This window comes from Streptomyces sp. NPDC026246 (assembly GCF_055567995.1).
In genome coordinates this window covers 91,758-147,330 of sequence record NZ_JBVHPJ010000007.1, presented here as the reverse complement: position 1 = coordinate 147,330, position 55,573 = coordinate 91,758, and the positions used below count along the sequence as shown (strand labels likewise).

The 55,573-nt window shown below is 73.1% G+C and carries 51 protein-coding genes, 1 tRNA gene and 2 pseudogenes (1 of these 54 running past the window's edge); 22 read left to right on the top strand and 32 right to left on the bottom strand.

The annotated features are described in order from the left end of the window. From ACZ4M5_RS19190 to ACZ4M5_RS19180, 3 genes are all read right to left on the bottom strand, one after another. A protein-coding gene (locus ACZ4M5_RS19190; protein WP_467738293.1) for an SCO1664 family protein crosses the window boundary here: on the bottom strand, window positions 1-302 show its start. It extends 529 nt beyond the left edge of the window; only the first 302 of its 831 coding nucleotides appear in the window; its start codon is at window positions 300-302; its stop codon lies beyond the left edge, outside the window. After that, the gene (locus tag ACZ4M5_RS19185) at window positions 266-856 is read right to left on the bottom strand and encodes a DUF3090 domain-containing protein (protein WP_333934584.1); all 591 of its coding nucleotides are present in this window, start codon (window positions 854-856) and stop codon (window positions 266-268) included. Before ACZ4M5_RS19185 ends, ACZ4M5_RS19190 begins: the two co-directional genes overlap by 37 nt. A gap of 78 nt (window positions 857-934) precedes the next feature. Then, complete coding sequence (locus ACZ4M5_RS19180) at window positions 935-1,621, bottom strand: histidine phosphatase family protein (RefSeq protein ID WP_467738291.1); 687 nt, start codon at window positions 1,619-1,621, stop codon at window positions 935-937. Between the two features lie 61 nt (window positions 1,622-1,682). On the opposite strand from ACZ4M5_RS19180, the gene corA reads away from it, so the two are divergent. Continuing rightward, complete coding sequence (gene corA, locus ACZ4M5_RS19175; protein WP_467738289.1) at window positions 1,683-2,678, top strand: magnesium/cobalt transporter CorA; 996 nt, start codon at window positions 1,683-1,685, stop codon at window positions 2,676-2,678. 27 nt (window positions 2,679-2,705) lie between these two features. Here corA and ACZ4M5_RS19170 read toward each other — a convergent pair whose 3' ends face one another. After that, window positions 2,706-3,494 carry a ferritin-like domain-containing protein gene (locus ACZ4M5_RS19170; protein ID WP_467738287.1) on the bottom strand — a complete coding sequence of 263 codons (789 nt, stop codon included), beginning with the start codon at window positions 3,492-3,494 and terminating at the stop codon, window positions 2,706-2,708. Between the two features lie 280 nt (window positions 3,495-3,774). Continuing rightward, on the bottom strand, window positions 3,775-4,830 hold the full coding sequence (locus ACZ4M5_RS19165) for an LLM class F420-dependent oxidoreductase (protein WP_467738285.1): 1,056 nt from the start codon (window positions 4,828-4,830) through the stop codon (window positions 3,775-3,777). 211 nt (window positions 4,831-5,041) lie between these two features. Between ACZ4M5_RS19165 and ACZ4M5_RS19160 the strand changes: the two are divergent. The 3 genes and pseudogenes from ACZ4M5_RS19160 to ACZ4M5_RS19150 form a co-directional block, all read left to right on the top strand. Then, window positions 5,042-6,142, top strand: a pseudogene (locus ACZ4M5_RS19160) (pectate lyase family protein); the annotation flags it as partial. A 132-nt stretch (window positions 6,143-6,274) separates the two neighbouring features. Beyond that, window positions 6,275-7,260: pseudogene (locus tag ACZ4M5_RS19155) on the top strand (aldo/keto reductase). Continuing rightward, entirely contained in the window at window positions 7,257-9,770 is a 2,514-nt protein-coding gene (locus ACZ4M5_RS19150; RefSeq protein ID WP_467738283.1) for a helix-hairpin-helix domain-containing protein, read from the top strand. Before ACZ4M5_RS19155 ends, ACZ4M5_RS19150 begins: the two are co-directional and overlap by 4 nt. A gap of 64 nt (window positions 9,771-9,834) precedes the next feature. Here the strand turns inward: ACZ4M5_RS19150 and ACZ4M5_RS19145 are convergent, their stop codons facing one another. Then, window positions 9,835-10,560, bottom strand: a complete 726-nt coding sequence (locus ACZ4M5_RS19145; protein ID WP_467738281.1) for a hypothetical protein — start codon at window positions 10,558-10,560, stop codon at window positions 9,835-9,837. A gap of 47 nt (window positions 10,561-10,607) precedes the next feature. Here ACZ4M5_RS19145 and ACZ4M5_RS19140 point away from each other — a divergent pair, with 47 nt between their 5' ends. After that, window positions 10,608-10,796 carry a DUF5703 family protein gene (locus ACZ4M5_RS19140; RefSeq protein ID WP_010045410.1) on the top strand — a complete coding sequence of 63 codons (189 nt, stop codon included), beginning with the start codon at window positions 10,608-10,610 and terminating at the stop codon, window positions 10,794-10,796. 84 nt (window positions 10,797-10,880) lie between these two features. Here ACZ4M5_RS19140 and ACZ4M5_RS19135 read toward each other — a convergent pair whose 3' ends face one another. The 3 genes from ACZ4M5_RS19135 to ACZ4M5_RS19125 all read right to left on the bottom strand — a co-directional run bounded on the left by ACZ4M5_RS19135 (window position 10,881) and on the right by ACZ4M5_RS19125 (window position 13,656). Next, the gene (locus ACZ4M5_RS19135) at window positions 10,881-11,816 is read right to left on the bottom strand and encodes a chaplin family protein (protein WP_467738279.1); all 936 of its coding nucleotides are present in this window, start codon (window positions 11,814-11,816) and stop codon (window positions 10,881-10,883) included. A gap of 131 nt (window positions 11,817-11,947) precedes the next feature. Further along, window positions 11,948-12,181, bottom strand: coding sequence for a chaplin ChpH (gene chpH, locus ACZ4M5_RS19130; RefSeq protein ID WP_093833159.1), 234 nt, complete (start codon window positions 12,179-12,181; stop codon window positions 11,948-11,950). Between the two features lie 149 nt (window positions 12,182-12,330). Then, window positions 12,331-13,656, bottom strand: a complete 1,326-nt coding sequence (locus tag ACZ4M5_RS19125; protein WP_467738277.1) for a M20/M25/M40 family metallo-hydrolase — start codon at window positions 13,654-13,656, stop codon at window positions 12,331-12,333. Between the two features lie 196 nt (window positions 13,657-13,852). Here ACZ4M5_RS19125 and ACZ4M5_RS19120 point away from each other — a divergent pair. Next, a tRNA-Leu gene (locus ACZ4M5_RS19120) sits at window positions 13,853-13,937 on the top strand. A gap of 63 nt (window positions 13,938-14,000) precedes the next feature. Then, window positions 14,001-14,375 carry a YchJ family protein gene (locus ACZ4M5_RS19115; RefSeq protein WP_467738275.1) on the top strand — a complete coding sequence of 125 codons (375 nt, stop codon included), beginning with the start codon at window positions 14,001-14,003 and terminating at the stop codon, window positions 14,373-14,375. A gap of 23 nt (window positions 14,376-14,398) precedes the next feature. Here the strand turns inward: ACZ4M5_RS19115 and ACZ4M5_RS19110 are convergent, their stop codons facing one another. Continuing rightward, window positions 14,399-15,100 (bottom strand): FadR/GntR family transcriptional regulator, encoded by a 702-nt coding sequence (locus tag ACZ4M5_RS19110; protein ID WP_467738273.1) that lies wholly within the window; start codon window positions 15,098-15,100, stop codon window positions 14,399-14,401. Between the two features lie 137 nt (window positions 15,101-15,237). Between ACZ4M5_RS19110 and ACZ4M5_RS19105 the strand changes: the two genes are divergently transcribed. Both ACZ4M5_RS19105 and ACZ4M5_RS19100 read left to right on the top strand, forming a co-directional pair. Continuing rightward, a complete protein-coding gene (locus ACZ4M5_RS19105; protein WP_467738271.1) occupies window positions 15,238-15,756 on the top strand; it encodes a gluconokinase in 519 nt (172 codons plus the stop codon). A 52-nt stretch (window positions 15,757-15,808) separates the two neighbouring features. After that, window positions 15,809-17,206 carry a GntP family permease gene (locus tag ACZ4M5_RS19100; RefSeq protein ID WP_467738269.1) on the top strand — a complete coding sequence of 466 codons (1,398 nt, stop codon included), beginning with the start codon at window positions 15,809-15,811 and terminating at the stop codon, window positions 17,204-17,206. A 143-nt stretch (window positions 17,207-17,349) separates the two neighbouring features. Here ACZ4M5_RS19100 and ACZ4M5_RS19095 read toward each other — a convergent pair whose 3' ends face one another. From ACZ4M5_RS19095 to ACZ4M5_RS19080, 4 genes are all read right to left on the bottom strand, one after another. Further along, window positions 17,350-17,973, bottom strand: coding sequence for a cytochrome b/b6 domain-containing protein (locus tag ACZ4M5_RS19095; RefSeq protein WP_467738267.1), 624 nt, complete (start codon window positions 17,971-17,973; stop codon window positions 17,350-17,352). Further along, the gene (locus tag ACZ4M5_RS19090; protein ID WP_467738265.1) at window positions 17,957-18,703 is read right to left on the bottom strand and encodes a molybdopterin-dependent oxidoreductase; all 747 of its coding nucleotides are present in this window, start codon (window positions 18,701-18,703) and stop codon (window positions 17,957-17,959) included. Before ACZ4M5_RS19090 ends, ACZ4M5_RS19095 begins: the two co-directional genes overlap by 17 nt. A gap of 87 nt (window positions 18,704-18,790) precedes the next feature. After that, window positions 18,791-20,326, bottom strand: coding sequence for an APC family permease (locus ACZ4M5_RS19085; RefSeq protein WP_467738263.1), 1,536 nt, complete (start codon window positions 20,324-20,326; stop codon window positions 18,791-18,793). A gap of 36 nt (window positions 20,327-20,362) precedes the next feature. Then, window positions 20,363-21,313, bottom strand: a complete 951-nt coding sequence (locus ACZ4M5_RS19080) for a hypothetical protein (protein WP_467738748.1) — start codon at window positions 21,311-21,313, stop codon at window positions 20,363-20,365. A 362-nt stretch (window positions 21,314-21,675) separates the two neighbouring features. On the opposite strand from ACZ4M5_RS19080, the gene ACZ4M5_RS19075 reads away from it, so the two are divergent. The 4 genes from ACZ4M5_RS19075 (at window position 21,676) to ACZ4M5_RS19060 (ending at window position 23,984) form a co-directional block, all read left to right on the top strand. After that, window positions 21,676-22,584, top strand: a complete 909-nt coding sequence (locus tag ACZ4M5_RS19075; protein WP_467738261.1) for a DMT family transporter — start codon at window positions 21,676-21,678, stop codon at window positions 22,582-22,584. Between the two features lie 42 nt (window positions 22,585-22,626). After that, complete coding sequence (locus tag ACZ4M5_RS19070) at window positions 22,627-23,163, top strand: NUDIX hydrolase (RefSeq protein WP_467738259.1); 537 nt, start codon at window positions 22,627-22,629, stop codon at window positions 23,161-23,163. Between the two features lie 96 nt (window positions 23,164-23,259). Next, window positions 23,260-23,652, top strand: a complete 393-nt coding sequence (locus ACZ4M5_RS19065; RefSeq protein WP_467738257.1) for a YidH family protein — start codon at window positions 23,260-23,262, stop codon at window positions 23,650-23,652. Beyond that, complete coding sequence (locus tag ACZ4M5_RS19060; protein WP_467738255.1) at window positions 23,649-23,984, top strand: DUF202 domain-containing protein; 336 nt, start codon at window positions 23,649-23,651, stop codon at window positions 23,982-23,984. The genes ACZ4M5_RS19065 and ACZ4M5_RS19060 overlap by 4 nt, the downstream gene beginning before the upstream one ends. 81 nt (window positions 23,985-24,065) lie before the next feature. Here the strand turns inward: ACZ4M5_RS19060 and ACZ4M5_RS19055 are convergent, their stop codons facing one another. Further along, on the bottom strand, window positions 24,066-25,016 hold the full coding sequence (locus ACZ4M5_RS19055; RefSeq protein ID WP_467738253.1) for an NADP-dependent oxidoreductase: 951 nt from the start codon (window positions 25,014-25,016) through the stop codon (window positions 24,066-24,068). A gap of 199 nt (window positions 25,017-25,215) precedes the next feature. On the opposite strand from ACZ4M5_RS19055, the gene ACZ4M5_RS19050 reads away from it, so the two are divergent. Together ACZ4M5_RS19050 and ACZ4M5_RS19045 are read left to right on the top strand one after the other, a co-directional pair. After that, window positions 25,216-26,250, top strand: coding sequence for a phosphotransferase family protein (locus ACZ4M5_RS19050; protein ID WP_467738251.1), 1,035 nt, complete (start codon window positions 25,216-25,218; stop codon window positions 26,248-26,250). A 5-nt stretch (window positions 26,251-26,255) separates the two neighbouring features. Continuing rightward, window positions 26,256-27,470, top strand: a complete 1,215-nt coding sequence (locus tag ACZ4M5_RS19045) for an acyl-CoA dehydrogenase family protein (RefSeq protein WP_467738249.1) — start codon at window positions 26,256-26,258, stop codon at window positions 27,468-27,470. A 63-nt stretch (window positions 27,471-27,533) separates the two neighbouring features. Here ACZ4M5_RS19045 and ACZ4M5_RS19040 read toward each other — a convergent pair whose 3' ends face one another. The 3 genes from ACZ4M5_RS19040 to ACZ4M5_RS19030 are packed head-to-tail and all read right to left on the bottom strand — an operon-like array spanning window position 27,534 to window position 30,587. Continuing rightward, the gene (locus ACZ4M5_RS19040) at window positions 27,534-28,127 is read right to left on the bottom strand and encodes a TetR/AcrR family transcriptional regulator (RefSeq protein ID WP_398110539.1); all 594 of its coding nucleotides are present in this window, start codon (window positions 28,125-28,127) and stop codon (window positions 27,534-27,536) included. A gap of 28 nt (window positions 28,128-28,155) precedes the next feature. After that, window positions 28,156-29,820 (bottom strand): class I adenylate-forming enzyme family protein, encoded by a 1,665-nt coding sequence (locus ACZ4M5_RS19035; protein ID WP_467738247.1) that lies wholly within the window; start codon window positions 29,818-29,820, stop codon window positions 28,156-28,158. Then, window positions 29,817-30,587 (bottom strand): SDR family oxidoreductase, encoded by a 771-nt coding sequence (locus ACZ4M5_RS19030; protein ID WP_467738245.1) that lies wholly within the window; start codon window positions 30,585-30,587, stop codon window positions 29,817-29,819. The genes ACZ4M5_RS19035 and ACZ4M5_RS19030 overlap by 4 nt, the downstream gene beginning before the upstream one ends. Window positions 30,588-30,809: 222 nt before the next feature. On the opposite strand from ACZ4M5_RS19030, the gene ACZ4M5_RS19025 reads away from it, so the two are divergent. Next, window positions 30,810-32,048 carry an exo-beta-N-acetylmuramidase NamZ family protein gene (locus ACZ4M5_RS19025; RefSeq protein WP_467738243.1) on the top strand — a complete coding sequence of 413 codons (1,239 nt, stop codon included), beginning with the start codon at window positions 30,810-30,812 and terminating at the stop codon, window positions 32,046-32,048. 45 nt (window positions 32,049-32,093) lie between these two features. On the opposite strand, the gene ACZ4M5_RS19020 is transcribed toward ACZ4M5_RS19025, so the two are convergent. Beyond that, the gene (locus ACZ4M5_RS19020; RefSeq protein WP_467738241.1) at window positions 32,094-34,892 is read right to left on the bottom strand and encodes a penicillin acylase family protein; all 2,799 of its coding nucleotides are present in this window, start codon (window positions 34,890-34,892) and stop codon (window positions 32,094-32,096) included. Between the two features lie 262 nt (window positions 34,893-35,154). Here ACZ4M5_RS19020 and ACZ4M5_RS19015 point away from each other — a divergent pair, with 262 nt between their 5' ends. Continuing rightward, on the top strand, window positions 35,155-35,757 hold the full coding sequence (locus tag ACZ4M5_RS19015) for a hypothetical protein (RefSeq protein ID WP_467738239.1): 603 nt from the start codon (window positions 35,155-35,157) through the stop codon (window positions 35,755-35,757). A 94-nt stretch (window positions 35,758-35,851) separates the two neighbouring features. Further along, the gene (locus ACZ4M5_RS19010; protein ID WP_467738237.1) at window positions 35,852-36,574 is read left to right on the top strand and encodes a 3-keto-5-aminohexanoate cleavage protein; all 723 of its coding nucleotides are present in this window, start codon (window positions 35,852-35,854) and stop codon (window positions 36,572-36,574) included. A gap of 35 nt (window positions 36,575-36,609) precedes the next feature. Here ACZ4M5_RS19010 and soxR read toward each other — a convergent pair whose 3' ends face one another. Continuing rightward, entirely contained in the window at window positions 36,610-37,080 is a 471-nt protein-coding gene (gene soxR, locus ACZ4M5_RS19005) for a redox-sensitive transcriptional activator SoxR (protein WP_467738235.1), read from the bottom strand. Between the two features lie 118 nt (window positions 37,081-37,198). On the opposite strand from soxR, the gene ACZ4M5_RS19000 reads away from it, so the two are divergent. Next, window positions 37,199-37,660 carry a MaoC family dehydratase gene (locus tag ACZ4M5_RS19000; RefSeq protein WP_467738233.1) on the top strand — a complete coding sequence of 154 codons (462 nt, stop codon included), beginning with the start codon at window positions 37,199-37,201 and terminating at the stop codon, window positions 37,658-37,660. Here ACZ4M5_RS19000 and ACZ4M5_RS18995 read toward each other — a convergent pair. The 3 genes from ACZ4M5_RS18995 to ACZ4M5_RS18985 form a co-directional block, all read right to left on the bottom strand. After that, window positions 37,651-38,316 carry a TetR/AcrR family transcriptional regulator gene (locus tag ACZ4M5_RS18995; RefSeq protein WP_467738231.1) on the bottom strand — a complete coding sequence of 222 codons (666 nt, stop codon included), beginning with the start codon at window positions 38,314-38,316 and terminating at the stop codon, window positions 37,651-37,653. The genes ACZ4M5_RS19000 and ACZ4M5_RS18995 overlap by 10 nt on opposite strands. A 71-nt stretch (window positions 38,317-38,387) precedes the next feature. After that, window positions 38,388-38,639, bottom strand: a complete 252-nt coding sequence (locus tag ACZ4M5_RS18990; RefSeq protein WP_467738229.1) for a YiaA/YiaB family inner membrane protein — start codon at window positions 38,637-38,639, stop codon at window positions 38,388-38,390. Window positions 38,640-38,700: 61 nt separating this feature from the next. Further along, entirely contained in the window at window positions 38,701-39,852 is a 1,152-nt protein-coding gene (locus tag ACZ4M5_RS18985) for an acyl-CoA dehydrogenase family protein (RefSeq protein ID WP_467738746.1), read from the bottom strand. Window positions 39,853-39,929: 77 nt separating this feature from the next. On the opposite strand from ACZ4M5_RS18985, the gene ACZ4M5_RS18980 reads away from it, so the two are divergent. The 3 genes from ACZ4M5_RS18980 to ACZ4M5_RS18970 all read left to right on the top strand — a co-directional run bounded on the left by ACZ4M5_RS18980 (window position 39,930) and on the right by ACZ4M5_RS18970 (window position 42,433). Then, window positions 39,930-40,571, top strand: a complete 642-nt coding sequence (locus ACZ4M5_RS18980; RefSeq protein ID WP_467738227.1) for a TetR/AcrR family transcriptional regulator — start codon at window positions 39,930-39,932, stop codon at window positions 40,569-40,571. Window positions 40,572-40,628: 57 nt separating this feature from the next. Next, on the top strand, window positions 40,629-41,339 hold the full coding sequence (locus tag ACZ4M5_RS18975; protein ID WP_467738225.1) for an ArsR/SmtB family transcription factor: 711 nt from the start codon (window positions 40,629-40,631) through the stop codon (window positions 41,337-41,339). 128 nt (window positions 41,340-41,467) lie between these two features. Next, complete coding sequence (locus tag ACZ4M5_RS18970) at window positions 41,468-42,433, top strand: DMT family transporter (protein ID WP_467738223.1); 966 nt, start codon at window positions 41,468-41,470, stop codon at window positions 42,431-42,433. A gap of 147 nt (window positions 42,434-42,580) precedes the next feature. On the opposite strand, the gene ACZ4M5_RS18965 is transcribed toward ACZ4M5_RS18970, so the two are convergent. The 9 genes from ACZ4M5_RS18965 to ACZ4M5_RS18925 all read right to left on the bottom strand — a co-directional run bounded on the left by ACZ4M5_RS18965 (window position 42,581) and on the right by ACZ4M5_RS18925 (window position 55,070). Next, entirely contained in the window at window positions 42,581-43,663 is a 1,083-nt protein-coding gene (locus tag ACZ4M5_RS18965) for a Zn-dependent alcohol dehydrogenase (protein WP_467738221.1), read from the bottom strand. A gap of 19 nt (window positions 43,664-43,682) precedes the next feature. After that, window positions 43,683-45,071, bottom strand: coding sequence for an aldehyde dehydrogenase family protein (locus ACZ4M5_RS18960; RefSeq protein WP_467738219.1), 1,389 nt, complete (start codon window positions 45,069-45,071; stop codon window positions 43,683-43,685). Between the two features lie 128 nt (window positions 45,072-45,199). Continuing rightward, window positions 45,200-46,540 carry an ABC transporter ATP-binding protein gene (locus ACZ4M5_RS18955; RefSeq protein ID WP_467738217.1) on the bottom strand — a complete coding sequence of 447 codons (1,341 nt, stop codon included), beginning with the start codon at window positions 46,538-46,540 and terminating at the stop codon, window positions 45,200-45,202. A gap of 187 nt (window positions 46,541-46,727) precedes the next feature. Beyond that, complete coding sequence (locus ACZ4M5_RS18950; protein ID WP_467738215.1) at window positions 46,728-48,041, bottom strand: class F sortase; 1,314 nt, start codon at window positions 48,039-48,041, stop codon at window positions 46,728-46,730. Between the two features lie 397 nt (window positions 48,042-48,438). Beyond that, window positions 48,439-49,026 (bottom strand): hypothetical protein, encoded by a 588-nt coding sequence (locus tag ACZ4M5_RS18945; protein ID WP_398110520.1) that lies wholly within the window; start codon window positions 49,024-49,026, stop codon window positions 48,439-48,441. Between the two features lie 98 nt (window positions 49,027-49,124). Beyond that, window positions 49,125-50,408, bottom strand: coding sequence for an MFS transporter (locus tag ACZ4M5_RS18940; protein WP_467738744.1), 1,284 nt, complete (start codon window positions 50,406-50,408; stop codon window positions 49,125-49,127). A 30-nt stretch (window positions 50,409-50,438) separates the two neighbouring features. Continuing rightward, window positions 50,439-51,890, bottom strand: a complete 1,452-nt coding sequence (locus tag ACZ4M5_RS18935; RefSeq protein ID WP_467738213.1) for a CitMHS family transporter — start codon at window positions 51,888-51,890, stop codon at window positions 50,439-50,441. A 135-nt stretch (window positions 51,891-52,025) separates the two neighbouring features. Further along, complete coding sequence (locus tag ACZ4M5_RS18930) at window positions 52,026-54,317, bottom strand: molybdopterin oxidoreductase family protein (RefSeq protein WP_467738211.1); 2,292 nt, start codon at window positions 54,315-54,317, stop codon at window positions 52,026-52,028. A 132-nt stretch (window positions 54,318-54,449) separates the two neighbouring features. After that, complete coding sequence (locus ACZ4M5_RS18925; protein WP_467738209.1) at window positions 54,450-55,070, bottom strand: TetR/AcrR family transcriptional regulator; 621 nt, start codon at window positions 55,068-55,070, stop codon at window positions 54,450-54,452. Window positions 55,071-55,573: the final 503 nt, after the last annotated feature.

The window sequence follows — 55,573 nt, the reverse complement described above, 5'->3', positions numbered from 1 at the left end:
GGGCCGTCGCGCAGCACGGTGGGCGGGACGAGGCCCCAGCCGGTCGCCTCGGAGACGGCGTACGCGGCGACCTCGCGCCCGGCCAGGGTCCCGTCGGGGAAGTCCCACAGGGGCCGCTCCCCCGCGACCGGCTTGTACACGCAGGCCACTTCCGCGCCCTCGTGGGTCACCGTGCAGTACAGGGCGGCGTTCGAGGCCTCTCGGATGCGTCCGCGCACGGTCAGTTCGCCCGCGGCGAGCAGCGCGGCGGCGTCCTCGGGAGGCGTCACGCTCCGCGGCGGTATCCGTTCTGGCGCGGACATACGTGTCCTTCCGGGTCGAGCGGGAGGCTGCACAGCGGGCACGGCGGCCGCCCGGCGTTGACGACGTCCAGGGCGCGCTTGGCGAAGGCCCGGGCCTGCGCGCCGGTGAGCCGCACCCGCAGCATCGGGGGGCCGTTCTCCTCGTCCTGGAGGAGCCGCTCCTCCGCCTCGGCGAGGTCCTCCTCGGACTCGGCGTCCAGTTCGACGAGCGCCTGGGCCTCGACGATCATCAACTGCTCGTCGCCGTCCCAGGCGAGCGCCATGGTGCCGACCCGGAACTCCTCCTCGATGGGGGTGTCCAGCGGGGCGGTGTCGGTGATCTCCGACGGCGCGACGGCGGGGACCGAGGCACTGCCCCCGCTACGGCGTACGACCTCGTCGAGCAGTTCTTCCATCCGTTCGGCGAGCGCCGCGACCTGGGTCTTCTCCAGGGCCACGCTCGTCACCCGGGTACCGGCGGAGGCCTGGAGGAAGAACGAACGGCGCCCGGGCAGTCCGACCGTACCGGCCACGAAACGCTCCGGATGGTCGTAGAGGAACACCTGACGGGACACGTCCTGTCTCCATGGGGATCGGGGGAACCGTGTGGGCACGGCACTGCTGCGACCGCTTCACCCTACTGCGGCCGACGATCACGGTGCGCCCGCACCACCCCCGACGGTGGCGTCGTCGCCCGGCGGCTCCTCGCGCGGCGCCAGGGAGGCGAGGTCGCCGGTGTCGCCGAGACGGACGAGGTACGGGCGCAGCCGGGTGTAGCGGATCGCCGTGACGGAGCACGGCTCGACGGAGATCCGCTGGAAGAGGTCGAGGTGCAGGCCCAGGGCGTCCGCGACGAGCGACTTGATGATGTCGCCGTGCGAGCACATGAGGTAGACGGCCTCGGCGCCGTGATCGCGCTCCACGCGCGCGTTCCACTCGCGCACGGCCTCGGCCGCGCGGGTCTGCATGGCCCGCATGGACTCGCCGCCGGGGAACGCCGCCGCGGAGGGGTGCGCCTGCACCACTTCCATCAGGGGTTCGTCCGTGAGTTCGGCGAGCTTGCGCCCCGACCAGTCGCCGTAGTGACACTCGCCGATGCGTTCGTCGGTGTGCGCCGTCAGCCCGGGGCGGGCTCGGAGCAGCGGCCGGATCGTCTCCTGGCAGCGCTGCAGCGGGCTGGCGACGACTTCGGCGAGGGGCAGTGCGGCGAGGCGCCCGGGCAGCGCGGCGGCCTGTGCGGCCCCGCGCTCGTCGAGGGCGACGCCGGGCGTCCAGCCCGCGAGCAGGCCCTCGGTGTTTGCGGTGGAGCGTCCGTGCCTGACCAGGATCAACGTGGGCATGCGGTCCAGCGTAGGCGCACGCGCGCGTGCGGTGTCGTTCGAGTGACGGGAGACTCGCCTCGTGATCGTGGACTGTGCCATCTACCGCGACGGGCAGCGGACGGAGGGGTCCGAGGACTTCTCGGATGCGCTCGGCGAGGCCCGGACGGCGGGCGGGTTCGTGTGGATCGGGCTGCACGAGCCGACCGAGCGCGAGTTCGAGCACGTCAGCCGGGAGTTCGGCCTGCACCCGCTGGCCGTCGAGGACGCGCTCAAGGCCCATCAGCGGCCCAAGCTGGAGATCTACGACGACTCGCTGTTCGTGGTGCTCAAGCCCGTGCGCTACGAGGCGCAGAGCGACACCGTCTCCACGGACGAGCTCATGATCTTCCTGGGCGACTCGTTCGTGGTGACCGTGCGGCACGGTGAGAGCGCGCCGCTCAAGGCCGTCCGCGACCGCCTGGAGCAGGAGCCGGACCTGCTGTGCAACGGGCCGACGTCCGTGCTGTACGCGGTCGCCGACGCCGCGGTCGACCACTACCTGGACGTCGCGACGGAACTGCAGGCCGACCTGGAGGGCCTGGAGGCGGAGGTGTTCTCCCCCGACGGCGGCCGCTCGCGCAACACCGCGTCCCGCATCTACGACTTCAAGCGGCAGGTCCTGGAGTTCCGCCGGGCGACCGGGCCGCTGGCGCTGCCGATGAGCCGGCTGGCGGGAACGGCGCCCTACGGCGTGGCGGTGCCCTTCGTGGACGACGGGGCCCGGCCGTTCTTCCGGGACGTCAGCGACCACCTGACGCGGGTCAACGAGTCCGTCGAGAACCTGGACCGCCTGGTGTCGGACATCCTGTCGGCGCACCTGGCGCAGATGAGCGTCCGGCAGAACGACGACATGCGCAAGATCTCCGCCTGGGCGGCCATGGCCGCGATCCCCACGATGTTCGCGGGGGTCTACGGCATGAACTTCGAGCACATGCCCGAGCTGCACTGGGTGTGGTCCTACCCCGCGCTGATGGCCCTGATGGCCGCCCTGGAGTTCATGGTGTTCCGGCTGTTCAAGCGCCGGGGCTGGCTGTAGGACGGCCGGGGCGGGCGCGGGCCGGGGTCAGGCGTACTCGGGTTCGGGCGTGGCGGGGCCGCCGAGGGCGTTGCGGCGCTCGGGCGTCCTGAGCGACACCATCCGGCGCCAGCCGCCCAGCCGCTCGTACGCGTACACCGCGTGGATGCCGGCCGCGAGCAGCGCCGCCTTCGCCGGGGACCAGCCGAGGATGCGGCCCATGTGGGCCATGACCGCGAGGCTGACGTCCCGGTAGATCCGGATCTCGGCGAGCGCGCACGCGCGCAGGGTCCGCTGGATGGTCCGGCCGTGTCCGGCGCGGGCGAAGCGCAGCAGTTCCTCGTGGCAGTAGGCGAGGTGGTTGTCCTCGTCGTTGGAGATCTGGCGGACGGCCCGGCCGATGTCCCGGTGGTCGGCGAAGTGCTTGCGCAGCAGCTCCATCTGCTCCGAGGCGCGCTGCTCGGTGACCCGGCTGTGCGAGAGGTAGGTGACGATGTCCCGGACGGTGAGCTGCTCGTCGCGTCGCAGTTGCTCGTGCGCGAGGCCGATGCCGTTCCGCTCCAGGAGCATGGTGTAGTCGGTGTCCGGCGGGACCGGGACGGGGTCGAGGCCGCGCTTCTTCAGCAGGGCGTTGAAGATGCGGCCGTGTTTGTCCTCGTCGGCGCCGTGCCGGCTGATCTTGGGGGCGAGCGCCCGTTCGGTGTCGGGCACCAGTGCGGCGATACGGGCGTTCTCCCAGCCGCCCTGGGACTCGCCGCTCGCGGCGATGGAGCAGAACAGGGCGAAGGACTCGTCGTTGTCGAGGATCTCCTCGAACAGACTCTTGGCCGAAAGCATCGTGAGCACCTCTCCCGCGCACGTGCGCGTGCTGCCGATCCGCAGGTCTCCGCGGAGAACGAGTCAAGTGCGGGGTGCGGGGTGCTGCAACAGGTGTGGGGGACGGCTCGGCCGAATGGTGGACGCACGGCACACCACGCCGGGCGGACCGGTGACGGCGTAACCGAGCCGGGCCCGGCGCGTTGTTCCGCGTGACGGCCGTGGCGGGGAAGACCCCCGAGCCCCCACCACGGCCGCGAAAACCTCAAGGGCCCGCGTGACGGGCCGTGTCGGCCGGGGCTCAGGCGAGCCCGGCGCGCTCCAGGGCCTCGGTGCCGGCGCGCAGGGACGCGAGCCGCTCGTCGAGCGTGAAGCCCGCCGGTGCGAGGGACAGGGTGGTGACTCCGGCCGCGGCGTAGGCCTTCATGCGGTCGGCGATCCGGTCCACGGAACCGAGCAGGGTCGTCCGGTCGATCAGGTCGTGCGGGACGGCGGCCGCGGCACCCTGCTTGTCGCCGGAGAGGTACTTGCCCTGGATCTCGGCGGCCTCCCGCTCGTAGCCCATGCGCTGGGCGAGCTGGTTGTAGAAGTTCTGCTTGGGGCTGCCCATGCCGCCGACGTACAGCGCGGTGTAGGGGCGGAAGGTGTCGGCGAGCGCGGCCACGTCCTTGTCGTCGCCGACCGCGAGCGGCAGGGTCGGGCACACGTCGAACCCGTCGAGGGTCTTGCCCGCCTTCTCCCGTCCCGCGCGCAGGTGCTTGATCGTGGTGTCCTCCAGGTGCTCGGCGGACGGGAAGATCAGCAGGGCGCCGTCGGCGATCTCACCGGTCTGCTCGAGGTTCCTGGGGCCGATCGCGGCGATGTACAGCGGGATGTGCTCGCGCTGCGGGTGGACGGTGAGCTTGATGGGCTTGCCGGGGCCGCCGGGCAGCGGCAGGGTCCAGTGCTGCCCCTCGTACGTCAGGCGCTCGCGGGTCATCGCCCTGCGGACGATCTCGACGTACTCGCGGGTGCGGGCGAGCGGCTTGTCGAACTTCACGCCGTACCAGCCCTCGGAGACCTGCGGGCCGGAGACGCCGAGGCCGAGGCGGAAACGGCCGCCGGACAGGGAGTCGAGGGTCGCGGCGGTCATCGCGGTCATCGCGGGCTGGCGGGCCGGGATCTGGAAGATGGCGGAGCCCACGTCGATGCGCTCGGTCTGGGCGGCGACCCAGCTCAGCACGGTGGCCGCGTCGGATCCGTAGGCCTCGGCGGCCCAGCAGACGGCGTAGCCGAGCCGGTCGGCCTCCTGGGCGACGGCCAGGTTGTCCGCGTCCATTCCGGCACCCCAGTAGCCGAGGTTGATACCGAGCTGCATGCCGATTCCCCTTACTGATCAGTAACGTGCCTTGTGGGCAGACCTTAGCGCGGGGCCGCTGCACGGGACAGCGATGCGGCCACGATCTTTCAGGTGAGTGAACAAGGATCAAGTACGCGACCATTGACGCGTACACAGCGGATTCTCTACCTTCTCCAGAAAGCGCTTTCTAACCCCACCCGCACTCCCGCACGGAAACGGAGAAGTACGGATGAAGCAAGCAATGTCCCCGCGATTCGGCGCGGTTCTGGCCACCCTGGCCCTGGCCGCCGGCACCGGAACGGTGGTCTCGGCGCCCGGAGCGTCGGCGGCGACCGGCAGCGCCACCGGCTACGCGACGCAGAACGGCGGCACCACCGGCGGCGCCGGCGGACAGACGGTCCGGGCGACGACCGGGACCGCGATCCACGCCGCCCTGTGCGGCCGGGCGAGCAGCAGCACGCCCCTCACCATCGAGGTCACGGGGACCATCACCCACGCCAACACCAAGAAGGTCTCCGGCAGCAGCTGCGACACCGCCGACGGCGTGATCGAGCTGAAGAAGATCAGCAACGTGACGCTGGTCGGCGTCGGCAGCGGTGCCGTCTTCGACCAAGTGGGCATCCACATCCGCGAGTCGAAGAACATCGTCATCCAGAACGTGACCGTGCGGAACGTCAAGAAGTCCGGCTCCCCGACGTCCAACGGCGGCGACGCCATCGGCATGGAGAGCAACGTCCGCAACGTCTGGGTCGACCACACCACCCTGGAGGCCTCGGGCGGCGAGTCGGAGGGCTACGACGGCCTGTTCGACATGAAGAACAACACCCAGTACGTGACGCTCTCCTACAGCGTCCTGCGCAACTCCGGCCGCGGCGGCCTGGTCGGCAGCAGCGAGAGCGACCGGTCGAACGGGTTCATCACGTACCACCACAACCGCTACGAGAACATCGACTCCCGCGCACCGCTGCTGCGCGGCGGCATCGCGCACATGTACAACAACCACTACGTGCGCCTCAACGAGTCCGGCATCAACTCCCGGGCGGGCGCCCGCGCCAAGGTGGACAACAACTACTTCGAGGACTCCAAGGACGTCCTCGGCACCTTCTACACCGACGAGGCGGGCTACTGGCAGGTCACCGGCAACGTCTTCGACAACGTGACGTGGTCCCAGCCGGGCAGTGAGAACCGTCCGGCCGGCCCGAACCCGACGTCGAACACCACGGTCTCCATCCCCTACTCCTTCCGGCTCGACGCGGCCGGCTGTGTCCCCGCGGTCGTGAACCGGACGGCGGGCGCGAACAAGGGGCTCCAGGTGTCGGACGGGAGCTGCTGACGCGAGGCACCGGGCTGTGGCGGCCGGACAGCGGGGCGGGGCAACCTCGGGGAACACACCGTCCGCCCCCGGAAATCGGTCGTCCACAGCCACCCACACGACAGGTTCTGGCCAGTAATCTCGGCGTTCATGGAGCAGAGGCATCTCGGCCGCACCGGCCTGCGTGTGTCCCGCATCGGGCTCGGCACCCTGACCTGGGGACGGGACACCGACGAGCACGACGCCGCGGACCTCATGAAGACGTTCTGGGAGGCGGGCGGCACCCTCGTCGACACGGCGGACGTGTACGGCGACGGTGAGGCCGAGTATCTGCTGGGCAGGCTGATGGACGGCCTGGTCCCGCGCCGGGACCTGATCGTCTCGACCAAGCCGGCAGCGTGCCCGACCCCGAGCGCCGCGTCGACGGCTCCCGCGGCCATCTGCTCGCCGCGCTCGACGCCTCGCTCGCCCGGCTCGGCACCGACTGGGTCGACGTGTGGCACGTACACGCCTACGACCCGGACACCCCGCTGGAGGAGACCCTCCAGGCCCTCGACCTCGCGGTCGCCAGCGGGCGGGCCCGCTACGCGGCGGTCTCCAACTTCTGCGGCTGGCAGCTGGCCAAGGCGGGCACCTGGCAGCTGGCCGCGCCCGGCACCCGGACCCGGCTGGCCGCCACCCAGCTCGAGTACTCGCTGCTCCAGCGCGGCGTCGAGCGCGAGGTGCTGCCGGCCGCGCTCGACCTGGGCATAGGGCTGCTGCCGTCCTCGCCGCTGGGTCGCGGGGTGCTCACCGGCAAGTACCGGGGCGAGGCGGTGCCGACCGACTCACGCGGCGCCTCGGAGCACCTCGCGCCGTTCATCGCGCCCTACCTGGACGACACGGCGAGCCGCATCGTGGACGCCGTGTCGACCGCGGCCGACGGGCTGGCGGTGACGCCGCTGCAGGTGGCCCTGGCCTGGGTCCGCGACCGGCCCGGCGTGGTGGCGCCGATCGTCGGCGCGCGCAACGCGCAGCAGCTCACGGCGGCATTGTCAGTGGAGACCCTTAGTCTTCCTGACGAGATCTGCCGGGCGCTGGACGATGTGTCGGCGCCCGTGCACCGCTATCCCGATCACGACTGGAGCACGCTGTGAGCACGGAGCCCGAGACCACGGAGGACGCCGAGCCGGGGACGCCGGGCACACAGAGCACGGCGGGCGGTGCCGCCGGGGGCGGGTTCGCTGCCGCGGGCGAGGGCGGTGAACCCGGAGGCGGGGAGGCCTCCGCGGGCGACGGCGGCGCACCGCAGGACGAGCGGGCTGCCGGAGGCGGTGGCGCTGGACTCCGGGGTCGGGACACCTCCGCTGGTGATGGCGGTGAATCCGGCGACGGGCGGACTGCGGGCGAGGACGGTGAGCCCCGCCCCGGGGAGACTGCCGCGGGCGAGGGGAGTGAGCCCGAGGGCGGGCGGACTTCCGCCGGCGACGGCGGTGAGCCCCGAGACGAGCAGGCTCCCTCGGGCGAGGGCCAGGGTGAGGTCGCCGCGGGTGGCCAGGTGTCCGAGGCCGAGGCGGAGTTGCTGGCGCAGCGGGCCGAGCGGGAGCGGATCGAGCAGCGCAAGGCCGAGAAGAAGGGGCCCATCGAGGCCGGCAACAAGCTGAGCGGCAAGGCCGCCGACCTGCTCGCGGCCGTCCGTGCCGTGGAGAGCGGCGAGAAGCCGGTGGCCACCGTGTTCGAGGATCCCGCGCCCGCCCCCCGCCGCTCCGCCCCCGAGCCCGGCCGGCGGCCCCAGCCCGTGGTCGCCGAGACCGTCGCGGCGGCCACGGCGGCTCCCGCCCCCGCCCCCGAGGCCGTGCAGACGGTGCGGCAGGTGCTGACGGAGGGGGGCGCCCCCGAGGCCCTCGCGCCGCAGGTGGCCGCCGCCCTCGGAGAGGGCGCCGACGAGCTGCTGCGCACCGACCCCTGGCAGTTGCTGCGCGTGCCCGGCGTGCGGCCCGACCAGGCCGACGGGTTCGCGCGGGCGCTGCTGGGCGCCGAGTGCGGCCCGGACGACGAGCGGCGGGGCCGGGCCCTCACGGTCTGGCTCCTGGAACAGGCGGCCCTGGCCGGGCACACGGCTCTGGAGATGCCGGCGCTGCTCGCGGCCCTGGCCCAGCGGAGCGTGCCGGACCCCGACGGCGCCGTGCAGGACGCGATCGCGGAGGGCGAGGCGCTGGTGTTCCAGGACGCCCTGGCGGAGCCCGGCGCTCCGGCCCCCAGCAGCGGCGAGGAGACGGAGGACGACGAGGAGGAGCGCCCGGTCCGCGTCCTGGTCGGCCTGGAGCGGTACGCGCTGGCGGAGGAGAGCCTGGCCGACGGTCTGGCCCGGCTGGTCAACTCCACGCCCAAGCAGGACGGTCCGGCGGAGGAGTGGGAGCGGGCCGCAGCCGCGGCCCAGGGGTCGGCGGCCGAGCTGCTGCGCGCGGTTTCCGGCCACGGCCTGGTGCTGCACACCGGCGCGGAGGCGTCCCTGGCGGAGCCGGCGGCCCTGCTGCACGCGGCACACGGCCTGGGGCTGCGGGCCTGGGCGGCGACGCACGGTCCGGTCGGCCGTGACCGCTTCGCGGCGTTGCTGCGGCGGACGAGCGGCTCGGGGCCGGTCCCGCCGCCGGGCGGCCCGGCCCAGGGACCGGGCGGCCCCTCCCCCGTGGCTCCGTCCACCGCCTCGGACCTGCCCGTCGCGACCGTGCCGGGGCTGCTGGCCGGTCTGGAGGGCCCCGGCCGGGATGCCGACGGTGCCTTCGCCCTCGATCTGCTGGTGGTCCTCGACGCGCCGCAACTGGACGTCGAGACGGCGGCTCTGCTGACGGAGTCGCTGCCGGACGGGGCGCGGCTGGTGCTGGCCGGGGATCCGGGAGTGCTGTGGTCGGTGGGCCCGGGCCGGGTGTTCGCGGACCTGCTCGCGGCGCGGATCTGCCCCCAGGTCGCCTCGCGCCGCCCGGACCCGGGGCCGCTGGGCGAGCTGGTCTCCGGCATCGGCATCGGTGAGCTGAACCAGGTCGAGGCACCCGGCAAGGAGGTCGTGATCGTGCCCGTGCGGGACGCGGGCGAGGCGGTGCACCGGACGGTACAGCTCGTCGCGGATTCCGTGCCGCGGGCGATCGGCGTACCGGCCGAGGAGACACAGGTCGTCACATCCGGGCACGGCGGAGCGGTCGGTACGCGCGCGCTCAACGCCGCGCTCAAGGAACGGCTGAATCCCGGCCCCGGCCGCTTCGGCGGCTTCGACCCCGGTGACCGGATCGTCCACTCCCCCGTCCCCGGCCGGGCGGTGACCGGACGTGTGGTGAAGGCGGACGCCGAAGGACTGCACCTGTCGTGCGCGGGTGAGGCCGTCGTGGTGCCGAAGGAGCGGGTGGAGCAGACGGTGCGGCACGGGTGGGCGCTGACCGCGCACCAGGCGGTCGGGAGCCGCTGGCCCGCCGTGGTCGTCGTGCTGCCCGGAGACGCGGCACCGGCGCTCAGCCGGCCGTGGGTGTACACGGCCTTCAGCCGGGCCGACCGCCATCTGTCCGTGGTGCACGGCGTGGAGCAGGCTCTGCCCCGGGCCGTGGCCGAGGTCCCGGCGAAGCCGCGGACGACCCGGCTCCCGGTGCTGCTCGCTCCGCAGGTCGCGGGGGTGTGACGAGGGCGGTGGTCAGGGGCCCGGACCCCTGACCACCGCCCCGGTGGCCGACCTCCCGCGCGCCTCAGCGGCGGTCCGCGTCCAGCGGCTCCAGGTCCTCGTCCTCGTCCTCGTCCAGGTCGGTGTCGAGCTCGTCCTCGATGTCGTCCCCGTCGTCATCGGCGTCGTCGGCATCGTCGGCGTCGTCGTCCATGTCGTCGAAGACGGCGCTGACGTCGAAGCGGCAGACCACCTGCTGCGGGTCCACCTGCTCGAACGGCGCCTCCAGCCACTCGCCGGGCTCGGCCGGTTCGTCGGCGGCCGTCACCCAGAGCGTGGAGTCGCCCTCCTCCAGTCCGAACTCCTTGTGCCGCGAGGCGATCTCGTCGGGCTCGAACTCGCCGAACAGCAGGCCGAGAGCACCGTGCACCGTGCCGGACGCCGACGTGCCGTCGTCGCCGTCCGCGGCCTCGATCCGCTGTGCGTGGGCCAGCAGCCGCTGCGGTTCCGCGACGGCGTAGTCACGGCGGATCAGCACGCTGACGGCGCTCGGCTCCTCGGGGCCCGTGTACGGGGGCAGCGCGTCCTCCGCACCGGGGATCTCGAAGGGCGTGACCTCGTCGTAGCGGTCGTAGAGCAGTTCGTCGTACACCTCTGCGGCCGCGGCCAGCTGGTTGAACGCCTCGTAGACGGCCGGGTCGTCCTCTCCCGACCTGCGTTCGACCGCGGCAAGGTGGCGGTCGAGCGCGGTCTTGACCGCCTCGGCGGCGGCGCGTACCTCGGCAGCGGTGGGCTGCGCAGCATCAGACATAGTGCAGACGCTATCCGTACCTGGCCCCAGCCCGCACAATAGATGCGATGCCGGAATACGAATTTGTCGACGTGTACGTGCCGCGCGGGGTGTCCCGCAAGGAGACGGCACGTCTGCTGACGGACCATGCGGAGTACGGACACTGGGAGTTGCACCGTCTGAGCCTGCTGCGCGACGGCAGTCGCAAGGTGCGGTTGCGCCGGCGGATCATCCGCCAGGTGCGGGCCACATGGTGAGCTGGGACGGCGCACGGGAAGAAGGCACATGACGGAGCGGGCCCCGCACCGGCGGGGCCCGCTCCGTTGTGCGGGGTGGGGGCGTCAGGCCGAGGCGCGGGCCCTGCGGTAGAGGACCGCGCCCGCGAGCAGCGCGCCGGCGCCGGCCGGCAGGGCGAAGCCGAGCGGCAGGTCGCTGCCGGTGCTGGCGAGCTGGGCCTCGCCCTCGGGCCGCAGGACGAATCGGCCGCCCGGCTCGTTGCCGTGCGAGGAGGCGCCCGGCCCCTGTGCGCCCGGACCCGCGCCGCCCGGTCCGTCTCCGTCGGTGCCGGGGGTCGTGCCCGGGTTGCCGGGGCCGTCGCCACCCGGGCCGCCAGGGCCACCCGGATCGCCGGGCTGACCAGGGGTTCCCGGACCACCGGGACCACCGGGACCACCGGGACCACCGGGACCGCCAGGGCCACCGGGGTTTCCGGGACCGCCCGGGTCCCCGGGGCCGCCCGGCCCGCCCGGGCCACCCGGCTGGCCCGGGTTCTCGTGGCCGCCGCCGGGCGGGGTGCCGTGGTGACCGCCGTTCCCGCCGTTGCCGCAGTCGTTGCCCGTGCTGGGGTTGCCGATGCCGATGACGTCGACGCTGTTGCCGCACACGTTCACCGGCACGTGGACCGGTACCTGGACGTGGTTGCCCGAGCCGACGCCGGGCGAGTCGGTGGCGTGTCCGCCCGCGTGCGAACCGCCGTGACCGTGCGAACCGCCGTGGCCGTGTGAGTCGCCGTATCCCCCCGACGACGAACCACCGCCCTTGTTGGCGCAGGAGTTGCCCACCGACGGGTTGAGTACGCCGATGACGTCGACCGTGTTCCCGCAGACGTTGACCGGTGCGTGCACCGGCACCTGCACCGAGTTCCCGGACAGCACGCCCGGCGAGCCCGAGGCGGAGCCCTGGGCGCCCGAGGCGGCGTGCGCGGAGCCGCCCGCGGCGGCGATCACGCCGGTCGCGGCCGCCACGGTCATCAGACCCTTGCGGGTGACCTGTCGCATTGTTGAATACCTGCCTTCGACCGTTTATCGAATTCTTCTCGAATTCACCTGCGGAAGCGTTCGGTCCCGGAGCGCATGGCACGCGCTCCGGGACCGATGGCTTTGGACTCCCCTCTACGGAGGGGGAAGCGTCACTTGTTGACGCAGGTGTTGCCGAAGGCGGGGTTCAGCAGACCGATCACGGAGACCGTGTTGCCGCAGACGTTCACCGGGATGTGAACGGGCACCTGAACGACGTTGCCGGACAGGACGCCCGGGGAGTGCACCGCGGCACCCTGAGCACCCGAGTCGGCGACGGCGAGACCCGCGCCCGCGAGAACCAGGCCACCGGTGGCAGCCGCAGCAGCGACGACCTTCTTGATCATTATTCCTCCTAGTTGGCAAAGCGATCCATCGTGCGATCGCATTACCTGTAACGAGGCTGGAGTAATGAGGCTACGAGCTGATCGTCGCATTCACTCTTCCCAGTCGATCTCGCACGCCCGACCGATTAGCGAGGTTTCGGCAGTCCTTTTCAGGACGCGTCGATGAAGCGGTCGAGGACCCGCACGCCGAACTTCAGGCCGTCGACCGGCACCCGCTCGTCCACGCCGTGGAACATGCCGGCGAAGTCCAGCTCCGGCGGCAGCTTCAGCGGGGCGAAGCCGAAGCCCCGGATGCCCAGGTCGTCGAAGGACTTGGCGTCGGTCCCACCGGAGAGCATGTAGGGGATGGCCTTGGCGGTCGGGTCCTCGGCCAGCAGCGAGGACTGCATGGCCTCCACCAGGGCCCCGTCGAAGGTGGTCTCGACGGCCTTGTCGGCGTGCACGTCCTCACGCCGCACCTTCGGTCCGAGGATCCGGTCGAGGTCGGCGAGGAACTCGTCCTCGTAGCCGGGCAGGAAACGGCCGTCGACGTGGGCGGTGGCCTCGCCCGGGATGACGTTGACCTTGTAACCGGCCCCGAGCTGCGTGGGGTTGGCCGTGTTGCTGAGGGTCGCGCCGATCAGCTTGGCGATGCCGCCGAGCCGGGCGAGGGTCGACTCCATGTCCTCGGGGTCGAGCTCGGTACCGAGCGCGTCGCCGAGTTCGTCGAGGAAGGCGCGGGTGGTCTTGGTGACCCGTACCGGGAAGGTGTGCCGGCCGAGGCGGGCCACGGCCTCCGACAGCTCGGTGATCGCGTTGTCCCGGTGGATCATGGACCCGTGGCCCGCCGTGCCGGCCACGGTGAGCTTCATCCAGTGCATGCCCTTCTCGGCCGTCTGGATCAGGTACAGCCGCCGCTGCTCGCTCACCGTGAAGGAGAAGCCGCCGACCTCGCTGATCGCCTCGGTGACGCCGTCGAACAGATCCCGGTGGTGGTCGACGAGGTAGCGGGCTCCGTAGGTGCCGCCGGCCTCCTCGTCCGCGAGGAACGCCAGGACGATGTCGCGCGGCGGCTTGCGCCCGCTGCGCAGCCGGTCGCGGACGACCGCGAGGGTCATCGCGTCCATGTCCTTCATGTCGACCGCCCCGCGGCCCCACACGCAGCCGTCGGCGACCTCGCCGGAGAAGGGGTGGTGGGTCCAGTCCTCCGCGTTGGCCGGGACGACGTCGGTGTGGCCGTGGATGAGCAGCGCGGGCCGGGACGGGTCCTCGCCCTCGATGCGGGCCACGGTGGAGGCACGGCCCGGGTGGGACTCGAAGATCCGCGGCTCGAGCCCGACCTCGGCGAGCTTCTCGGCGACGTACTCGGCCGCCTTGCGCTCGCCCGGACCCGAGTGGTCGCCGTAGTTGCTGGTGTCGATCTGGATCAGCTCGCGGCAGAGGTCCACGACCTCGTCCTCGCCGGTGACGCTCCTGGCCGTGTCCGTATCGCTCACGTGCTTCCTCCCGGTGTCACTGCTGGTGGGTCCCCTTCATCCTCTCTCTGTCCGGCCCGGTCCCCAAGAGCCCTCCCGGCCCGTCACACGTCGTTCACGCGGTCCCGGGGCGCCGCCGGGGGGTGATCGGGCCCCCCGGAAAGCCTGGTAATGTTTACGTCGTCGCCGCGGGCAGAGCCCACGCGACAGACACCTTGTCCGGGTGGCGGAATGGCAGACGCGCTAGCTTGAGGTGCTAGTGCCCTTTATCGGGCGTGGGGGTTCAAGTCCCCCCTCGGACACATGGAACCGAAGGCCGTGACCGCGAGGTCGCGGCCTTCGGTCGTTCCCGCGAGAGAGGTGCCATGACCAGGCGTTCCTGCCCCTGCGGACTCCCCCAGGACTACGCGGCCTGCTGCGGCCGGTTCCACTCCGGGGCCGCGGCCGCGCCGACCGCCGAGGCGTTGATGCGGTCGCGGTACTGCGCCTTCGTGCGGGGCGACGCCGGGTATCTGCTGCGGACCTGGCACCCGCGGACACGGCCGGGCCGGCTGGAGCTCGATCCGGGGACGCGGTGGACGGGGCTGGAGATCCTGGGGGCGAGCGACGGGTCGGCGTTCCACTCGGCCGGGACCGTGGAGTTCCGGGCGTCCTACCGGGGCGGGTCGCTGCACGAGCGGAGCCGGTTCGAGCGGGTCGACGGGGCCTGGGTGTACGTCGACGGGGAGTTCCTGCCCTAGGGGGCGTCCGCCCGGCGGGTCTCCTACGGCGCCAGGATGTCCAGTTCCTGGAGGGCGCCGACGGTGATCTCGCGGGTCAGTTCCTCGGCGCGGGCGGCGTCGCGGGCGCGGACCGCCTCGGCGACCCGGACGTGCAGGGTGACGGCGGCCGGGTCGGGGTCCTCGAACATCACGTCGTGGTGGGTGCGGCCGGCCAGCACCTCGGCGACGACGTCGCCGAGGCGGGCGAACATCTCGTTGCCGGAGGCCTCCAGGATGACGCGGTGGAAGGCGACGTCGTGCAGGAGGTATCCCTCCAGCTTGTGACCGCGTGAGTGGGCGACCATGCCGAGGGCGCGTTCGGTGAGTTCCGCGCACTGCTCGGGCGTGGCGTGCCGGGCGGCGAGGCCCGCCGCGACCGGTTCGACCGCCGAGCGCAGCACCGTGAGCGAGCGCAGTTGCCGCGGGCGGTCGGCGCCGGCCAGGCGCCAGCGGATCACCTGCGGGTCGTAGACGTTCCACTCGCACTCGGCGCGGACGGTGACGCCGACGCGGCGGCGGGACTCGACCAGGTGCATGGACTCCAGGACGCGGACCGCCTCGCGCATCACGGAGCGCGACACGTCGAAACGCTGGGCGAGCTCGTCGGTGCGCAGGACGCTGCCCGGCGGGTACTCGCCCCCCGTGATCTCGGGGCCCAGGGTGTCCAGTACACGGCCGTGCAGCCCCCGGCCCGGTGTGGTCATGCACTCAGCGTACGGGGTAGATCACGGAGCCAAAAAGTCAGACTTATTCGTCACGACCTCTTGAATTAGTCCTACCTTATGGGTTTCAGTTGCGTCGACATCACGTGTCGACGAAGACAGCAGACAGTGAGGCAGCGATGAACACCCCCCACGTCGTCGTGGTCATGGGCGTCGCCGGCACCGGCAAGACGACCATCGGTCCCCTGCTCGCGGCCCGGCTCGGCGTCCCGTACGCCGAGGGCGACGACTTCCACCCGCAGGCCAACATCGAGAAGATGTCGGCCGGTACGCCGCTCGGCGACGAGGACCGCGGGCCCTGGCTGGACGCCATCGGCGACTGGGCTCAGGGGCGGGCCGGGCTCGGCGGGGTGGTCAGCTGCTCGGCGCTGAAGCGGTCGTACCGCGACCGGCTGCGGGCCGCCGCACCCGGCGTGGTCTTCGTGCACCTCACGGGCGATCGCGCGCTGATCGAGGACCGGATGTCGCACCGGAAGGGGCACTTCATGCCCACGGCGCTCCTGGACTCCCAGTTCGCCACGCTCCAGCCCCTGGGGGCGGACGAGGCGGGGGTCGGGGTGGACGTCTCGGGCAGCCCGGAGGAGATCACCGAGCGGGCGGCCGCCGCCCTCGACTCGCTCCCCGAGCCCATCCAGTAGCCCTTCCCGGCTCCCCTCTCCCCGACTCCCCAACGCAAGGGAACACCCCACCGTGACCAGACTCAGCGTCGAGATGCTGGCAGCGGACGCACCCGAGCCGATCACCTCGGCCGGCCACGCTCAGCTGGGCATCGCCGTCCTGGCGGGCATCGCCGTCATCGTCCTGCTCATCACCAAGTTCAAGCTGCACGCCTTCCTGGCGCTGACCATCGGGTCGCTGGCGCTCGGCGCGATCGCCGGGGCGCCCCTGGACAAGGTCCTCACCAGCTTCAGCGCCGGTCTCGGCTCCACGGTCGCCGGCGTCGGCGTGCTGATCGCCCTCGGCGCGATCCTCGGCAAGATGCTCGCCGACTCAGGCGGGGCCGACCAGATCGTCGACACCATCCTGGCCAGGGCCGGCGGGCGGTCGATGCCGTGGGCGATGGTGCTGATCGCCTCGGTGATCGGGCTGCCGCTGTTCTTCGAGGTCGGCATCGTGCTGCTGATCCCGGTGGTGCTGATGGTGGCCAAGCGGGGCAACTACTCGCTGATGCGCATCGGCATCCCGGCGCTGGCGGGCCTGTCCGTGATGCACGGCCTGGTGCCGCCGCACCCCGGCCCGTTGGTCGCGATCGACGCCGTCGGGGCCGACCTCGGGGTGACCCTGGCGCTCGGTGTCCTCATCGCCATCCCGACGGTGATCATCGCCGGTCCGGTGTTCTCCAAGTACGCGGCCCGCTGGGTCGACGTGCCGGCCCCCGAGAAGATGATCCCGCAGCGCGCCTCCGAGGAGCTCGAGAGGCGTCCCGGCTTCGGAGCCACCCTCTTCACGGTGCTGCTGCCGGTGATGCTGATGCTCGCCAAGGCGCTCGTGGACATCGTCGTGGACGATCCCGAGCAGCCGGTGCAGCGCGTCTTCGACGTCATCGGCGCGCCGATGATCGCCCTGCTCGCCTCGGTGCTGGTCGGCATCTTCACGCTGCTGCGGCCCGCGGGGTTCTCCAAGGAGCGGATCTCCCCGCTGGTGGAGAAGAGCCTCATGCCGATCGCGGGCATCCTGCTGATCGTCGGCGCGGGCGGCGGCTTCAAGCAGACGCTGATCGACACGGGCGTGGGACAGATGGTCCTGGACATCTCCGAGTCCTGGTCCATCCCGGCGCTGCTGCTGGCCTGGCTGATCGCGGTGGTGATCCGGCTGGCCACCGGCTCGGCGACGGTGGCCACGGTCTCCGCCGCCGGTCTGGTCGCCCCGCTCGCGGCCGACATGTCGACCACGCACACCGCTCTGCTGGTCCTGGCCATCGGTGCCGGTTCGCTGTTCTTCAGCCACGTCAACGACGCCGGGTTCTGGATGGTGAAGGAGTACTTCGGGCTGAGCGTCGGGCAGACCGTCAAGACCTGGTCCGTGATGGAGACGATCATCTCGGTGGTCGCCGGGGGTCTGGTCCTGCTGTTGTCCCTGGTGATCTAGCGGCCCTGCGACGAGGACGGCCCACCCGCTTGCCCGGCATCCCCGGCGGCTCTCCGGCCGCCGGGGCCGGAGTGGGGAGTGGGCCGTTCCCGTGCCCCAAGAGGAACGGTGCGTGACCCGGCTCGCCCCCTCGCAGGCGTGGCCTACGGGCGCCAGAGCGGGTGCTCGCGGTCCGCCCAGTCGCGGCTCACCCTGCCGGTGCGCAGGCCCCGGCGGGATTCCGGGTCCGCCAGCGCCATGCCGATGTGGCCGGCCAGGACGATGCCGATCGTGAGGGCCAGCCAGTCGTGGACGAAGGTGGCGCTGGTGCGCCACAGCAGCGGGGTGAGGTGGGTGAACCACATCATCAGGCCGGTGCCGAGCATCACCAGGGTGGCCCCGGCGATCCAGGACGCGTAGATCTTCTGCCCGGCGTTGAACTTGCCCGCGGGCCGGGACTCCGGGCGTCCGTCGCGGCGCAGCACGGCACGCAGCCACGCGCGGTCGTGCGGGCCGAAGCGGTTGAGGCGGCCGAGGTCGGCGCGGAAGACGCGGGAGGCCAGGCCGGCCAGCACCGGCACCGGCAGGGCGAGGCCCGCCCACTGGTGCAGCGTGACGACCAGGGCGCGGCGGCCGACCAGTTCGGCGAGCTGGGGGACGTAGAGGCAGGCCGCCGTCACCACGCAGACGCCCATCAGCGCGGCCGTGGTGCGGTGGATCCAGCGCTGCAGTGGAGTGAAGCGGCGCACGTCGGTCGTGGCGGGGGCCGGGTCAGCTCGTGGGCTCATCGTCGCGTCCGTTCGAGCGGCCCACCCAGGCGTCGACGTCGTAGCCGCGCTCCTCCCAGTAGCCGGGCCGGACCTCGTCGGTGACGGTGATGCCGGAGAGCCACTTGGCGGACTTGTAGAAGTACATGGGCGCCACGTAGAGGCGGACGGGGCCGCCGTGGGAGTGGCCGAGGTCCTTGTCCTGCATGCGCAGGGCGACCAGGACGTCCGCGCGGCGGGCCTGGTCGAGGGTGAGGCTCTCGGTGTACGTGCCGTCGAAGCAGGTGAAGCGGACGGCCCTGGCCGTGGGCCGTACGCCGGCCGCGTCGAGGAGGCGGGAGAGGCGTACGCCCTCGAAGGGGGTGTCGGGGACACGCCAGCCGGTGACGCACTGGACGTCGCGGACCATGCGGGTCTGCGGCAGGGCCCTGAGGTCGGCCAGGGTGTAGGACGTGGGGTGGTCGACCAGGCCGTCGACGGTGAGGCGGTAGGTGCCGGCGGTCTTGCGCGGGACCGAGGAGGCGACGGAGTAGTAGCGGAAGCCGCCGCCGTTGGGCAGCAGGCCGGTCAGGCCGGTGGGGTCCTGGTCCGCGGCCTTGCCCAGGAAGCCCTCCAGGGCGCGTTGCAGCGGCGGCGCGGCCACCACGCCGGCGGCGCCCAGGGCGAGGGTGCCGAGGAAGACGCGGCGGCCGATCGGGGCGCCCCGCTCGGGGGGTTCGTCGTCCACACCCTGAGGTACGTGCTCGTTCACCCTTTCATTCGAACACCCGCGGCCCGGCCGGGACAGGGCTCGCGGGTGCCCGTCAGACTCTCGTAAGCGCCTGTCGTGCGGGCGGGGTCAGGAGGAGGCCGCCTTGTCCAGCTGGAAGGCCTCGTTGCCCAGTCCGATGCGGGCGTGCTTCTCGGGGGCGCGGGCGCGCAGCACGAGGCCGAGGACCAGTCCGGCGGCCAGGGCGAGGCCGATGATGCCCGGCAGCACCCAGCTCAGCGAGGAGTCCGGGCCGGCACCGACCAGCACGTCGAAGTCCTTCACGGTGTAGCCCGCGATGACCAGCAGGGCGATGCCGGCGACCGCGGAGGTGACCAGCCGCCAGGACTGGGTGCCCGCGGCACCGCGGCGGACGAAGAACACCACGACCGACAGGGAGGCCGCTGCCATCAGCAGGATCACGCCGAGGGCGCCGATGTTGCCGCACCAGGTGAACAGCTGCAGGACGGGTGCGGTCGGGTCGCCGACCGGCTTGTCGTCGGCGACGGCGAAGGCCGCGACGACCACCACGGCGACGACGGTCTGGAGGAGCGAGCCGGTGCCGGGGGCGCCGCTGCTGCCGCTGGTGCGGCCGAAGGCGGCGGGCAGCAGGCCCTCGCGGCCCATGGCGAAGGCGTAGCGGGCGACCACGTTGTGGAAGCTGAGCAGGGCGGCGAACATGCCGGTGACGAAGAGGATGTGCAGGACGTCGGTGAAGGTGCCGCCGAGGCGCGACTCGGTGAGGAAGAACAGCAGGCCGGCGCTCTGCTTCTGGGCGGTGCCGACGACGGCCGAGGGGCCGGTGGCGACGGTGAGGGCCCAGCTGCTCAGGGCGAAGAACACCGCGACGCCGCCGACGGCCAGGAACATCACGCGCGGCACGAGGACGTGCGGGCGACTGGTCTCCTCGGCGTAGACGGGGGCCTGCTCGAAACCGAGGAACGCGGCGATGCAGAAGCACAGCGCGGTGCCGACGCCGGCGCCGGTCAGCGTGTCCGGGTTGAAGGCGTGCAGCGACAGACCCTCCTTGGCCGGGTCGGTGAGGGCGGCGACGTCGAAGATCACGACGAGGAGGACCTCTACGACGAGCAGCACGCCGAGCACGCGCGCGTTGACGTCGATCTTCAGCCAGCCGAGCAGGCCGACCGCGAGCACGGCCAGGAGGGCCGGTATCCACCAGGCCACCTCCAGGTCGGCGTAGGTGGCGAGCAGCCCGGAGACCTCGAAGCCGAAGATGCCGTAGATGCCGACCTGGAGGGCGTTGTAGGCGACGAGCGCGACCAGGGCGGCGCCCGCCCCGGCGGTGCCGCCGAGGCCGCGGGAGATGTAGGCGTAGAAGGCGCCCGCGTTGTGGACGTGCCGGCTCATCTCGGCGTAGCCCACGCTGAACAGGATCAGGACGACGCCCAGGAGGACGAAGAGCAGCGGCTGGCCGACGATGCCCATCACCGCGTATGTGGTGGGCATGACACCCGCGACGACCATCAGCGGGGCGGTCGCGGCGAGGACGGAGAGCAGCAGGCCGCCGGTGCCGAGCCGGTCGGCGCGCAGGGCGCGCTCCTGCCCCTTGAACGTACTGATGCCGCCGGGGGCGGAGGTGTTCGTCCTCGAACTGTCCGTGGTCATCGGGAGGGCGTCCTCACTGTGGGATACGGGGGGGTGTCACGCCGTGCCGAGCGCACCGGCGCGGGCTGCGGCGAAGGCGGTGTGCGGGTCGCGGTCGGGGTACGACCAGGGCGCCGGGGTGGCGTGGCGGCCGATGCGGTGGAACAGGGCGGCGGCCTCGGCGCCCCGGCCCTCGCAGTACTTGGCGTGGGCGAGGAAGTTCAGGTCGACGAGCCGGCGCGGATGGCCCTCCAGCTCCCATTCCAGCCACCAGTCGAAGGCGGCCTTCATCACCTGCCGGGCGCGGCGGCCGCTCCAGTGGCCCGAGGCGACGGGGTCGGCGGCTTCGTGCCCGGCGGCGGCCAGGGCGCGGTAGCGCTCGGCGTGCGCGATGACGGGCAGGATCGCCAGCGGGGAGTCGGCGGGCGCCTGTTCGGCGGCCCAGTTGGCGAAGTCGTAGACCTCGTGCAGCGGATCGGGGCCCAGGTCCATGCGGCGTTCGGCCAGCCGCGCGATCATGAGGTGGTGCGCGTGGTGGTGGTCGGGGTGGCGGACGCGGACCTGCTCGAAGACGCGCACCGCGTCGTGGTCGGTGCCGACCGCGCACTCCAGCATGAGGATGCCGAGCCAGGGGGTGGGGTCGGCGGGGGCCAGGGCGGCGGCCTTCTCGCAGGCCTCGCGGGCACGGGCCGGCTTGCCCTTGCCGTGCAGCACGCGACGGACCTGGGCGAGGGCGAGCAGGACGGTGGCGTCGGCGGACTCCGGCTCGGCGAGCAGCCACTCGCGGGCCCAGGCGGCGGTGTACGACTCGCGGGCGAGGACCGTGATCCGGTGGCCGCGCCGGTCCCAGTCGTCGCCGGTGTGGACCAGCAGGGAACGGGCGTTCTGCCAGCGGCCCTGCGCCAGAGCGGCACGCGCGGCCCCGAGCTCGGCGTCGTCGAGGGCCTCGTCGAAGGCCTGCGCCGCGCGCTTGCGGCCGCGGCCGAGGGGAGGCGGGGGTGGGGGCACCGCGAACTTCCTCACGCGCTCTTCTTGTGTTCCGGCTCACGGCGGTCGGTCGGGCGCGCGGACGCGCACTGCCATGAATCGATCACGGAAAGCAAACCCTCCGCCAAGGGTTGCCGTCAAGGGCCGATGTTGCGTTACACGCGTCAACTGGTGTGATTCGTGAGGTTTTTGTGACACGAGAGACCAGTGAGGCCCCTGCGTCCATGATCCGATTTTTCCTTTTCGCCCTTTGTGGCGCAGGTCATAGCGCGACCGGCGAGCGCCCTCCACGATGGCGGGACGTGTGGGTATGCGGGCGGAGCCGGCCGGTGCCGTCGGCCCCTACGCCAACGTGACCCGACTTGACGATCGAGGTACACCGCGTGTCGGTTCTGGTTCTCGCGCTCGCTCTCGGCGCCGCCTGCTGCCTGGGCTTCGGTTTCGTCCTGCAGCAGAACGCGGCCCAGCGGGCCCCCCTGGGCGACTTCCTCTCCTTCCGGCTGCTGATCGACCTGGTGAAGGTGCCGCGCTGGCTCGGCGGGATCGCGCTGATGGTGGCCGGCATGGGCCTGGGCGCGGCGGCGCTGGGGCAGGGCGAACTGTCCCTGGTGGAGCCGCTGCTCGCCACGAACCTGCTCTTCGCGCTGGCACTGTCACGCCGGCAGACCCGGCAGTCGCTGGGCCGCCAGGGCTGGTCGGGCCTGCTGCTGCTGGCGGGCGGCGTGACGGCGTTCATCGTGGCGGGCCGGCCCGAGGGCGGCACCGCGACGGCCGACCCGGTGCGGCAGTGGCTGATCATCGGGGCCATGATCGGGCTCGCCCTGCTGCTCACGGCCCGCGGCAAGCGCTCCCGAATGGGTTCCGGCCCGGTGCTGCTCGCGCTCGCGGCCGGGCTCCTGTACGGCGTCCAGGACGCGCTGACCCGGGTGAGCGGGCAGCGGTTCTCCGACAGCGGCTTCGCCGGCCTGATGACGGGCTGGCAGCCGTACGCGGTCGTCGCGCTCGGCGTCACGGGGCTGCTGCTGGTGCAGAGCGCCTTCGAGACCGCCTCCCTGCGCAAGTCGCTGCCCGCGCTGACGGCGGCCCAGCCGCTCGCCGGGATCGTCTGCGGCGTCGGCTTCCTCGGTGACCGGCTGCGCACCGACGCGGCGGCGCTGGGCTGGGAGACCGGCGGCCTGCTGGCCGTGGTCGCCGGGATCGTGCTGCTGGGACTGCACCCGGCGATGCCGACCGGCGCGGCCGGCGCACGGTCCCGGGTGGGCTCGGCCGCGGTCAGCCCGGCATCCCCCTGACGCGCCCCCTCGCCGGGCGCCCCCGACTGCTTGGATGGGGGCATGAGCGCTGCTGACGAGATCCTCGACGTCGTGGACGAGCACGACCGGGTCGTCGGACGGTCCCCGCGCGGGGAGGTCTACGCCCGGGGGCTGCGGCACCGCTGCGTGTTCGTCCAGGCCCGGGACGCCGCCGGGCGGATCTTCGTGCACCGGCGCACCCCGCAGAAACTGGTCTTCCCCTCCCTGTACGACATGTTCGTCGGCGGCGTGGTCGGCGCGGGCGAGTCCTACGACGCGGCGGCCCTGCGGGAGGCCGAGGAGGAACTGGGTGTGAGCGGGCTGCCGGCCCCCCGCCACCTGTTCACGTTCCTCTACGACGACGGGGCCGGCCGCACCTGGTGGTCGGCGGTGTACGAGGTGACCTGCGACCTGCCCGTCCACCCGCAGGCCGAGGAGGTCGCCTGGCACGCATTCCTCACCGACAGCGAGGTCGAGCAGCGCCTCGCCGACTGGCCCTGGGTCCCGGACGGCCTGGCGGCCTACGCACGGCTGAAGGAGTTCCGCTCGCCGGGACGGCCGGGTCCGGCGAGCGGCTGAACCGGGGCCGGTCCGCCGCTCGGCGCACCGGCCCCCGGCACCGGGGCGGTGCCTCCGGCGACGCCGGACGAATGGGGCGCGGGTAGGGTCGCGCGTGTGATCGAGTTTGTGCGGAACGTCCGGTTCTGGTTCGTGCCCGCGGAGGTCCGGGAGGACGGGGACACCCCCGACTACCGCTTCTCGCTGGCCAACGAGCGCACCTTCCTCGCCTGGCTGCGTACCGCGCTCGCGCTGATCGGCGGAGGGTTCGCCGTGGACCAGTTCCTGCCGGATCTGCGCTGGGGATGGCGGGTCGGGCTGGCGCTCGCGCTGCTCGCCTCGGGCGTGCTGTGCTCGCTGCGGGCCGTGAACCACTGGGTGCGCTGTGAGCGGGCCATGCGCCGGGGCGAGGACCTGCCCGTCTCCCGGTTCCCGGCCCTGCTGAGCCTCGTCGTCGCGATCGTGGCCGTCGCGATGGTCTTCGTGGTGCTGGTGGGGTGGGAGGGGTGAGCGCCCCGGCGGAGCGCGGCGCAGCCCCCGGCCGTGATCCCGGCCTCCAGCCGGAGCGGACCCGGCTCGCGTGGCGGCGTACGACGCTCTCCGGCACGGTCGCCGCGGTGCTCGCCGTGAAGACCGTGCTGCACGGTGACGCCTCGGCGCCCGGGATCGTCGCGGGTGCCCTGTGCTGCGGGCTGTGGCTGGGGTTCCTGGCCGTCGCCCACCGCAGGATCCGCGCCCTGGCGACCGGTCGGGGCCACGCGCCCTTCACGCCCCGGCACGCCGCCGCGGCGGCGCTGTGCACGGTGGCCATGGCGGTGTGCGGGGCCGCTCTGGTCCTCTAGATCCCCTCGTCCGGCCGGGCCGGAACCGGCGGCTCGGGCGCGGCGACGGTCCCGGCGGCACCGGCCGGCGGGCCCGCTCCCTCAGGCCCCCTCCGCCTCGCCGTCCCAGTCCACGGTCACCACGATCTTGCCGCGGGTGCGTCCCTCCTGGCTGCGCCGGTGCGCGTCCGCCGCCCGCTCCAGCGGGAACGTCTCGTCCACGTGCACGCCGACCACGCCCTGCTCCGCCAGTTCCGACAGGTGCAGCAGGTCGGCGGCGTCGGGGCGGACGAAGTAGTAGCGGCCGCCGTAGGTGACGACGTCGTGGTCGGCGATCGACACCATGCGGCCCTCGGGGGCCAGCAGGTTCGCCGACACCTTCAGCGTGTCCCCGCCGACGGTGTCGAACACCGCGTCCACCCCCTTTGGCGCCAGCCCGCGCACCCGCTCCGCCAGTCCCTCGCCGTACGACACCGGCTCGCCGCCGAGGCCGCGGACGAAGTCGTGGTTGCGTTCGCTCGCCGTCCCGATCACGCGGGCGCCGAGGTGCGTGCCGAGCTGCACCGCGAGGGAGCCGACGCCGCCCGCCGCGGCGTGCACCAGCACCGTCTCGCCCCGTTCGACCTCCAGCACCCGGCGCAGCACCTGGTACGCGGTGAGCCCCGCCAGGGGCAGCCCGGCCGCCTCCTCCCAGGTCAGATTGCGGGGCTTGCGGGCCAGGGTGCGCACGGGCGCGGCCACGTACTCGGCGAAGGTGCCCCGGGAGAGGAAGTCCTCGCGCACGTACCCGATGACCTCGTCGCCCACGTCGAACTCGGCGACGGCCGCCCCGGGGCGCACGACCACACCCGAGACGTCCCAGCCGGGCACCACGGGGAAGACGGGGGCGAGGATGCCGTCGAGGTAGCCCTCGCGGGCCTTCCAGTCGACGGGGTTCACGGCCGCCGCCCGGACCTTCACCAGCACCGCGTCGGGGCCGACCTTCGGGTCGCGGACCTCCCCGTACGCGAGCGCCTCGGGTCCGCCGTACCGTGAGTAGCTGATCGCCTTCATGGGTTCGACCTTCCGGGTTCGCCGGGCGGCCCGCAAGCCGGACGGCGTGAACGCACCGGGCCAGTACCGCCCCGCAAGCCTCGCGCTCGGGGTGGGCGGCCTATCGTGGCCCCGATCACGTTTCCGCCCCCCTCTGGACGACATACCGACCGGTCGGCATCATGGTCGGGAACAGTCCGCCTGCCCGTAGGAGCCCCGTATGAGCCCCGATCACCCGCCCGGTCTCGATCTCGACCGGTTGCGCGTCCTGCTCGACCGCGAGCGGCCCGGCCTGGTGGACGGACCGCTGTCGGGCCGGCTCATCGAGGGCGGACGGTCGAACCTCACCTACGCCGTCTCCGACGGCACCTCCCGGTGGGTCGTCCGGCGGCCCCCGCTCGGCCACGTCCTGGCCACCGCGCACGACATGAAGCGCGAGCACCGGGTGATCAGCGCGCTGCACCCCACCGCCGTCCCGGTACCGCAGCCGCTGCTGCTGTGCGAGGACGAGGAGGTGCTCGGAGCCCCCTTCTACGTCATGGAGTTCGTCGAGGGCACGCCCTACCGCACCGCCGACCAGCTCGCCCCCCTCGGCGCGGAGCGGACCCGGGGCGCGGTGCTGAACCTGGTCGACACGCTGGTCGAGCTGCACGCCGTCGACCCGCAGACCGTGGGACTGGACGACTTCGGCCGGCCCGAGGGCTTCCTGGACCGGCAGCTGCGGCGCTGGGGCAAGCAGCTCGACGCCTCCCGCAACCGCGACCTGGCCGGCATCGACGAGCTGCACGCCGCGCTCGGCCGCGAACTGCCCGGCTCCCCCGCACCGGCCGTCGTCCACGGCGACTACCGCCTGGACAACGTGCTGATCGGCGAGGACGACTCGATCCGGGCGATCCTCGACTGGGAGATGTCCACGCTGGGCGACCCACTCACCGACCTGGGTCTGCTGGTCATGTACAGCATGCCGCTGGACCTGCCCGACTCCCCCGTCTCCACGACCGCGACGGCCCCCGGGCACCCGGCGCCGTCCGAACTCATCGAGCGGTACGCCGCGCGCTCGGGGCGCGACGTCTCCGCCGTCTCCTGGTACACGGCCTTCGCCTGGTTCAAGCTCGCCGTGATCCTCGAGGGCATCCACTACCGCTACACGCTGGGCCAGACGGTCGGCCGCGGCTTCGACCGCATCGGCGACCTCGTCCCCGTCTTCGTCCGCCACGGACTGACGACGCTTCACGAAGGCCTTCAGGAGGGCTGATCCGCATGGACTTCGCTTACGACGCGCGCACCGAGGAACTGCGCGGCAGGCTCCTCGCCTTCATGGACGAGCACGTCCACCCGGCCGAGGCCGTCGCCCACGAGCAGCGCGAGCGGCTGGACTCGCCGTGGGAGACGGTCCCGGTGGTCGAGGAGCTCAAGGCCGAGGCCCGCAGGCAGGGCCTGTGGAACCTGTTCCTGCCGGACTCGGAGTACGGCGCCGGGCTCACCAACCTGCAGTACGCGCCGCTCGCCGAGATCATGGGCCGCTCCCCGCAGCTGGCGCCGACCGTGACGAACTGCGCCGCGCCCGACACCGGGAACATGGAGGTGCTCACCCAGTTCGGCGACGAACAGCAGCGCAAGCAGTGGCTGGAGCCGCTGCTCGCCGGTGAGATCCGCTCGGCGTTCGCCATGACCGAGCCGGACGTGGCCTCCTCGGACGCCACGAACATCACGACGCACATCCGGCGCGACGGCGACGAGTACGTCATCACCGGCCGCAAGTGGTACATCTCCGGGGCGATGCACCCCGACTGCAAGATCTTCATCGTCATGGGCAAGACGGACCCGGACGGGACGGACATCCGCCGCCAGCAGTCCATGGTGCTGGTGCCGCGCGACACACCGGGCGTGACGATCAAGCGCGCGATGCAGGTCTTCGGGTACGAGGACCACTACCACGGCGGTCACGCCGAGGTGATCTTCGACGAGGCGCGGGTGCCGGTGTCCCACCTGATCGGCGAGGAGGGGGGCGGCTTCGCCATCGCGCAGGCCCGGCTCGGGCCCGGCCGCATCCACCACTGCATGCGGCTGATCGGCATGGCCGAGCGGGCGATCGAGCTCATGTGCCGGCGGGCCGTGTCCCGCAACGCCTTCGGCAAGGCGCTGGCCCAGCAGGGCGTGGTCCACAACTGGATCGCCGACGCCCGCGTGACGGTCGAGCAGCTGCGGCTGCTGGTGCTGAAGACGGCGTGGCTGATGGACACCGTGGGCAATCGCGGGGCGCACACCGAGATCCAGGCCATCAAGATCGCCACGCCGCGGGCGGTGGTGGAGATCCTGGACAAGGCGATCCAGCTGCACGGGGCGGGCGGTGTGAGCCAGGACTTCCCGCTGGCGGAGCTGTACGCGGGGGCGCGGACGCTGATGATCGCGGACGGGCCGGACGAGGTGCACCAGCGGTCGCTGGCGCGGCGGGAGTTGAAGCAGTACCTGTGAGTGTCCGGCCCGTGGCCCGGCGGGGGTGTCCCACCGGGCCACGGGCCGGCCGGGCGTCACGCGCTAGGGGCGCAGGGCCCGGACGAGGAGGTCGGCGAGGTGGTCGGCGACCTCCTGGGGGCTGAGCGGGCCGTCCGGGCGGTACCAGGTCGACAGGTGGTGGACCGAGCCGAAGTGGTAGTCCACGACCAGGTCCGCCGGGGTCGCCCGGGAGAAGACGCCCGCCTCCTGGCCCTCCTCGACGAGTGCGCGGAAGCGCTCGTGGTAGCGGCGGCGCTCCGCCCGCACCTGCTTGTTCTTCTCGGGGCTCAGGTGGTGCATCGACCGCCAGAAGATCATCGCGTCGTCGAGGTTGTCGATGGTCGTCACGACGACGTCCGCCGCCGCGGCCCGCAGCCGCTTCTCGACCGGCTCGTCGGCGCCCGCCACGGCGTCCAGCCGCTCCTGCTGGATGCGCAGCACGCGCGCGTACACCTCGTGCAGCAGGTCGTCCTTGGAGCCGAAGTAGTGGTAGAGCGCGCCCTTGGTGACACCGGCCGCCTCGACGATCTCCTGCACCGAGGTGCGGTCGTACCCCTGCTCCGCGAAGAGCCGGGTGGCGGCGGCCAGGAGCCGCTGAGGGACGGGAGTGCCGTCCGAGTCCGTGGTCCTGGGCACTGCCGCCACCTGCCTTTCCGTTCTGCTGTCAGTTGCCGTGCGTGCGGGAACGCAGTTCCCGACGGAGGATCTTCCCACTGGCCGTCTTCGGCAAGTCCGGCAGGATCTCCACCTGGCGCGGATATTTGTAGGCGGCCAGTCTCTCCTTGCAGTAGGCGGTGAGCGCGTCCGGGTCCGCCGCGGCGTCCGGGCGCAGGCTGATGTACGCCTTGACGGTCTCCCCGCGGTACCCGTCGGGGACGCCGACGACCGCCGCCTCCCGCACGGCGGGGTGGGTGTAGAGGACGTCCTCGACCTCGCGCGGCCACACCTTGAAGCCGGACGCGTTGATCATGTCCTTCTTGCGGTCCACGACGTACAGCCAGCCCTGCTCGTCCATGAAGCCGATGTCGCCGGTGCGCAGCTCCCCGCCGGGGAAGGTGTCGGCGGTGGCGTCGGGACGGCGCCAGTAGCCGGGCACGACCTGGGGGCCGCCGACGACGATCTCGCCCTGTTCGCCGAAGGGGACCTCCGCACCGTTCTCGTCGACGATCCTGACGACCGTGTCGGGGCCGGGCAGGCCCACGGCGAGGGTGCCGGAGACCGGGTCGACCGGTGCCTCGAGGCCCGGCGGCACGGAGGCGCAGGGGGCGGTGCACTCGGTCAGTCCGTAGCCGTTGCGGATGTACGGGCCGAAGCCGGCCCGGAACTTCTCCACCAGGGCGGGCGGCAGCGGGGCCCCGCCGGAGGAGATCACCCGGAAGGAGGAGAAGTGGTCGCGGGTGACGGAGGGGTGGGCGGCCAGGGCCATGAAGGCCGTGGACGGGCCGACGGTGTAGTGCGGCCGGTGCTCGGCGAACGCGTCGAGCACGACGCCCGCCTCGAAGCGGTAGGCCAGCACGAGGGTGCCCCCGCTGGTCAGACAGGCGCCCAGCTGGCAGACCATGCCGGTGATGTGGAACAGCGGCGCCAGCGCGAAGTAGACCGGCCGCTGCGGGAGCCCCAGGCCGGTCCGCTGCCGCTCGGCGTTGTACATGATGTTGCGGTGGGTGTTGGTGGCGCCCTTCGGGGTGCCGCTGGTGCCCGAGGTGTAGCTGATCAGCGCGATGTCCGAGGGCCGCGGATCGCGGTCGCCGGGCGCCTTGTGGCCGGCCCGGGCCACGGCCGTCAGGTCGTCGGCGTCCGGGGCCTGCGGCAGGCGCTCGAAGGTGAGCACGCGTGCGTCGCCGCGGGTCTGGAAGTCCCGTTCGCACCCGGTGAGCACGATCCGCACGGGCGAGTCCGCCGCCGTGTCGCGCAGGTACCCCTCCCAGGCGCGGTCGGAGCAGATCAGCGCGGCCACCTCGGCGTCCCGCAGGACGTGCCCGACCTCACCCGACTTGTACATGGGGTTGACGGGCACGACGACCGCGCCCGCCTTCCAGGCGCCGAGCACGGCGAGCACGAAGAGCGGGGAGTTCTGCAGGAGCACCGCGACCCGGTCGCCGCGCTCCAGGCCGCGCGCCGCGAGGTGCCCGGCGACGGAGTCGGTGAGCTCGTCGGCGTCCCGGTAGGTCAGACGGCCGTCGAAGTAGGCCAGGAAGTCGCCGTCCGGCGTCTCGGCGACGGCCCGCCGCAGGGCGTGCACCAGGGAGTCGGCGGGGTCGATCGCCCCCTTCTGGGCCTCGCTGAGCAGGGCGAGCCAGGGCTTGGCGGCGTAGCGGGGCTCGGTCACCGGGCCGCCTCCCACTGCTGCTGGATGCGGTTCATGCCGGACAGCCAGCGGTCGGGCTCACCGGCCCGGGCCTGGTAGTACCCGGCGACCTCGGGGTGCGGCAGGATCAGGAAGCGGTCCTCCTCGACACCGCGCATCAGGGCGTCCGCCACCGCCTCCGGTTCGATCGCGGTCGGCTGGAGCACCAGGTCGCCCGCGCTGCCGGTGGCGGCCAGCATGTCGGTGCGCACCCCCTGCGGGCAGATGGCGTGCACCTTCACGCCCCGGTGCCGGTAGGTCAGCGCCAGCCACTCGGCGAAGGCGAGCGCCCCGTGCTTGGTGACGGCGTAGGGCGCGGCGCCGATCATGGTGAGCAGTCCGGCGGCGGACACGGTGGAGACGAACCGGCCGCTGCCGCGCTCCAGCCAGTCCGGCAGCAGGGCGTGGGCGGCGCGGACATGGGCCATGACGTTCACGTCCCAGGAGGCGGCCCAGGCGGTCTCGTCCAGCGGCCCCTCCGCGCTCCCGCCCCCGAAGGCGACGCCGGCGTTGGCGCAGTAGACGTCCACGGTCCCGTCGAGGGCGTCCCGGGCGTCGGCGACGATCGCCGAGGCGTCGCCGGCCACGGCTGTCCCGCCGATCTCCTCCGCGACGCGCTTGGCCCGCTCGGCGTCCAGGTCGTTGACGACGACCCGGGCTCCCTCGGCGGCGAAGCGCCGGGCGAGCGCGGCCCCGATCCCGCCGCCGGCTCCTGTGACGACTACCCCGGCCCCTTGGAAGGCTCCCACTGTCGGTCTCCTCGATCGCGGAACGGCAATGGCGCCAGACTAACCGGTCGGTATGTACCTGGGAAGAGGTCACCGCGCCGCCCGCCGCCCGCGGCACGGCGCCGGTCGCGACCGCGCCCCGCGGCGCGGCGCGACGGGCCGTATCCGGTCCGCGGCCTCCCCACGGCCCGCCGGAGCACATACCGTGCCCATGCCGACCGTCCCCACCCCAGGAGGTCCCGCATGCGCCCGTCCAGACGAGCCGTCATCACCACGGCCACGGCGGCGGCGGCCGTCGCCGCCGCGCCCCACCCGGCGGCAGCCCGGCCCCACCGCCCCCTGCGCACCGGCTTCGAACGCCTGGCGCGCGACGGTTACGCCCTGCTCGACGGCCAGAAGGTGGGCGTGGTCACCAACCCGACCGGCGTCACCCGCGACGCCCGCCACATCGTCGACGTCATGCACGCCGACGACCGCGTCCGGCTCACCGCGGTCTTCGGCCCCGAGCACGGGTTCCGGGGCACCGCGCAGGCGGGCGGCTCCGAGGGCCGCTACGACGACCCGGCCACCGGACTGCCCGTGTACGACACGTACCTCAAGAGCGGCCGCCCGCTCGCGGACGTCTTCACCGCCTCCGGCGTCGACACGGTCGTCTTCGACATCCAGGACGTCGGTGCCCGCTTCTACACCTACATCTGGACGCTGTACGACTGCATGGAGGCCGCGCAGCTCGCGGGCAAGCAGTTCGTCGTCCTGGACCGGCCCAACCCGGTCACCGGCCGGGCGGCTCTGGGTCCCGTGCTGCACAAGGAGTTCGCGACCTTCGTCGGCCGGCAGCCCATCGCCCAGGCGCACGGCATGACCGTCGCGGAGCTGGCCCGGCTGTTCAACGGCGAGTTCCTCGCCGAGCCCGTGCCGCTGGAGACCGTCACCATGTCGGGCTGGGACCGCTCCGACTTCTACGACGCCTCGGGGCTGCCGTGGGTGCCGCCGAGCCCGAACATGCCGACGCCGGAGACGGCCCTGGTGTACTCGGGGACGTGCCTGTTCGAGGGCACCAACCTGTCGGAGGGGCGCGGCACGACCCGGCCGTTCGAACTGCTGGGCGCCGAGGGCGTCGACCGGCACTGGGCCGCGGCGGCGAACGAACTCGCCCTGCCCGGAGTCCGGTTCAGGGAGGCCTGGTTCGCGCCGACCTTCTCCAAGTTCCAGGGCAGGACGATCGGCGGGGTGCAGGTCCACGTCCACGACCGGGCGGCCTTCGACCCCGTGCGCACCGGCATCGGGCTGCTCGTGACCGCCAAGCGGACCTGGAGCGGCTTCGCCTGGCGCCCCGACAACTGGATCGACAAGCTCACCGGGACCACGCGCGTGCGCACGATGATCGACGCGGGCGCCGGGACGGACGAGGTCGTGGCGGGCTGGCGGGCCGACCTGGCCGCGTTCCGCAGGGTGCGGCGCGCGTACCTGCTGTACCGCTGAGCAGCGGGCGGCGGACCCCGGGCCGGGCCCGCCGCCCGCGGAGCCTCACCGGTGCGAGGTGAACTCCACGACCTGCTGGTAGGTGGGCCGGTTCTGCCAGCCGATCGTGGGGTGCTTGATGCCGCCCAGGGTGCGGTGGTGGATCGAGTCGGCGCACCACTGGTCGCCCGCCGCGCACGCCTCGTCGCCGGGGTAGACCTGGGCCGGGGTCGTCGCGGCGGCCTGCTTCAGGGTGGCGAGGAGGGTGTCCCGGCAGGCGCCGAGGCTGCCGCCGCCGCAGTAGGAACGGGCCAGGGGCCCCTTCACCTCCTCGCCGAGCACGGCCCGCAGGTCCTTGTCGACGTGGCTCCACCAGCCGTACTGGAAGGAGCTTCCGGCGTGCGACCCGGTCGGGCCGTGCCCGGCCGACGGTGCTTCGTCGACGGGCAGGTTCGCCGTCATCGCCTCGTACAGCCTCGTGCCGAGGCCCGGTTCGAACGCGGCCCGGACCAGCAGCGGCCACCAGGCGTCCAGGATGCGGATCGCGTCGGCGTCGGCGTACTTCCGTGAACCGGCCGAGGTCTCCGTGCGCCTGCCGCCGGCGGCGGTCCAGGTTTGGAGCCTGCTCACGGCGGCCGCGGCGGCCGGGTCGGTGACCGGCGCGCTGGTCACCACCTTCAGCAACCTCGGCAGCACGTCCTCGGCCCGCAGATCGGCCAGGCCCGCGTCGGCCATGGCCCGCACGAGGGACGCCCGGGTCACCCCGCCCTGCCGGACCAGCTCCCCGACCCGGTCGTCGAGGAGGTTGCCGCGGTGCACGGAACCGTTGCCCCAGGACGCCGCGGTGTAGTCCTCGGCCTGCTTGTTGTTCCAGGACACGTAGTAGTCCTGGTCGACGGAGCGCGGGTGCGCGGAGGGCGGGGTGTAGTCGGCGGTGTTGGCCGTCGGGTCCCAGCCGCGCCACTCGTACGCGGGCCGCGCCCACGCGGGGAACTCGGGGTCCACGCCGGCCGCACGCACCGGGTTGTCGCCGCTGTTGTAGTACGCGGTGTGCCGGGAGTCGGCGTAGAACCAGTTGAACGTGTAGTTGATGTGCTGCACCGCCTGCTGGAAGGACTCGGGGCCGCGGACGTGGCCGGGGTCGTTGAGCATCTGGAAGCCGATGATGGAGTCGGCCTCGTGCAGGTAGGAGGAGCGCAGGGTGGTGTAGGCGACCTTCTTTCCGCCGACCGTGGCGCGGTACTCGACGGGCCCGTACTTCGTGCGCCACACCCGCATCGTGTACGAGCCGGCGGCGGTGCCGTCGGCGACGGTGGGCTTCCAGGCGTTCTTCTGCTCGACCTTCTCCATCGGCGTGCAGGTGCCGCGGTGGAGGTAGTGGTGGTCGTCCTGGCAGAGCTCGACGGCGTAGGTGTCGATGATGTCCTGGCCGGAGGTGGTGGCGCTCCAGGCGTAGTCCTGGCCGCGGCCGAGTTCGACGTACATGCTCAGGCCCGCGAAGGACGCGCCGCGGGCGCTGATGCCGGGGCCCTGGATCTCCTGCAGCAGCAGCAACTGCGGGGCGAAGTAGCCGGTCTGCGGCCCGAAGACGGCGACGGGGTGCCCGCTCGCGGTGTGCTTCCCGCTGACCACCAGGGCGTTGGACATGCCGCGGCGGGCGGAGGACAGGACGGTGGCGGCCGCCTCCTTCGAGGCGCCGGTGGCACCGGATCCGGCCGCGCTGCCGGTGCGGTCGTACACGAGCGGCTCGGGCCGCACCGAGCCGGGGTCCGGCAGGGCCGTGCCCTGCGGGTCCTTCGGCCGGGTCGCGTACGGGAAGCTGCCGTCGTGGACGGTGAGCACGGCCTCCGGGTCGTTGCGCTGCCGGAAGGACTCCCAGACCTCGGTGCCCTCGACCACGCCGTACTTCTCCTGCGCGGCGAGCAGGGACAGGGCGTTGTTCACCTCGCCGCCGCCGCCGGACCCGAACAGGGCGCCGACCACGGATCCGAGCGCGACCAGGTCGGTGATCTTGAAGTGCTCGATCTCGCCCGCGTTGGTGATCGAGTCCTTGTGCCCGGTCAGTACGTACTCACCGGGGAACCAGCGTCCGCTGTCGGAGGCGTCGATGTAGGCGTTGATGCCGTCGAGGTAGGCGTCGGCATCGGCGCGCGCCTGCTTGCCGCGTGCGCCGTTGCGGGCGACGGCGTTGTCGATCTGCGCCTGCAGATCGGCCTCGGTGTACGGGGCGTGCCGCCAGAACTGCTGTTCAAGGCCCTGGTTGGAGGGGGCACCGCCCGCGAAGGAGGTCAGTTGTCCGCGTCCGACGTGCCGGAAGACGTCCATGAGCCACAGCCGGTCCTGGGCGGCCGCGTACCCGGCTCCGAACTCGGTGCCGTAGCGCGTGGTGCCGGTGATGTGCGGCACACCGGTCTTCTTGTCGCGGACGATCGTCACGTCCTCGCGCCCGGCGGGCCGGACGGTGGAGGCGATCTGGCCGGCGGGCACGCCGAAGGACGCGTCGTTGAAGAAGGCGCTGATCTTGTCGTCGGTGAGTCCGCCGTAGCCCTTGGCGAGCGCGGCGTAGGGCGCGAGCTGGTCCTCGGCGTGCTCGGGCTGGGTGCCGAAGGCCTGGTTGAGGAGGATCTGCGCGAGGGTGGCGTTGCCGTTCTGGCCGGGCGGAAGGACGTCCGAACACCGCGAGCCGCAGTGGTCGTTCACGTCGGCCGCGGCCGGGGTGGTTTCTGTTTCCGATGCGGCCGCCGGGGCAAACGGCGACAAAAGACCTGCGATCAGGGCGCATACGGATGCCGTCTTCAGGAACCCGGGGATTCCGCCGGGAGTTCTCAGTCTGTCGGGAGCGGTGCGTGGGACACGCCGTGGCATGGGTGCTCCTCCCGTGGGGGTGGGCGGGATGTTACCGCCGGTATCGCCTCGGCAGAAGGTGAACAAGCGTCACTTCCCGGTGACGGCACAGCAGATGCACGGACCACGGCAGTCGACCGGCGACACCCTTCGGACCGCTCGCGGAGGGCAGGGGACATCGGAGGGAGCCGATTCGCTTGTCGATACGTCTATTCGGCGACGTCCGTACGACGACGCCGAAGTGACCGATTTACAGGTGCAGGTGTGACGGAGGTGCAGGACGATGGCCGGTTTCCGGAGTCTGGCGAGACAGGTCCGCGATCCGCGGTGCGATCTGGCCTTGCGGCGCTACTCGCTGCGCAAGTGCCTTGAGAGGTTCGCCCCTTACGGGCACAGGGCCACCTGGGACCATCTGTGCTCCCGGGCGGGTTTCGGCCCCGAGGACCGCTCCCCCGACCCGGTGCGGCTCGTGGCCGCGCTGGAGGAGCTGGAGGAGGCGCGGGCGGTCTGGCTGGCCTACGAGGTCGAGTTCGCGAAGCGCCGCAGGAAGGAGAAGCACGACGGGCTGCGCAGGCCCGGCACTGTGGACGACTGGCACCGGATGACCTGGGGCGGCTTCGGTGTGGCGTGGTGCGACGATCCGGCGGTCCATCCCCGTGAACCGCTGGCCGAGGTGCTGCGCCGGCTGATCGCCGCGCTGGAGCGCGAGCCGGGCGCCCGGTGCCCGGTCTGCGACGGGCGGCACCTCTCGTGGAGGTACGGCCTGGACCACGAGCCCTCGTCGGGGCCGGTCTGCGCGGACTGCGGGATCCTGGTGCCGCGTCCCGTGCTCACGCCCGAGGCCCTGGCGGACGCCGAGCGGGTGAGGTTGCTGGTGTCGGCCTGACGGACGCGGGTGCGCGGGGGGTGCGCCGGGGATGCCGCACCCCCACTGTCGCCGGCGGGGGCCGGCTGTCGGCGGTGACTGGCACCATCGGCACATGGTGCAGGTGTGTCTGAACGGGCCGCGGACCGCGGCCGACGGTGCGGCGGTGCCGCTGACGCCCGAGGCGATGGCCGCGTCGGCCGCCGACGCCGTGGCGGCCGGGGCCACGGACGTCCATGTCCACCCCAAGACGCCCTGCGGGCGCGACTCGCTGTCCCCAGGGGTGCTGGCGCTGACGCTCCCGGCGATCCGCGCACGGGTGGCGGTGCCGGTGGGGGTGACCACGGGTGCGTGGGCCGAGCCCGATCCGGCAGCCCGGCTCGAGCGGATCCGCGGCTGGACGGTACTGCCCGACCACGCCTCGGTGAACTGGCACGAGCCGGGGGCGGAGGAGATCGCCGCGCTGCTGATCGACCGCGGGGTCGGCGTGGAGGCCGGCATCTGGTCGGGCACGGACGCGGCCCGCCGTTTCGCCTCCTCACCGCTCGGCCCAGGAGTGCTGAGGGTCCTGGCCGAGGTGACGGACCCGGACCCGTCGACCGCCGCGGCCTCGGCCCGGGCCCTCCTGGGCGACCTGGGCGCCGCGCACGGCCGTCCCGTCCTGCTGCACGGGGAGGACGGGGGCGCCTGGCCGGTGCTGCGGCTCGCGGGGCGGCTGGGCCTGGCGACACGCGTCGGCCTGGAGGACACCCTGCACCTGCCGGACGGCCGACCGGCCGGCTCCAACGCCGAGTTGGTGACGGCGGGGCTTCGGGAGCACGCGCGGCGCACGCCCTGAGCCACGGGCATCCCGGGTGTGCCCCAGGGCGCGCGCTATGCGTCGCCCGGCTTCCGCTCGGCCATCAGCCGGGAACCGGCGCGGCGTTCGCCGAAGACGTCCCCCGGGTTGGACAGGACGCAGGTGTCCAGGGACAGGCACCCGCAGCCGATGCAGTCCGTCAGGTGGTCCCGCAGGCGGTTCAGCTGCTTGATGCGCTCGTCCAGCTCCGAGCGCCACGCCTCGGACAGGTGCGCCCAGTCCTCCCGCGTCGGCGTCCGCTCCTCGGGGAGCTGCGCCAGCGCCTCGCGGATCGTCGCCAGCGGGATGCCGACCCGCTGGGCGGCGCGGATGAACGCGACCCGGCGCAGGGTGTCCCGCGCGTACCGGCGCTGGTTGCCCGCGGTCCGGCGACTGCCGATCAGGCCCTTGGACTCGTAGAAGTGCAGTGCGGACACCGCGGCCCCGCTGCGCGCGGAGAGCTGGCCGACGGTGAGCTCATGGATCTTCTCTGAAATCTGAGGCACCCCTCGAACCCTACCGAGTCCGTTGACACGGCCCCTCCGGCCGACCATGCTAAGCAGTTGCTTAGGCGCACGGTACCGAGCGACCGCGCGGACCCCGTACACGAGAGGCCTGGACGACATGGCAGAGCCGAGGATCTTCACGTCCGTCGACGAGCTGAAGTCGGCGGTGGGTGAACAACTGGGCCACACCGACTGGCTCGACATCGACCAGAAGCGGATCGACCTGTTCGCCGAGGCGACCGGTGACCACCAGTGGATCCATGTCGACCCCGGGAAGGCCGCCACGGGCCCGTTCGGCACCACCATCGCGCACGGGTATCTGACCCTGTCGCTGCTGCCCCTCTTCGGCCCGCAGCTGATCGCCGTCGAAGGCGTGAAGATGGGCGTCAACTACGGGACGAACAAGGTCCGCTTCCCCGCCCCCGTGCCCGTCGGCTCCCGGCTGCGCGCCACCGCGAAGATCACCGGCGTCGAGGACGTGCCGGGCGGCGTGCAGGTGTCCGTCGCGTTCACCGTGGAGCGCGAGGGCGGCGACAAGCCCGTCTGCGTCGCCGAGTCGGTCTCGCGCTACTACGTCTGAGGGTCCGCCCCGGCGCCCGCCGCCCGGGCGGAGCCGGCCGCACCCACCATCCGCAGGACGAGGTCGGCGTACAGCTCGCCGACCTCCTCCGGTGTGCGGGGCCCGCCGACGTTGAACCAGCGGGCCACGTCGATGCACAGCGACAGCACGGCCAGCGTCGTTCCGTGCACGTCGATGACGTCGAACTCGCCGGAGCGCGCGCCCTCTTCGATGATGCCGCGGATCTCCGCGTCGACCAGCCGGCGTAGGCCGAGGATCTCGGCGCGGGCGTCCGGCCCGAGGGAGTCCAGTTCGTACTGCACGACCCGCGCGGTGGTCCGGCCGCCCGCGTGCCAGCGGACGAAGGAGCTGACCGCGTCGGCGAGGCGCTCGGTCGGGCCGCCCTCGCGCCGGGCGGCGGTGCGCAGGATCTCCAGGGCCTTCTCGTGGCCGATCCTGCTGATGCGGTGCAGCAGCTCTTCCTTGGTCTTGTAGTGGATGTAGAGCGCCGCGGGGCTCATCCCAGCCCGGCCCGCGATGTCACGGGTGGTCGTCGCGTGGTACCCCCGCTCGGCGAAGGCCTCCACCGCGGCGATCAGCAGCCGCCGCGCCGCGTCGGGCGTGACCTCGCCCCACGCCTGCGCCTCGCCGCCGGCCGTCTCCTCCGCCGTACTCATCACTCGCCCCTCTCCACCGACAGGGGCACCACCATACCGCCGAAGGTGAGCGGGCGCTTAGTGCGGCCCGCTCAGCGCTTCTCGAACGGCGCGTAGGAGGGCGCGGTCGGCGCACCCTCCTGCCGGTCGCGGATGACCTTGGCCAGGGTGAAGGAGGAGGTGACGAGGTACAGGACGGCGATGGCGAGGAAGCCGCGCACCCAGGCGTCGGCGCTCAGCTGGTAGATGCCGACCGCGGTGGCCGCCATGGCGACGGCGAAGGAGGCGACGGCCTGGCCGTAGAAGGCGGCCGTGTTCTGCTGCTTGCCCGGTGTCTCACTCATGCGGACAGCGTGCGCGAGCAAGGGCCCGCGCCACATCCGCCCACGTACTCAGGTGCGCTACTCAGAACGCCGAGACGCCCGTCAGGGCCCGCCCGATGACCAGCTTCTGGATCTGGCTGGTGCCCTCGTAGAGCGTCATCACCCGGGCGTCGCGCAGCAGCTTGCCCGCCGGGTACTCGTCGATGTAGCCGTACCCGCCGAAGACCTGCAGGGCGTTGTTGGCGGCGCGCACGGCGGCCTCGGAGGCGAACAGCTTGGCCTTGGACGACTCGACGGCGAACGGCTGCCCCCGGTCGACGAGGTCGGCGACCCGCCAGGTCAGCAGCCGGGCGGCGTCCACGTCCACCGCGATGTCGCTGATCAGCTCCTGGACGAGCTGGTGGCGGGCGATGGACTTGCCGAACTGCTCGCGCTCGCCGGCGTACCGGACGGCGGCGTCGAGGGCCGCCTGGGCGATGCCGACGCATCCGGCGGCCACCGACATCCGGCCCTTGGCGAGGGCGGACATGGCGACGGAGAACCCCTTGCCCTCCTCCCCCAGCAGCGCGGAGGCCGGCACGCGCACGTCCTCCAGGACGAGCTCGGCGGTGGCCTGGCCACGCAGCCCGAGCTTGCCGTGGATGGTGCGCCGGGTCAGCCCCGGGGTGTCCGCCGGGACGAGGAAGGCGGAGACGCCCTTGTGGCCGGGGGCGTCGGTGGAGCGGGCGAAGAGCAGCACGACGTCGGCCCAGGTGCCGTTGGTGATGAACATCTTGCTGCCGTTGATGACGTAGTCGCCGCCCTCGCGCACGGCCCGGGTGCGCAGGCTGCCCGCGTCGGAGCCGGTGCCGGGCTCGGTCAGCCCGAAGCAGCCGACCGACTCGCCGGAGGTGAGCCCGGGCAGCCAGCGCCGCTTCTGCTCCTCGGTGCCCCAGGCGGCGACGGTCTTGGCGACCAGACCCAGCGAGACGGAGACGATGCCGCGCACGGACGAGTCGCCCCGGCCCAGCTCCTCGGTGACGAGGCAGTAGGCGAGATGGTCACCGCCGCTGCCGCCGTACCCCTCGTCGACCGTGAGACCCAGGAACCCGACCTCGCCGAGCTTCTTGACGATCGACCGGTCGACCTCCTCGGCACGGTCCCAGGCGACGACGTTCGGGGCGATCTCCCGCTCCACGAAGTCCCGCGCGAGCTGCCGTACCGCGCTCTGCTCCTCGCTGAGCTCCAGGTTCACCACGCGTCACCCCACTCGAAAGCCACACACTTAAATTAGCACTGCTAGTTTCTGTCGGCAGCCCTACTATGTGCGCCATGGCCCGACCGCGCAAGCCCCTGCTCAGCACCGACCGGATCGTCGAGACGGCCCGGGCGCTCGTGGACGCGGAGGGTCTCGCGGCCGTCTCCACGCGGCGGCTCGCCGCCGAACTGGGGGTCAGCGGCCCCTCGCTGTACAACCACTTCCGCACCAAGGACGAGATCCTGGAGGCGGTCGCCGACTCCGTGAGCGGCCAGGTGGACCTGTCGATGTTCCACGACGGCCGGGACTGGCGGGCCGCGCTGCACGACTGGGCCGTGTCCTACCGGGCCGCCCTGCGCGACCACCCCAACATCGTCCCGGTCCTGGCCCGCGGCCCCGGCCGCCGCCCGGCCGGGCTGCGCCTGGCGGACGCCGTCTACGGCGCGATGGTCGAGGCGGGCTGGCCCCCGGCCCAGGCCACCTCGATCGGCGCGCTGATGCGGTACTTCGTGATGGGCTCCGCGCTCGGCTCCTTCGCCGGGGGCTTCGTCGACGACGCCAGCGCCTACGACCCGGCCGACTACCCGCACCTGCAGCAGGCCCACCGTCTCGCGGAACAGCAGGAGAAGATCGACGAGCGCGCCTTCGAGACCGGGCTGACCGCCCTGCTGGACGGGCTGGCCGGCCAGTACGAGCGGGTCCGCGGCAGCGCGTAGGACGGTCCGCCCGGTACTTCGGCGCCGGCCGAACGGTCCGTGCGCGATGCTGGTGGCATGACCACGAGGGACCCGCAGGCCACGGCGCTGGCACGGCTCGCCGCGCTGTTCGCGGACGAGACGCGGGCCGCGTGCCTGCTCGCACTGCTCGACGGCCGGGCGTGGACCGCGGGTGAACTGGCCCGGCACGCCGGGGTCGCCGCGTCGACGCTGAGCGAGCACCTGGGCCGGCTGGTGACGGGCGGGCTGCTCGCCGAGGAGCGCCAGGGCCGCCACCGGTACGTGCGGCTGGCCGACGCGCGGACCGCCCAGTTGGTGGAGGACCTGGCCGCGCAGGTCTCCCCGGACCGGGCCGCCCGGCCGCGCAGTCTGCGGGAGTCCAGTGCCGGTTCGGCGATGGCCCGGGGCCGCACCTGCTACGACCACCTCGCCGGGCGGCTGGGCATCGCCGTCACCGACGCCCTGACGCGGCGCGGGCTGCTGCGGCAGGACACCGGGTTCGCGCTCACCGAGGCGGGACTGGCCTGGTTCGCGTCGGCCGGGATCGTCCTCGCGGCGCACGGCCGGCGGCCGCTGGCCCGGGCCTGCCTGGACTGGACCGAACGCCGGCCTCACCTGGCGGGCGTGGCGGGCGCGGCCCTGTGCCGGCACGCCCTGGACGCCGGGTGGTGCGTGCGGATCGGCTCCGAGCGGGCCGTGAAGGTGACGGCGGACGGCGAGCGGACCCTGTCCGACCTGCTGGGCGTGGAACCCGCCGAGCTGCGCTAGGGGGTGTCCGGGAAGTCCCTCCCCCCTCAGACGGGGACCCCCAGCCCCGCGACGCCCGGCACGCACTCGCGCCGCCCCGTCCGAAATCCGCGAGCGTCCCGCCGCGGTCCCCTCCTAGCCTCAGGAGCATGATGAACGACTCCCCTTCCCGTCCCGCCCGCAGAGCCGAGCTTCTGGCCGCCGGGGCGGCCGCGGTCACCGTGGTGCTGTGGGCGTCGGCCTTCGTGTCCATCCGCAGCGCGGGCGACGCGTACTCGCCGGGCGCCCTGGCGCTGGGGCGGCTGCTGGCCGGTGCGCTCACGCTGGGCGTGATCTGCCTGCTGCGGCGGGAGACGTGGCCGCCGCGCTCCGCCTGGCGCGGGATCGCGATCTCCGGGGTGCTCTGGTTCGGGTTCTACATGGTCGCCCTCAACTGGGGCGAGCAGCAGGTCGACGCCGGGACGGCCGCCCTGGTGGTGAACACCGGGCCCATCCTGATCGCGCTGCTGGGCTCCCGGCTGCTCGGCGACCCGATGCCGCCGCGGCTGCTCGCGGGCATGGGGGTGTCGTTCGCCGGTGCGGTCACCGTGGGGCTGTCGATGTCCGGGGAGGGCGGCTCCTCGGTCCTGGGTGTGGTGCTGTGCCTGCTCGCGGCGATCGCGTACGCCGGTGGTGTCGTGGCGCAGAAGCCGGCGCTGGGTACGGCCAGCCCGCTGCAGGTGACGACGTTCGGCTGCCTGGTCGGCGCGGTGGTGTGCCTGCCGTTCGCGGGGCAGCTCGTGCAGGAGGCCGCCCGCGCACCCGCGTCCGCGACGCTCAACATGGTGTACCTGGGCGTCTTCCCGACCGCCCTGGCGTTCACGACGTGGGCGTACGCCCTGTCCCGGACGACGGCGAGCCGGATGGGCGCGACGACGTACGCGGCGCCCGCGCTGGTCGTGCTGATGTCCTGGCTGTTCCTCGGCGAGGTGCCCGGGCTGCTGACGCTGGCCGGCGGTGTGCTGTGCCTGGCGGGTGTGGCGGTGTCCCGGTCGCGGGCGCGGTCGGGACGGGCGAAGGCTCCGGGAGCGGCCGGGGAGCCTTCGCCCGAGCGGGCCCCGGACTCAGCCCGCTGAGCCGTCGGCGGATCCGTCCGCGGATCCGTCCGCGATCCGTCCGCGATCCGTCCGCGGTCTCCGGCTCCGCGGAACGCGCCCGGCCCGCGAGGACGGTGATGCGAGGGCCCCGGTCTCGGGTGAGACCGGGGCGCGGGTGTGTGCGGGCTAGAAGACGACCAGGGCGCGGCCGCCCTTGCCCGCCAGCATGTTCTCGAAGGCGGCCGGGATGCCGTCGAGGGAGATGCGCTCCGTCACCAGGGCGGAGAGGTCCAGGCGGCCCGCCCGGACGTGTCCGGCCAGCACGGGCAGGTCCCGGGCGGGGTCGGAGTTGCCGTAGACGCAGCCGGAGAGGGTGCGGCCCCAGTGGAAGATCTCCAGGGCGTTGAAGGTGACCTGCTGGTCCTTGCCGCCGATGCCGACGACGGTGGTCCGGCCGCCGCGGCGGGTGGAGTCCCAGGCCGCGCGGATGGTGACCGCCCGTCCGGCGCACTCGACGGCGACGTCGACGCCCTGCTTGCCGGTCAGGCCGCGGATCTCGCGGGCGGTGGTGTCGGAGGCGACGAGGTAGTCGGTGGCACCGGCCGCGCGGGCCAGGTCCTCCTTCGCCGGGGAGACGTCCACGGCGACGATCTTGGAGGCGCCCGCGATACGGGCCGACTGGATCGCCGCGAGCCCCACTCCCCCCACCCCGAACACCGCGACCGTCTCGCCCGCCCCTACCCGGGCGGAGTGGTGGACGGCGCCGTAGCCGGTGAGGACCGCGCAGCCGAGGAGGGCGGCGTCCGCGAGCGGGATGCCGTCCGGGACGGTCAGGACGCAGTCGGCGGGCACGACGGTCTCCTCGGCGAACGCGGCGACGTTCAGGCCCGGGTGGAGGTCGGTGCCCTCACCGGTGCGCGCGTGGACGCGGGCGGCGCCGTTCAGGGCGTTGGCGCACAGCCAGACCTCGCCCAGCGAGCAGGCGTGGCAGGAGCCGCAGGACGGCGCCCAGTTGAGGACGACCCCGTCGCCGGGGGCGAGGTGGGTGACGCCCTCGCCGACGGCGACGACCGTGCCGGCGCCCTCGTGCCCGAGGACGGCCGGGACGGGCAGGCGCATGGTGCCGTTGGACAGGGACAGGTCGGAGTGGCAGACCCCGGCGGCGACGAGCCGGACCCGGACCTGCCCGGGTCCGGGGTCGGGCAGGTCGATGCCGGTGATCTCCAGCGGGGCACCCACGGCGGGCAGGACGGCGGCGCGTACGGCCATGACGGAAGGACTCCCCTGACTAGAACTGGAGGGACTTGGTCTGGAGGTACTCGGCCAGGCCGTGGACGCCGAGTTCGCGGCCCACCCCGGACTGCTTGTAGCCGCCGAAGGGGGCGAGGGGGTTGAAGCGGCCGCCGTTGATGTCGACCTGGCCGGTCTCCATCCGGCGGGCGAAGGCCACCGCCTCGGCCTCCTCCCCGGCCCAGACGGCCCCGGCCAGGCCGTAGACCGTGCCGTTGGCGATGCGCAGGGCGTCCTCCTCGTCCTCGTAGGCGAGGATCGACAGGACCGGGCCGAAGATCTCCTCCTGCGCGATGGTCATGCCCTCGGTGACGTCGGCGAAGACGGTCGGGCTGACGAAGTAGCCGGTCCCGCGCGGTGCTTCGGGGCCGCCGGCGACCAGGCGCGCGCCCTCGGCGACGCCCTTCTCGATGTAGCCGCGCACCCGGTCGCGCTGCGTGGCGTTGACGACCGGGCCGATGCGCTCGCCGTACTTGGCGGCGGCCGTCGCGGCGAGCTCCACCGCCTCGTCGTAGCGGTCGCGGTGGACCAGCATCCGGGTCCAGGCGCTGCACGTCTGCCCCGAGTTGGACATGACGTTGGCGACGCCGACGTTGACGGCCTTGGCGAGGTCGGCGCTCGGCAGGATGACGTTGGCGGACTTGCCGCCGAGTTCGAGGGCGACCTTCTTGACCTGCCCGGCGGCGATCGCGGCGATGCGGCGGCCGACGGCGGTGGATCCGGTGAAGGAGACCAGGTCGACACCGGGATGCTCGGCGAGTGCCTGGCCGGCGACCGGGCCGAGGCCGGTGACCAGGTTGAAGGCGCCCGCCGGGAGACCGGCCTCGTGCACGGCGTCGGCGAAGAGGCGGGCGACCAGCGGGGTGTCCTCGGCCGGCTTCACCACGACCGTGCAGCCGGCGGCGAGGGCCGGGGCGACCTTGGCGACGATCTGGTGCAGCGGGTAGTTCCAGGGGGTGATCGCGGCCACGACACCGATCGGCTCGTGGTGCACGACCGAGTTGCCGGTCTTCTCCTCGAAGGAGTACGTCGCCGCCAGCTCGGCGTAGGAGCCCGCGACCGCGATCGGCACGGCCGCGTGGACGGCCTGGGAGAACTTCAGCGGCGAGCCGAGTTCGGCCGTGACGGTCTCGGCGATCTCGTCGGCCCGGGCCGCGAGCACGTCCCGCAGCGCGGACAGCCGTGCCGCGCGCTCGGCGGGAGGAGTGGCGGCCCAGGCCGGCAGGGCCGCGCGGGCGGCCCGGACGGCGGCGTCGACGTCCTCGGCGGTGCCGGCCGGGACCGTGCCGATGACCTGCTCGTCGACCGGGTTCACGACCTCGATCACGTCCTGGCCGGCGGCCGGGCGCCAGGCACCCCCGATGTACATGCCGTCGTATGCCTTCATCGCGCTTCCTCCGGGGCGGGGCGTCGTCGTCCGGTACATAAACTAGCGACGATAGTTTTCCGGCGCCAGACATCCCCGGGTTCGGCTCGTCACAGCACGGCCGGGGTCCCGCCCGGGTGCGCCGCCGCTCACTCCTCCAGGTCTGGCAGGCGCGCCGGATTGGGGCAGATGCGGTCGCCGTGCTGGTCGAAGACGAACAGGTGGGCGAGGTCGACGAGGAGCGGCACCTGCATGCCGTGGCGCAGGGCGAGGTCCGGTGTCGTCCGCACGATCAGGTCGCCGGGCAGGCGCGGCTCGGCGGACTCCTGTCCCGTTCCGGCGTCCCGGGGGTCCTCCAGGTCGACCACGGGCCCGGCGCGTCCGGCCAGGGCCCGCTCCCGCAGCCGGGTGAGCACCGAGACCTCGCGGCGGCGGCGCCGCACCTGACGGCCGGGGCGCGGGCGCGGTGCCTCCAGGTCGGGTACGACGGCGGGGCTGGAGCCGGTGTCGAAGTGCACCAGGATCTCGTGCCCCTGGAACTCCACGTGCTCGACCAGCCCGGTCAGGGGGACCTCGCCGGGCCGGGCCGCACTGTGCTTGGCGATCCGCACGGCCTCCGAGCGCAGGCCCACGATGATCTCCCGGCCCTGCTGCACGCGCAGCAACTGGTGGTCCAGGGACAGCGGTTCGGGCAGGCGCAGGAACTGCTTGCCCAGGCTGATGGTCATCGCCCCGTCCAGCGGTGCGCGCACCAGGCCGCGCAGCAGGTTGATGCGCGGGGTGCCGATGAACGCGGCGACGAAGACGTTGTTCGGCAGGGCGTAGACCTGTCTGGGCGTGCCGACCTGCTGCAGGACTCCGCCGCGCAGCACCGCGACCCGGTCGCCGAGCGACATCGCCTCGGACTGGTCGTGGGTCACGTACACCGTGGTGACACCGAGTTCCTGGGTCAGCCGGAAGATCTCGGCGCGCAGGTGGGTGCGGAGCTTCGCGTCGAGGTTGGACAGCGGCTCGTCCATGAGGAAGGCCGAGGGGTGGCGGGAGATGGCCCGGCCCATCGCGACCCGCTGGCGCTCCCCGCCGGACAGCTGCCCGGGCAGGCGGTCGAGGAGGTCCTCGATGCCCAGCATGCGGGCGGTGGCGTCCACGCGGGCGCGGTGGTCGACGCCCGGGGCCTCGATGCGCAGCGGGAAGCCGATGTTGTCGCGGCTGGTCATGGTCGGGTACAGGGCGAAGTTCTGGAAGACCATCGCCATGTCCCGGCCGGAGGGCGGCAGGTCGTTGGCGTACTCGCCGTCGAGCAGCAGCATGCCCTCGTCGATCTCCTCCAGGCCGGCGATCATTCTGAGCACGGTCGACTTGCCGCAGCCGGAGGGGCCGAGCAGCACGAGGAACTCGCCCGGGGCGATGTCCAGCGACAGCCGGTCCACCACGCGGGCGCCGCGCGTGTAGGCCTTGCTGACGTCGTGCAGGGAGATGGCGCGTGTCATGAGGGGCCCCCGAGGGGTCGTCAGGGCGCTGGTGCTCCGCGGTCGGGAGCCCCGTACGGGTCGTACGGGGCTGTGGGTCACGGAAGTTAACGGAATGTGCGCGGCGGGGGGAAGACACCGGTCGGGATCGGGTGCTCCCGTCCATCTGGTGAGAAGGCGGACGGCCCGGTGCGGCCGGGCCGCCCGGTCAGCGGACGGCGGTGAGGTGGGCGAAGACCACGACGTTCCCCGAGTAGCCCTTCCTGCGGTCGTAGCTGCCTCCGCAGGTGATCAGCCGCAGCTCGGGGCGTCCACGGGCGCCGTACACCTCCTGGCTCGGGAAGTGCGCCTTCTCGTAGGACCTGACCCGGTCCACGGTGTAGACGGCGGTCCGGCCGTCGGCGCGGCGGACCTTCACGATCCGGCCCTTGCTCAGTTCGGGCAGCCCCGCGAACACGGCCGGGCCGCTGTCGGTGTCCAGGTGCCCGACCGCCACGGCCGTGCCCTGCCCGCCCGGTGCGGCGCCCTGCTCGTACCAGCCGACGAGTTTCGGGTCGTCGCCCGGCGGAGCGGTCAGCCGGTGCTCGCGGTCGAGACCGAGGGACATCACCGGGGCGTCGGTCCGGAGGTAGGGGATCAGCAGCCGCGTCGCACGGGAGTACGGCAGCGGCCGCAGGGCCGGACGGGGCCGGGGTGGAGGGGCGGCAGCCGGAGGGCGCGCCCGGGCGGAACGGGCGGCTGCGGGCCGCGTGGGACGTGCCGGGTGGTCCTCGGCGCGGGACCCGCGTACGGCGGGGCTGCGGCCCGGTGACGCCGTGGTCCGCGCGCCGGGCGTGCGCGACGGGGCGGCGGCGGGCCCGGTGCGGCGGGGCTCGGCCGTACGGGCGCCGGGTGCCGGGGCGGCCGGAGCCGGGGAACGCCGGGCGGGGGCACCGGGGAGGGCTGTGGCGGAGCGGTCCGAGACCCCGGGGACGGCGGCCGTGCCGGTCCCGGAGCCGCGCGGGGGCGCGTCGGCGCCGGTTCCGGATCCGGCCGGAGGCGCGGCCGAGCCGGCCCGGGGATCGTCCGGCAGACCGGCCGCGGCGGCCCGGGCGGAACCGGGCGGGAGGGCCGCGACCGCGTTCCCCGTGTCGCCGCCCCAGTTCAAGGAGAACCCCATGACCAGCACCGACACCCCCACGACCACGGTCCGCGCCAGCCGGAAGGCCCGGGTGCGGTACCAGGGCCGCCGCGCGCGCGGCCACCGCCCACCGGGGCCGGCGGGCCCCTCGTGCCACCCGCCGAAGCCACCGGAACCGGAGCCGGATCCGTAGCCGGAGCCGGATCCGTAGCCGGAGCCGGAGACGGGCACGGACGCGGAGACGGAGCCGTAACCGTAGCCGGAACGCAGCGGCTGGTCCGCTCCGCGGGCAGGCGCCCGCCGTCCGGCCGGGCGGGCGCCGCCGTGTGCGGCGTCGCGGCGGCCACCGGCCGGCCGCCGGTCTCCAGGGGTGGTCCTCCCGGCGGCCCCCCGGGCGCCCACGTCCCCGTACCGCCCTTGCGGCACCGGGCCGGCCCGACGCCACTCCGGCGGATTGGGGCCGGTCCCACGTCCCTTCGAGCGGCCAAGGCCGTCCCCACGCCGCCCCGTCGACGAAGGACCGGCCCGACGCCGCTCCGGCGGAACGGGGACGGTCCTACGCCCCTCGGGCGGCACGCGGCTGGGCCTACGTCCCTCCGGCAGGGCAGAGCCGGTGTCACGCCGCCCCTTCGCCGGCGCAGAGCCGGAGCCGCGCCACCCCGCCGGCGCAGGGCCGGACCCACGCCACCCGGCCGGCGCAGGGCCGGAGCCGCGCCGCGCCGTCGGGGCCGGGCCGGGTTCCGGACCGGTCCGGCCCCCGCCCCGTTCCACCCGAGCGGAGCGATCCGCGGAGCCGGTCCTACGCGGCGCCATCGGGGCGGCGACGGAGCCGGAACCAGACCGTCCCGGCCACGGCGGCCAGGCCGACCGCCGCCGCGCCGGCCACCGGGGTGAAGGCCTCGCCGCGGGCGATGCCGCCACCGCCCGCCGGCGGGCCGCCGACCGGCGTCGTCGGCTTGGAGGTCGGGCAGTCGACCTTGAACACCTTGAACTTACCCGCGCCGTTGGCCTGGTCGGTCAGCCAGGTCAGCTTGTACTGCCCGTTGGGCAGGTCGACGGCCTTGCTGCGGGCCCGCCCGGTCGGGTCGGCGGTGACCGTGCCGCTGCGGGTCGCCCCACCGGGGACCTCGGGCTCGGTCTGGATGGTCCAGTTGACCCGCTCGCCCGCGTCGAAGTTGAACGCGGCGAGGTAGAAGTCGCAGACCTTCGGGTCGTTGCGCTGGTTGTCGGCGGTCGTCGTGGTGGCGTGGATCTTGACGTCTCCGTTGTCCCCCGGGATCGGAGCGGCGACGGCGGGCACCCCGCTCAGGGTGATCCCCGTGAGGGTGAGGGCGGCGAGGACGGCGGACCGGGTGCCGGCACGGCGCGCGAGGGGTACGACGGGCATGAAGATGCCTCCAAGTCAGATGATTTTCATACAAACACCGTCACCTGACTCTCTGTCACCTCACCGGCGATTCGCGTGCAGCCCCGCCCTGCGACACGTCAGATATCGCTCTTACGGCGCAGCGGCACCCCGCGCCGGCGGCTTCGGCGCGCGCTGTCCGGCTCCCCGCCGGGCTCCCCGCCGGGCTCCGGCTCCCCGGCAGCCCCGCCCCGCGGCTCCCTCGGCGAGCGCACGGCGACCCCCGAGGACAGCAGCAACAGCACCCCGAGCATCACGAACGGTGCCGCCACGCCCGCGACACCGGCGACGAGCCCGGCCGCGGCGGGGGCGGCGACCTGTCCGAGCCGGTTGCCGGTGAGCCGCAGCGCCAGGGCCGTGGAGCGGGCGTCGTCGGGGGCGGCCTGGACGACCGTCGTCATGGACAAGGGCTGCCCGACGCCGAGGCAGAAACCGAGCGCGACCAGCAGCAGGCCGAGCGCCCACACCGGTAGCGGCAGGGCGATGCCCGCGCACAGCAGGGCCGCCAGCAGACACGTCACGGTGAGCAGCACGGTACGGCCCAGCAGCCGCAGCAGCGGCGTCAGCACCAGGCGGCAGGCGATGGTGGCCGCGGCGCGCAGGCTCAGCAGGACACCGATCACGGAGGGCGCGATGCCGCGATGCTCGCCCACCACCGGGAGGTAGGCGGTGAGGATGTCGGTCGCGGACAGCACGGCGAGGCTGATGAGGATGCCCGCCGGCACGCCCCGGGTGCGCAGGATGCGCCCGACCGGGACCCGCTCCCCCGAGCCGTCGCGCGAGGCCGCGGCCGGACGGCGGTGCTCGATGCGCCACAGCGAGGTGAACGCGACGGCCGCGGTCGCACCCGCCGCGACCAGGGCGAGGGCGCTGGTGCCGGCCATGTCCTCACCGCCGATCAGGACGCCCGCGGCGATGGGGCCGACGAGCTGGCCGAGCGCGGCCCCGATGGTGAAGTGGCCGAAGTTGCGGTCCTGTTCGTGCGGCGCGGACTGGCGGGCGACGAGGGACTGGGCGCCGATGACGAAGCAGAGGTGCCCGAGGCCCATCACCCCGCTCCACAGGGCCATCGTCCCCAGCGAGCCGGCGACGCCGCTGAGGGCGCAGCCACCGGCGATCAGAACCACACCGAACGGCAGCAGGGGCGCGCACCGGCCGTGGTCGGTACGGCGGCCCAGGGGCACGGCCGCGAACAGGGGCAGCAGTGCGTAGACACCGGCGATCACGCCGACGGCCCGTTCGTCCGCGCCGAGCGCGAGGGCCCGGTAGGAGACGGCGGGCCGGGCCATCGACACGGCCCCCTGCGCGAAGCCGAAGGCGATGACGAGGCGGAGCAGCCAGCCGCGGTTCCCACCGGGCCTCACGATGACGTCCTCCATACGGTCATACGGTTCTCAGATGATTCCGAAGAGCATGCCCGCCGCGAGGATGGCGAGACAGGTGAGGGCGGCCCACTTCACGACGAACCTGGTGTGGTCGCCGAACTCCACCTTGGCCATGCCGACCAGCACGTACACGGCCGGGACGAGCGGGCTGGACATGTGCAGCGGCTGGCCGACCAGGGAGGCGCGGGCCATCTCCAGCGGGGAGACCCCGTGCGCGGCGCCGGCCTCGGCGAGGACGGGCAGGACGCCGAAGTAGAAGCCGTCGTTGGACATGAAGTAGGTGAGCGGAAGGCTCAGGATGCCGGTGACGAGGGCCATGTGCGGGCCCATGCCGGCCGGGATGACGTCGACCATCCACGTGGCCATGTGGTCGACCATGCCGGTGCCCTGGAGGACGCCGGTGAAGACGGCGGCGGCGAAGACCATGCCGGAGACGTTCAGGACGTTGTCGGCGTGTGCGGCGAGCCGGGCCTTCTGGTCGGGGATGTTCGGGAAGTTCACCGACAGCGCGATCGCGGCGCCCAGCAGGAACAGCACGGGGATCGGCAGCAGTTCCGTGATCATGGCGGCCAGCAGGGCGACCGTGAGCAGCGCGTTGAACCAGTAGAGCCTCGGGCGCAGGGTGGCGCGGTTCGGGTCGAGGCCCTGGAAGCCGTCGTCCCCGGCGGGGCCGCCCGTGCCGCCCGTGCCGCCGGTGCCGCCGGTGCCCTCGGGGGCGTCCGTGCCGGAACCGGTGCCGGCCGCGCCGCTCTTGCGCAGGGAGACCGTGCCGTCGCCCGGGCCGCCGGCGCCCACCAGGACCGTCTCGGTCTCCTTCTCCTCCTCCAGCACCTGGTCCAGCGTCAGCACGCCGAGCCGCCGCCGCTCGCGCACGCCGAGGACGTAGGAGAGGGCGAGCACGAAGAGCAGGCCCACCGCGAGTGCCGGGATCATCGGGACGAAGATGTCGCTGGCGTCGAGCTTGAGCGCGGTCGCGGCGCGGGCGGTCGGGCCGCCCCAGGGCAGGGTGTTCATCACGCCGTTGGCCATGGCGGCGACACCGGTCATCACGACCATGCTCATCTTCAGGCGCTTGTACAGCGGATACATCGCCGAGACGGTGATCATGAAGGTGGTGGAGCCGTCACCGTCCAGCGACACGATCGCGGCCAGCACGGCGGTGCCGACGACGATCCGCATCGGGTCGGCTTTGCAGAACTTGAGGATGCCGCGGACGATCGGGTCGAAGAGCCCGACGTCGATCATGACGCCGAAGTAGACGATCGCGAACATGAGCATCGCCGCGGTGGGGGCGAGGCTGGTCACGCCGTCGATGACGTAGTCACCGAGGTGGGCGCCCTTGCCGACGAACACGCAGAACAGCGCGGGGATCAGCACGAGCGCCGCGATCGGCGACATCTTCTTCATCATGATCAGGACCAGGAAGGTCGCGATCATGGCGAAGCCGAGGATGGTCAGCATGAGTGGATACCTAACGTTCGCCCTTGAACATCCCACCAGGGCCGGCGGTGTCCGCGACGTTAGGTGCCGTCGAGCAGCGTTAACAAGATGTTGACGTGCGAGCAATAAGCGCAAAACTGCTGGTCACAGCTTTGCTCAGGTCAGCGCGCCGAACTCGTCGGCCGAGGGCGCGGTGCCCGGGGCGCTCTGCGGTGCGGTCTGCGGTGCGGTCTGCGGCGCCACCTCGACCGGCACTCCGTTGAGGACCGCGTTGCCCGACAGCGGGTCCAGGAGACGGCCGTCGAGGAGCTGGTTGACGTTGACGCCGGGGTTCTTCGCGGCGTGGCCGAGGCGGGTCCCCGGACGGTCGTGGCCCCAGCCGTGCGGCAGGCTCACCACTCCCCTGCGGACCGTGTCGGTCACCTCGGCCGGGGCGGTGACCTCTCCCCCGGAGCCCTTCACCCGTACCGGCGCCCCGTCCGCGACGCCGAGCCGCTCGGCGTCCTCGGGGTGGATGTGCAGGGTGCAGCGGTTCGAACCGCCGGTGAGGGCGGGCACGTTGTGCATCCAGCTGTTGTTGGAGCGCAGGTGCCTGCGGCCCACCAGGACGAGCCCCGCGGGGCGGACGGCCAGGGCCGCGCGCAGGCGGGGCAGGTCCGCGGCGATCGGGCCGGGCAGCAGCTCCACCTTGCCGCTGCGGGTCTTCAGGGGCTGCGGCAGGCGGGGCCGGAGCGGGCCGAGGTCGATGCCGTGCGGGTGTGCGAGCACCTTCTCCAGGCTGAGCCCGTCCGGTCGCACGCCGAAGCCGTCGCCGTAGGGGCCGAGGCGCAGCATCATGTCCAGGCGTCGTTCGGGGCCGGTGTCGCCGGTGAGCCGGCCGGCGAGCTCGCGTGGGTCGCGGCCGTGGACCGGCGAGTGGGGCTCCTTCACCGCCTTGCCGAGGGTCTGGTCGACGACCATGTGGTCGACGGCCGCCGGATCGGCTCCGTGCATGCCCGTGACGGCCAGGATCAGCCGCGCCAGGATCTCCGTCTCGGCCATGCGGTCCGGCTCCAACTCGATCGCGGGGCGCGTGTAGCGGACCTGGTTGCGCACGGCGAGGGTGTTGAAGGCGAAGTCGTGGTGCGGGCTGCGGGAGGGCGGGGGCGGCGGCAGGACCACGTGGGCGTGGCGTGAGGTCTCGTTCAGGTACGGGTCGACGCTGACCATGAAGTCCAGCGAGTCGAGGGCCTTGTCGAGCCGGTCACCGTCGGGTGCGGACAGCACCGGGTTGGCGGCGACGGCGATCAGCGCGCGCACCGGTTCGCCCTCGTCGGTGGCGGTGTCGATCTCCTCCGCCAGGGCGGACAGGGGCAGTTCGCCCTTGGCCTCGGGGTGCCGGCTCACGCGCGAGTGCCAGCGTCCGAGGGCGAAGCCGTGGCCGGGCCCGGCCGGGCGCGGGGTCCGGTCGGTGGCCGCCTGCGGGAAGAGGGCGCCGCCGGGCCGGTCGAGGTTGCCGGTGAGGACGTTGAGGACGTCGACGAGCCAGCTGGCGAGCGTGCCGTGCGGGACGGTGCAGCTGCCGATGCGGCCGTAGACGGCGGCGGTGGGGGCGGCCGCGAGGTCGCGGGCCAGGGCGCGGATGAGGCCGGCCTCCACGTCGCAGGCCCCCGCCACGGCTTCGGGAGTGAAGTCCCGCAGGGCTTCGGACAGTTCGTCCAGGCCCTGGACGTGCGGGGTCGGGTCGACGAGGTCCTCGTCGAAGAGCACGCGGGCCATCGCCGCCAGCAGCAGGGCGTCGGTGCCGGGCCGGACGGCGATGTGCCGGTCGGCGAGCTTGGCGGTGCGGGTGCGCCGCGGGTCGACCACGACGAGGGTGCCGCCGCGGGCCTTGAGGGCCTTGAGTTTGCCGGGGAAGTCGGCGGCGGTGCACAGACTCCCGTTGGACTCCAGCGGGTTGGCTCCGATGAGGAGCAGATGGTCGGTGCGGTCGAGGTCGGGCACCGGGATCGCGTTCGCGTCACCGAAGAGCAGACCGCTGGAGACGTGCTTGGGCATCTGGTCGACGGTGGAGGCGGTGAAGACGCTGCGGGTGCCGAGCCCGGCGAGCAGGACGGGCGGGTAGAGGGCCCCGGCCATGGTGTGCACGTTCGGGTTGCCGAGCACGACGCCGACCGCGTTCGGGCCGTGCCGCTCGACGATCGGCCGGATTCCGGCGGCGACCGCGTCGAAGGCCTCTTCCCAGGTCGCCTCGCGCAGTTCGCCGTCCCGGCGGACGAGGGGGGTGCGCAGCCGGTCGGGGTCGGAGTCGACGGCGCCGAAGGAGGCGCCCTTGGGGCAGATGAAGCCCCGGCTGAACACGTCGTCACGGTCGCCGCGGGCGCGGGTGACCTGCGTCCCCTCGATGGTGAGGGTCAGGCCGCAGGTGGCCTCGCACAGGGGGCAGATACGCAGGGCGGTGCGGGACACGGGTCCTCCCGGGACGGCGGCGACGGTACGCGCTGACCCGCTGAGCATACCGACCGGTATGCATGGAGGGGAGGCCCTTGCCGGCATCGTCTGCCGTCGGCGGATCGGGGCGGGAGCCGTTCTCGGGGAAGGTCAGTCGAGCACACGCGAGAGATAGGCCCGCAGCATCTGCCGCGCCTCCTCGATGACCTGGGGATCACCTTCGGGCGCGACCCGGAAGGCCAGGTGCACGAGGGTGTCGGCGGTCTCGACGGCGACGAGGAACATGCGGCGCAGGTCCTCGTCCGGTTCACGGTCGAGGTAGCCGGCCAGCAACTCGGTGAGGCGGTCGGCGACGCGGTGGTTCGGTTCGGCCTGGCGGGCGCCGACCGGGATCTGGTTGCCGAAGTCGACGAGGGAGAAGCCGGGGGCGGTCCGCTTCATCTCCAGGTACTCGTCGAGCACGGCGTCCATGGCCCCGCGCCAGCCGCCCTCGGCACCGGCGCCCTCCAGCCGCTGGGCGATGCGCACGGTGTACCGCTCGAGGTTGCGCTGCGCCAGCGCGTCGGCCATCTGCCGCTTGTTGCCGAAGAAGCGGTACACCGAGCCGATGGGCACTCCGGCGCGCTGAGCGACGGCCCGGGTGCTCAGGGCGTCGTAGCCGACCTCGTCGAGGAGGTCGGCACAGGCGTCGAGGATCCGGGTCAGCCGTTCCGCGCTGCGCCGCTGCACGGGCGCACGGCGGAGGGGTGTCGTGGGGGGCACGGGTTTCATGATGCCCCTAGGCCCCGGCCGGGTGAACCCAGCCCCCACCCGGTGCCGGGTTCCCGGCCGGGGACACCCACGCCACGGCCGGTGCCGGGTTCCCGGCCGGGGACACCGCCGCCACGGCCGGCCCGGGCGGGAAGAACCCCGCGACGGGCCGACCGCCCACCCAGGTCGAACTCTCCCTGCGGCACACCGCCGCCACGGCCCGCCCGTCCGGGGAACCGGCGAGCAGGCCGCCTCCCGAGGACGGAAGTCCCGCCCGGCACACCGGCCCCGTGGCCGAGCCCTCCGGGAATCCCACGGCAAGCCGACCGCCCACCCAAGGCGCACTCTCCCCCCGGCACACCGCCGCCACGGCCCGCCCGTCCGGGGAAGGACCGGCGAGCAGGCCGCCGCCCGAGGACGGAAGTCCCACCCGGCACACCGGCCCCGTGGCCGAGCCCTCCGGGAATCCCACGGCAAGCCGACCGCCCACCCAAGGCGCACTCTCCCCCCGGCACACCGCCGCC

Bases quoted from the DNA above. Each gene is read 5' to 3' on its own strand.
- ACZ4M5_RS18965 (WP_467738221.1), bottom strand. From the start codon at position 43,663: ATGGCCGTACGCGCCGCCGTCCTGCCCGCCGTGGGTGCCCCGCTGGAG.
- ACZ4M5_RS18975 (WP_467738225.1), top strand. From the start codon at position 40,629: ATGACCACGAGGGACCCGCAGGCCACGGCGCTGGCACGGCTCGCCGCG.
- ACZ4M5_RS18955 (WP_467738217.1), bottom strand. From the start codon at position 46,540: ATGACACGCGCCATCTCCCTGCACGACGTCAGCAAGGCCTACACGCGC.
- ACZ4M5_RS19180 (WP_467738291.1), bottom strand. From the start codon at position 1,621: ATGCCCACGTTGATCCTGGTCAGGCACGGACGCTCCACCGCAAACACC.
- ACZ4M5_RS18960 (WP_467738219.1), bottom strand. From the start codon at position 45,071: ATGAAGGCATACGACGGCATGTACATCGGGGGTGCCTGGCGCCCGGCC.
- chpH (WP_093833159.1), bottom strand. From the start codon at position 12,181: ATGATCAAGAAGGTCGTCGCTGCTGCGGCTGCCACCGGTGGCCTGGTT.
- ACZ4M5_RS19050 (WP_467738251.1), top strand. From the start codon at position 25,216: ATGAGCCCCGATCACCCGCCCGGTCTCGATCTCGACCGGTTGCGCGTC.
- ACZ4M5_RS19170 (WP_467738287.1), bottom strand. From the start codon at position 3,494: ATGCTTTCGGCCAAGAGTCTGTTCGAGGAGATCCTCGACAACGACGAG.
- ACZ4M5_RS19000 (WP_467738233.1), top strand. From the start codon at position 37,199: ATGGCAGAGCCGAGGATCTTCACGTCCGTCGACGAGCTGAAGTCGGCG.
- ACZ4M5_RS19055 (WP_467738253.1), bottom strand. From the start codon at position 25,016: ATGAAGGCGATCAGCTACTCACGGTACGGCGGACCCGAGGCGCTCGCG.
- ACZ4M5_RS18925 (WP_467738209.1), bottom strand. From the start codon at position 55,070: ATGAAACCCGTGCCCCCCACGACACCCCTCCGCCGTGCGCCCGTGCAG.
- ACZ4M5_RS19110 (WP_467738273.1), bottom strand. From the start codon at position 15,100: ATGACCACACCGGGCCGGGGGCTGCACGGCCGTGTACTGGACACCCTG.
- ACZ4M5_RS18995 (WP_467738231.1), bottom strand. From the start codon at position 38,316: ATGAGTACGGCGGAGGAGACGGCCGGCGGCGAGGCGCAGGCGTGGGGC.
- ACZ4M5_RS19095 (WP_467738267.1), bottom strand. From the start codon at position 17,973: ATGAGCCCACGAGCTGACCCGGCCCCCGCCACGACCGACGTGCGCCGC.
- ACZ4M5_RS19115 (WP_467738275.1), top strand. From the start codon at position 14,001: ATGACCAGGCGTTCCTGCCCCTGCGGACTCCCCCAGGACTACGCGGCC.
- ACZ4M5_RS19105 (WP_467738271.1), top strand. From the start codon at position 15,238: ATGAACACCCCCCACGTCGTCGTGGTCATGGGCGTCGCCGGCACCGGC.
- ACZ4M5_RS19015 (WP_467738239.1), top strand. From the start codon at position 35,155: ATGGCCGGTTTCCGGAGTCTGGCGAGACAGGTCCGCGATCCGCGGTGC.
- ACZ4M5_RS18945 (WP_398110520.1), bottom strand. From the start codon at position 49,026: ATGCCCGTCGTACCCCTCGCGCGCCGTGCCGGCACCCGGTCCGCCGTC.
- ACZ4M5_RS19135 (WP_467738279.1), bottom strand. From the start codon at position 11,816: ATGCGACAGGTCACCCGCAAGGGTCTGATGACCGTGGCGGCCGCGACC.
- ACZ4M5_RS18935 (WP_467738213.1), bottom strand. From the start codon at position 51,890: ATGCTGACCATCCTCGGCTTCGCCATGATCGCGACCTTCCTGGTCCTG.
- ACZ4M5_RS19140 (WP_010045410.1), top strand. From the start codon at position 10,608: ATGCCGGAATACGAATTTGTCGACGTGTACGTGCCGCGCGGGGTGTCC.
- ACZ4M5_RS19025 (WP_467738243.1), top strand. From the start codon at position 30,810: ATGCGCCCGTCCAGACGAGCCGTCATCACCACGGCCACGGCGGCGGCG.
- ACZ4M5_RS19085 (WP_467738263.1), bottom strand. From the start codon at position 20,326: ATGACCACGGACAGTTCGAGGACGAACACCTCCGCCCCCGGCGGCATC.
- ACZ4M5_RS19145 (WP_467738281.1), bottom strand. From the start codon at position 10,560: ATGTCTGATGCTGCGCAGCCCACCGCTGCCGAGGTACGCGCCGCCGCC.
- ACZ4M5_RS18980 (WP_467738227.1), top strand. From the start codon at position 39,930: ATGGCCCGACCGCGCAAGCCCCTGCTCAGCACCGACCGGATCGTCGAG.
- ACZ4M5_RS19165 (WP_467738285.1), bottom strand. From the start codon at position 4,830: ATGCAGCTCGGTATCAACCTCGGCTACTGGGGTGCCGGAATGGACGCG.
- ACZ4M5_RS19010 (WP_467738237.1), top strand. From the start codon at position 35,852: ATGGTGCAGGTGTGTCTGAACGGGCCGCGGACCGCGGCCGACGGTGCG.
- ACZ4M5_RS18970 (WP_467738223.1), top strand. From the start codon at position 41,468: ATGATGAACGACTCCCCTTCCCGTCCCGCCCGCAGAGCCGAGCTTCTG.
- ACZ4M5_RS18990 (WP_467738229.1), bottom strand. From the start codon at position 38,639: ATGAGTGAGACACCGGGCAAGCAGCAGAACACGGCCGCCTTCTACGGC.
- ACZ4M5_RS19070 (WP_467738259.1), top strand. From the start codon at position 22,627: ATGAGCGCTGCTGACGAGATCCTCGACGTCGTGGACGAGCACGACCGG.
- ACZ4M5_RS19020 (WP_467738241.1), bottom strand. From the start codon at position 34,892: ATGCCACGGCGTGTCCCACGCACCGCTCCCGACAGACTGAGAACTCCC.
- ACZ4M5_RS19045 (WP_467738249.1), top strand. From the start codon at position 26,256: ATGGACTTCGCTTACGACGCGCGCACCGAGGAACTGCGCGGCAGGCTC.